At 53.3% G+C, this 57,671-nt stretch carries 54 protein-coding genes and 1 pseudogene; 32 read left to right on the forward strand and 23 right to left on the reverse strand.

Features of this window, described 5'->3' with window-relative positions; translation table 11 throughout:
• Positions 1-132 precede the first annotated feature (132 nt).
• From Q1B46_RS20785 to Q1B46_RS20805, 5 genes are all read right to left on the reverse strand, one after another.
• Complete coding sequence (locus tag Q1B46_RS20785) at positions 133-909, reverse strand: inositol monophosphatase (RefSeq protein ID WP_299951594.1); 777 nt, start codon at positions 907-909, stop codon at positions 133-135.
• Position 910: 1 nt separating this feature from the next.
• Positions 911-1,714 carry an ABC transporter permease subunit gene (locus Q1B46_RS20790; RefSeq protein ID WP_299951596.1) on the reverse strand — a complete coding sequence of 268 codons (804 nt, stop codon included), beginning with the start codon at positions 1,712-1,714 and terminating at the stop codon, positions 911-913.
• The gene (locus Q1B46_RS20795; protein ID WP_299951598.1) at positions 1,711-2,547 is read right to left on the reverse strand and encodes an ABC transporter permease subunit; all 837 of its coding nucleotides are present in this window, start codon (positions 2,545-2,547) and stop codon (positions 1,711-1,713) included. Before Q1B46_RS20795 ends, Q1B46_RS20790 begins: the two co-directional genes overlap by 4 nt.
• A gap of 75 nt (positions 2,548-2,622) precedes the next feature.
• Positions 2,623-3,765 carry an extracellular solute-binding protein gene (locus Q1B46_RS20800; RefSeq protein WP_299951600.1) on the reverse strand — a complete coding sequence of 381 codons (1,143 nt, stop codon included), beginning with the start codon at positions 3,763-3,765 and terminating at the stop codon, positions 2,623-2,625.
• A gap of 17 nt (positions 3,766-3,782) precedes the next feature.
• Positions 3,783-4,955: an ABC transporter ATP-binding protein gene (locus Q1B46_RS20805; protein ID WP_299951602.1), complete on the reverse strand. Its 1,173-nt coding sequence runs from the start codon at positions 4,953-4,955 to the stop codon at positions 3,783-3,785.
• 143 nt (positions 4,956-5,098) lie between these two features.
• Here Q1B46_RS20805 and Q1B46_RS20810 point away from each other — a divergent pair, with 143 nt between their 5' ends.
• Positions 5,099-6,112, forward strand: coding sequence for a LacI family DNA-binding transcriptional regulator (locus Q1B46_RS20810; RefSeq protein ID WP_299951604.1), 1,014 nt, complete (start codon positions 5,099-5,101; stop codon positions 6,110-6,112).
• Between the two features lie 2 nt (positions 6,113-6,114).
• Positions 6,115-6,648 (forward strand): 2'-5' RNA ligase family protein, encoded by a 534-nt coding sequence (locus Q1B46_RS20815; RefSeq protein WP_299951606.1) that lies wholly within the window; start codon positions 6,115-6,117, stop codon positions 6,646-6,648.
• A gap of 374 nt (positions 6,649-7,022) precedes the next feature.
• Here the strand turns inward: Q1B46_RS20815 and Q1B46_RS20820 are convergent, their stop codons facing one another.
• The 3 genes from Q1B46_RS20820 to Q1B46_RS20830 are packed head-to-tail and all read right to left on the reverse strand — an operon-like array spanning position 7,023 to position 9,293.
• Positions 7,023-7,511: a hypothetical protein gene (locus Q1B46_RS20820; RefSeq protein WP_299951608.1), complete on the reverse strand. Its 489-nt coding sequence runs from the start codon at positions 7,509-7,511 to the stop codon at positions 7,023-7,025.
• 55 nt (positions 7,512-7,566) lie between these two features.
• Positions 7,567-8,139, reverse strand: a complete 573-nt coding sequence (locus Q1B46_RS20825; RefSeq protein WP_299951610.1) for a carbonic anhydrase — start codon at positions 8,137-8,139, stop codon at positions 7,567-7,569.
• 47 nt (positions 8,140-8,186) lie between these two features.
• Positions 8,187-9,293: an NmrA family NAD(P)-binding protein gene (locus Q1B46_RS20830; protein ID WP_299951612.1), complete on the reverse strand. Its 1,107-nt coding sequence runs from the start codon at positions 9,291-9,293 to the stop codon at positions 8,187-8,189.
• An 87-nt stretch (positions 9,294-9,380) separates the two neighbouring features.
• On the opposite strand from Q1B46_RS20830, the gene Q1B46_RS20835 reads away from it, so the two are divergent.
• On the forward strand, positions 9,381-9,968 hold the full coding sequence (locus Q1B46_RS20835) for a TetR/AcrR family transcriptional regulator (protein ID WP_299951614.1): 588 nt from the start codon (positions 9,381-9,383) through the stop codon (positions 9,966-9,968).
• Between the two features lie 159 nt (positions 9,969-10,127).
• On the opposite strand, the gene Q1B46_RS20840 is transcribed toward Q1B46_RS20835, so the two are convergent.
• From Q1B46_RS20840 to Q1B46_RS20860, 5 genes are all read right to left on the reverse strand, one after another.
• On the reverse strand, positions 10,128-10,829 hold the full coding sequence (locus tag Q1B46_RS20840; protein ID WP_299951615.1) for an RNA polymerase sigma factor: 702 nt from the start codon (positions 10,827-10,829) through the stop codon (positions 10,128-10,130).
• Positions 10,826-11,254: a plastocyanin/azurin family copper-binding protein gene (locus Q1B46_RS20845; protein WP_299951617.1), complete on the reverse strand. Its 429-nt coding sequence runs from the start codon at positions 11,252-11,254 to the stop codon at positions 10,826-10,828. Before Q1B46_RS20845 ends, Q1B46_RS20840 begins: the two co-directional genes overlap by 4 nt.
• 98 nt (positions 11,255-11,352) lie before the next feature.
• Entirely contained in the window at positions 11,353-11,772 is a 420-nt protein-coding gene (locus Q1B46_RS20850) for a hypothetical protein (RefSeq protein ID WP_299951619.1), read from the reverse strand.
• Between the two features lie 301 nt (positions 11,773-12,073).
• Positions 12,074-12,601: a GNAT family N-acetyltransferase gene (locus tag Q1B46_RS20855; RefSeq protein ID WP_299664528.1), complete on the reverse strand. Its 528-nt coding sequence runs from the start codon at positions 12,599-12,601 to the stop codon at positions 12,074-12,076.
• A gap of 753 nt (positions 12,602-13,354) precedes the next feature.
• Complete coding sequence (locus tag Q1B46_RS20860; protein WP_299951621.1) at positions 13,355-14,080, reverse strand: TetR/AcrR family transcriptional regulator; 726 nt, start codon at positions 14,078-14,080, stop codon at positions 13,355-13,357.
• Between the two features lie 427 nt (positions 14,081-14,507).
• On the opposite strand from Q1B46_RS20860, the gene Q1B46_RS20865 reads away from it, so the two are divergent.
• The 6 genes from Q1B46_RS20865 (at position 14,508) to Q1B46_RS20890 (ending at position 19,241) form a co-directional block, all read left to right on the forward strand.
• Positions 14,508-14,930 carry a hypothetical protein gene (locus Q1B46_RS20865; RefSeq protein ID WP_299951623.1) on the forward strand — a complete coding sequence of 141 codons (423 nt, stop codon included), beginning with the start codon at positions 14,508-14,510 and terminating at the stop codon, positions 14,928-14,930.
• Between the two features lie 145 nt (positions 14,931-15,075).
• Complete coding sequence (locus Q1B46_RS20870; RefSeq protein WP_299951625.1) at positions 15,076-15,579, forward strand: outer membrane beta-barrel protein; 504 nt, start codon at positions 15,076-15,078, stop codon at positions 15,577-15,579.
• 387 nt (positions 15,580-15,966) lie between these two features.
• Positions 15,967-17,070, forward strand: coding sequence for an alpha/beta hydrolase (locus Q1B46_RS20875; protein ID WP_299951627.1), 1,104 nt, complete (start codon positions 15,967-15,969; stop codon positions 17,068-17,070).
• A gap of 80 nt (positions 17,071-17,150) precedes the next feature.
• A complete protein-coding gene (locus Q1B46_RS20880; protein WP_299951629.1) occupies positions 17,151-17,663 on the forward strand; it encodes a DUF6653 family protein in 513 nt (170 codons plus the stop codon).
• Positions 17,664-17,701: 38 nt separating this feature from the next.
• On the forward strand, positions 17,702-18,448 hold the full coding sequence (locus tag Q1B46_RS20885) for an alpha/beta hydrolase (protein WP_299951631.1): 747 nt from the start codon (positions 17,702-17,704) through the stop codon (positions 18,446-18,448).
• A gap of 460 nt (positions 18,449-18,908) precedes the next feature.
• Entirely contained in the window at positions 18,909-19,241 is a 333-nt protein-coding gene (locus tag Q1B46_RS20890) for an antibiotic biosynthesis monooxygenase (RefSeq protein WP_299951633.1), read from the forward strand.
• A 292-nt stretch (positions 19,242-19,533) separates the two neighbouring features.
• Here Q1B46_RS20890 and Q1B46_RS20895 read toward each other — a convergent pair whose 3' ends face one another.
• Positions 19,534-20,547 (reverse strand): helix-turn-helix domain-containing protein, encoded by a 1,014-nt coding sequence (locus Q1B46_RS20895; RefSeq protein WP_299951635.1) that lies wholly within the window; start codon positions 20,545-20,547, stop codon positions 19,534-19,536.
• A gap of 884 nt (positions 20,548-21,431) precedes the next feature.
• Here Q1B46_RS20895 and Q1B46_RS20900 point away from each other — a divergent pair.
• The 6 genes from Q1B46_RS20900 to Q1B46_RS20925 all read left to right on the forward strand — a co-directional run bounded on the left by Q1B46_RS20900 (position 21,432) and on the right by Q1B46_RS20925 (position 29,469).
• Positions 21,432-22,601, forward strand: a complete 1,170-nt coding sequence (locus Q1B46_RS20900; RefSeq protein WP_299951637.1) for an alpha/beta fold hydrolase — start codon at positions 21,432-21,434, stop codon at positions 22,599-22,601.
• 173 nt (positions 22,602-22,774) lie between these two features.
• Complete coding sequence (locus Q1B46_RS20905) at positions 22,775-23,665, forward strand: serine hydrolase domain-containing protein (protein ID WP_299951639.1); 891 nt, start codon at positions 22,775-22,777, stop codon at positions 23,663-23,665.
• A gap of 315 nt (positions 23,666-23,980) precedes the next feature.
• The gene (locus Q1B46_RS20910) at positions 23,981-24,868 is read left to right on the forward strand and encodes a sulfotransferase domain-containing protein (protein WP_299951641.1); all 888 of its coding nucleotides are present in this window, start codon (positions 23,981-23,983) and stop codon (positions 24,866-24,868) included.
• Between the two features lie 150 nt (positions 24,869-25,018).
• The gene (locus tag Q1B46_RS20915; protein WP_299951643.1) at positions 25,019-25,747 is read left to right on the forward strand and encodes an alpha/beta hydrolase; all 729 of its coding nucleotides are present in this window, start codon (positions 25,019-25,021) and stop codon (positions 25,745-25,747) included.
• A gap of 131 nt (positions 25,748-25,878) precedes the next feature.
• Entirely contained in the window at positions 25,879-26,811 is a 933-nt protein-coding gene (locus Q1B46_RS20920) for a DMT family transporter (RefSeq protein ID WP_299951646.1), read from the forward strand.
• A 234-nt stretch (positions 26,812-27,045) separates the two neighbouring features.
• Positions 27,046-29,469, forward strand: a complete 2,424-nt coding sequence (locus Q1B46_RS20925) for an arylsulfatase (RefSeq protein ID WP_299951648.1) — start codon at positions 27,046-27,048, stop codon at positions 29,467-29,469.
• A 299-nt stretch (positions 29,470-29,768) separates the two neighbouring features.
• On the opposite strand, the gene Q1B46_RS20930 is transcribed toward Q1B46_RS20925, so the two are convergent.
• On the reverse strand, positions 29,769-30,554 hold the full coding sequence (locus tag Q1B46_RS20930) for a FadR/GntR family transcriptional regulator (protein WP_299951650.1): 786 nt from the start codon (positions 30,552-30,554) through the stop codon (positions 29,769-29,771).
• Between the two features lie 337 nt (positions 30,555-30,891).
• On the opposite strand from Q1B46_RS20930, the gene Q1B46_RS20935 reads away from it, so the two are divergent.
• From Q1B46_RS20935 to Q1B46_RS20965, 6 genes and pseudogenes are all read left to right on the forward strand, one after another.
• Complete coding sequence (locus Q1B46_RS20935) at positions 30,892-31,941, forward strand: TRAP transporter substrate-binding protein (RefSeq protein ID WP_299951652.1); 1,050 nt, start codon at positions 30,892-30,894, stop codon at positions 31,939-31,941.
• Positions 31,942-32,059: 118 nt separating this feature from the next.
• Positions 32,060-34,123: a TRAP transporter large permease subunit gene (locus tag Q1B46_RS20945; protein ID WP_366871611.1), complete on the forward strand. Its 2,064-nt coding sequence runs from the start codon at positions 32,060-32,062 to the stop codon at positions 34,121-34,123.
• 13 nt (positions 34,124-34,136) lie between these two features.
• Complete coding sequence (locus tag Q1B46_RS20950; protein WP_299951654.1) at positions 34,137-35,321, forward strand: alpha-hydroxy acid oxidase; 1,185 nt, start codon at positions 34,137-34,139, stop codon at positions 35,319-35,321.
• Positions 35,318-37,012, forward strand: a complete 1,695-nt coding sequence (dld, locus tag Q1B46_RS20955; protein WP_299951655.1) for a D-lactate dehydrogenase — start codon at positions 35,318-35,320, stop codon at positions 37,010-37,012. The genes Q1B46_RS20950 and dld overlap by 4 nt, the downstream gene beginning before the upstream one ends.
• 102 nt (positions 37,013-37,114) lie before the next feature.
• Positions 37,115-37,306, forward strand: a complete 192-nt coding sequence (locus Q1B46_RS20960; RefSeq protein WP_299951657.1) for a hypothetical protein — start codon at positions 37,115-37,117, stop codon at positions 37,304-37,306.
• 155 nt (positions 37,307-37,461) lie between these two features.
• Positions 37,462-37,986: pseudogene (locus Q1B46_RS20965) on the forward strand (IS3 family transposase); the annotation flags it as partial.
• 288 nt (positions 37,987-38,274) lie between these two features.
• Here the strand turns inward: Q1B46_RS20965 and Q1B46_RS20970 are convergent.
• The 3 genes from Q1B46_RS20970 to Q1B46_RS20980 form a co-directional block, all read right to left on the reverse strand.
• Positions 38,275-38,973 carry an alpha/beta fold hydrolase gene (locus Q1B46_RS20970; protein ID WP_299664923.1) on the reverse strand — a complete coding sequence of 233 codons (699 nt, stop codon included), beginning with the start codon at positions 38,971-38,973 and terminating at the stop codon, positions 38,275-38,277.
• A gap of 455 nt (positions 38,974-39,428) precedes the next feature.
• Positions 39,429-40,397, reverse strand: a complete 969-nt coding sequence (locus tag Q1B46_RS20975) for a DUF3137 domain-containing protein (protein WP_299664926.1) — start codon at positions 40,395-40,397, stop codon at positions 39,429-39,431.
• A gap of 431 nt (positions 40,398-40,828) precedes the next feature.
• The gene (locus Q1B46_RS20980) at positions 40,829-41,065 is read right to left on the reverse strand and encodes a hypothetical protein (RefSeq protein ID WP_299951659.1); all 237 of its coding nucleotides are present in this window, start codon (positions 41,063-41,065) and stop codon (positions 40,829-40,831) included.
• Positions 41,066-41,583: 518 nt separating this feature from the next.
• Here Q1B46_RS20980 and Q1B46_RS20985 point away from each other — a divergent pair.
• The 9 genes from Q1B46_RS20985 (at position 41,584) to Q1B46_RS21020 (ending at position 52,970) form a co-directional block, all read left to right on the forward strand.
• Positions 41,584-44,079: a PAS-domain containing protein gene (locus tag Q1B46_RS20985; protein WP_299951661.1), complete on the forward strand. Its 2,496-nt coding sequence runs from the start codon at positions 41,584-41,586 to the stop codon at positions 44,077-44,079.
• Positions 44,072-44,791, forward strand: coding sequence for a response regulator (locus Q1B46_RS20990; RefSeq protein ID WP_299951663.1), 720 nt, complete (start codon positions 44,072-44,074; stop codon positions 44,789-44,791). Before Q1B46_RS20985 ends, Q1B46_RS20990 begins: the two co-directional genes overlap by 8 nt.
• Before the next feature lie 122 nt (positions 44,792-44,913).
• A complete protein-coding gene (locus tag Q1B46_RS20995) occupies positions 44,914-47,379 on the forward strand; it encodes an autotransporter domain-containing protein (RefSeq protein ID WP_299951665.1) in 2,466 nt (821 codons plus the stop codon).
• Positions 47,380-48,134: 755 nt separating this feature from the next.
• Positions 48,135-48,746 (forward strand): methyltransferase domain-containing protein, encoded by a 612-nt coding sequence (locus Q1B46_RS21000; protein ID WP_299951667.1) that lies wholly within the window; start codon positions 48,135-48,137, stop codon positions 48,744-48,746.
• 1,067 nt (positions 48,747-49,813) lie between these two features.
• Positions 49,814-50,890, forward strand: coding sequence for an alpha/beta fold hydrolase (locus Q1B46_RS21005; RefSeq protein ID WP_299951669.1), 1,077 nt, complete (start codon positions 49,814-49,816; stop codon positions 50,888-50,890).
• Positions 50,891-51,019: 129 nt separating this feature from the next.
• On the forward strand, positions 51,020-51,340 hold the full coding sequence (locus tag Q1B46_RS21010) for a hypothetical protein (RefSeq protein ID WP_299664946.1): 321 nt from the start codon (positions 51,020-51,022) through the stop codon (positions 51,338-51,340).
• A gap of 243 nt (positions 51,341-51,583) precedes the next feature.
• On the forward strand, positions 51,584-52,438 hold the full coding sequence (locus Q1B46_RS21015; RefSeq protein WP_299951671.1) for a DMT family transporter: 855 nt from the start codon (positions 51,584-51,586) through the stop codon (positions 52,436-52,438).
• Positions 52,439-52,458: 20 nt separating this feature from the next.
• Positions 52,459-52,608 carry a DUF6434 domain-containing protein gene (locus Q1B46_RS22230; RefSeq protein ID WP_366871612.1) on the forward strand — a complete coding sequence of 50 codons (150 nt, stop codon included), beginning with the start codon at positions 52,459-52,461 and terminating at the stop codon, positions 52,606-52,608.
• A gap of 86 nt (positions 52,609-52,694) precedes the next feature.
• Positions 52,695-52,970, forward strand: a complete 276-nt coding sequence (locus Q1B46_RS21020; RefSeq protein ID WP_299951673.1) for a hypothetical protein — start codon at positions 52,695-52,697, stop codon at positions 52,968-52,970.
• A 39-nt stretch (positions 52,971-53,009) separates the two neighbouring features.
• Here the strand turns inward: Q1B46_RS21020 and Q1B46_RS21025 are convergent, their stop codons facing one another.
• Entirely contained in the window at positions 53,010-53,483 is a 474-nt protein-coding gene (locus Q1B46_RS21025; protein ID WP_299951674.1) for a GNAT family N-acetyltransferase, read from the reverse strand.
• A 376-nt stretch (positions 53,484-53,859) separates the two neighbouring features.
• On the opposite strand from Q1B46_RS21025, the gene Q1B46_RS21030 reads away from it, so the two are divergent.
• Positions 53,860-54,066: a hypothetical protein gene (locus Q1B46_RS21030; RefSeq protein WP_299951676.1), complete on the forward strand. Its 207-nt coding sequence runs from the start codon at positions 53,860-53,862 to the stop codon at positions 54,064-54,066.
• The gene (locus Q1B46_RS21035; protein ID WP_299669051.1) at positions 54,063-54,368 is read left to right on the forward strand and encodes a metalloregulator ArsR/SmtB family transcription factor; all 306 of its coding nucleotides are present in this window, start codon (positions 54,063-54,065) and stop codon (positions 54,366-54,368) included. The genes Q1B46_RS21030 and Q1B46_RS21035 overlap by 4 nt, the downstream gene beginning before the upstream one ends.
• A 484-nt stretch (positions 54,369-54,852) precedes the next feature.
• Here Q1B46_RS21035 and Q1B46_RS21040 read toward each other — a convergent pair whose 3' ends face one another.
• The 4 genes from Q1B46_RS21040 to Q1B46_RS21055 all read right to left on the reverse strand — a co-directional run bounded on the left by Q1B46_RS21040 (position 54,853) and on the right by Q1B46_RS21055 (position 57,300).
• Positions 54,853-55,095 carry a hypothetical protein gene (locus Q1B46_RS21040; RefSeq protein WP_299951679.1) on the reverse strand — a complete coding sequence of 81 codons (243 nt, stop codon included), beginning with the start codon at positions 55,093-55,095 and terminating at the stop codon, positions 54,853-54,855.
• Between the two features lie 394 nt (positions 55,096-55,489).
• Positions 55,490-55,954 carry a GNAT family N-acetyltransferase gene (locus Q1B46_RS21045; RefSeq protein ID WP_299951681.1) on the reverse strand — a complete coding sequence of 155 codons (465 nt, stop codon included), beginning with the start codon at positions 55,952-55,954 and terminating at the stop codon, positions 55,490-55,492.
• Between the two features lie 304 nt (positions 55,955-56,258).
• Positions 56,259-56,873 (reverse strand): LysE family translocator, encoded by a 615-nt coding sequence (locus Q1B46_RS21050; protein WP_299951683.1) that lies wholly within the window; start codon positions 56,871-56,873, stop codon positions 56,259-56,261.
• Positions 56,874-57,054: 181 nt separating this feature from the next.
• Entirely contained in the window at positions 57,055-57,300 is a 246-nt protein-coding gene (locus Q1B46_RS21055) for a hypothetical protein (protein ID WP_299951685.1), read from the reverse strand.
• Positions 57,301-57,671: the final 371 nt, after the last annotated feature.

Below are 57,671 nucleotides of genomic sequence, written 5' to 3' on the forward strand. Positions count from 1 at the left end.
GCGTATGCAGCGAATGACCGCAAAGCGGGCTGCGACTACAGCATCAAGAACGCCTGCTGGGTGTCCGCTTAGGGCCGTCTCTCAACTATTTGCAGATTGCGCCTTTGAATCGATAAAACGGGGCCTTCGTCATCACCATTCCACGCATTTGCTGATAGCAAGATGCATGGGCTTGCTACAGGCCAAAACCCGGCTGCCATGGGTCAAGAAGCTAGCCAGAGGATCGCAGTCAAACTGGCCTCCTGATTCCACAATCAAGGGTATAGCGGCGAAGGCATCCCAGGCGTTCAAATGCGCCTCATAATACCCTTCAGCTTGGCCTGAAGCGACCGCTATCAAACTGATCGCAGCTGATCCATTGCGGCGGTATTCCATACCCGCGTCCAGCAATGCCTTTATCAGGTCGGTGTGCTCAGTAACCGGTCGCCGGTTCGACCAACCTAGCATCAGCATCGCACGATCTGGTTCAGCGCAGTCCGAAACGCTCAGACGCTCTCCGTTCAGCCAGGCGCCAGTTCCAATCACGGCCCAGGCCAGCATGTTCAATTCCGGAGCGTAGATCACGCCAAGTGGTATCTGGTCCCCGTCATAGAACGCAATGCAAACACCCCAGTCCCTATGACCACGCATGAAATTGGCTGTGCCGTCTATCGGGTCCACAACCCAGAGAGACTGACCGGTGCCAGTTACACCGTATTCTTCGCCCAGCATCGCATCTGACGGCCAGTTCTCCGCAATCCGCTTGCGGATCAGGTCCTCGACCGCGCGATCTGCAAACGTTACAAAATCCTGAGGGCCTTTTTCGGCGATGAACCCGACACCCCTTTCATTCCGGAGGTTTAGGGCCAATTCTCCGGCTTCCTGCGCCAGAGACTTGGCGAATGCGAGCCGCGCTTCTATGTCGGTCATGTCAGCTTCCAACTTTCGCCAGTACGTCGGATTTCAGAAACCGTTCGATGAACAGCATGAAGCCCACCGAGGGTATCAGCAGAATGAGTGCGGTGATAGAAGCGATTTGGTAGTTCCCCTCCATCGACGCGGTAAACAGCAAAAGGGGCATTGTGGTCACGTCTGGTACGCCGACAAAGTAGGTTCCGGTGAACTCATCCAGTGAGATCAGGAATACGAAGATTGCGCTGGCCATCAGGCCCGGCAGTGCAAGTGGCAGAGTCACGGTTCGAAATACGGTAAAGGGCGATGCGCCCATGTTTGCGGCCGCTTCTTCAAGTTCGCGATCCACGGCGGCGAAAGCCGCGGTGGCAATCCAGACCGAAAACACCAAGCCCTGGATCGTATGAACCAGCACCACACCGAGATAGGTGCCATTCAGGCCCAGCCCATAGAAAATGCGTGCAATGTTCATATGTACGGCAATGGACGGAAAAGCCTGCGGCAGCAGGAACAGAAGCAGGAAGAATGTCCTCCACGGCAGGCTGCCGCGCCCAAGCGCCAGACCTGCCGGTATCGCCACCGCAAGTGAGGCCAGCACGGTGAACAGTGCAATCAACACCGAACTCCAAAGTGATTCCATGGCGTTCCCTTGCGGGCGGAACACGCGCTCCCAAAACGAAAAGCCATAGCTTTGCGGAAGTTTGGCGGGGAAATACCATGTCTCGGCCACAGACCAGATCAACATGTTGGTGATCGGTCCGAAAATGGCGAAGGCCAGCAGGGCCAACAGAATAGCAGTCACGGTTGTGCGCAGAATGGTCATGCGGGTTTGCCTCCTTCCCGCACACCCTGACGCAGATAAACCCAGGCGATGACGGCTGTCATGGCATATGAGATAAAGCCAAGTGCATTTGCGACGCCATAGTCGGAATAGGCATTGATGCGCCATGCCATATCAACAGTGATCATTGTCGGTGTCTGCGCGTTGATCATCAGCGGTACGGACAGCACTGACATCATCACTACATAAGACAGGATAAGCCCGACCATTAGCGTGGTTGCGATCTGAGGCACCACAATTTCGAACAGGATACGCAAACGGGGCGCACCCAGGTTTCGCGCCGCCTCCATCGTCGAGCGGTCCAGTGCCGCCATGGCACCTGCGACCAACAAGGCCACAAAGGGCGTCTGTTTCCAGACAAAGGTGATAACGATGCCACGCCAGTCCAGATAGCTGGCGGCCTGCAATGGCTCCATCAAACCGGTCGAAACGATAATGTTATTCATCATGCCATTCTTGGCGAGGAAGGTTCGCATCAGTTGAGCGGCGACCACGAAGGGAATGAACAGCGGCCAGCGGTACAACCAGCGCAGTACTAATAATGCAACGCGGTTTTCACCAAGGGTCAGGTAACCGCCAATTGCAATGGAGAAGGTTCCGATGATCACCGTGGACAGGGTGACGATGATCAGGGTGAACAGAATGTCATTAGAATATAGGCCAAACGCCTTGATAAAATTCTGCAACCCCCAGCCGCCGAATTCTTCATCCCGGAACGCCCAAAGCAGCGAATATCCCAGCGGATAGAGAAACAGCAACCCAAGCAGCACGATCGCCGGAGCGACGAGAAACAGAGACGATTTGCGCGTGATCATCGGTATACAGTCCAGAAAATTAAGGTGCGGGTCGCATGTGGTACGCCCGCACCAAGGTTTCCGTTTTTGGGAGTATTAGTTGGAAACCTTCTGTTCATAGGCCTCGCGGATTTCGTCAAAGAACGGACCCAGTGGGAATGGCTTGCCTTTGGCCGCCAGATCTTCTGGCGTCACGTCGGTGAACAGCTTGTTCCAGGTCTCTTGATCCAGCGCGCCTTCGACATGCTGGGCGTCAATGCCTGGGTACCAGTTAAAGCGCTTGACGATGCCTTCGGCCTGTACTTCGGGACTGGTGGCCAGTGCGATGAACTTGCGGGCGGCTTCAGCATGTTCGGCCTTGGCGGGAACTGCATAATAGTAAGGCTGACCCGGCATGCCTGGCTCAGGCAGCAGCAACTTGAGGTTTGGGTTCAGTCGCCCGTCGGCCTGCCACGTGTAGAACATGTCGACCCAAACAGGACCCATCACGATCTCGCCACGGTTCATCATGTCTAGGGTACCTGCGTTGCCAGGAGTGAAGGTGACGTTTTCGTTGAATGCCTTCAGGTCGTTCAGGGCCTGATCCCAGCTGTTCTTCAGCTCGGGGTCATAGGGGCCGTTCATTAGCTGGTCGGTATTGCCTGCATAGGCATACATCCAGGCTGCGGTGAAGGCGACGCCCGACATTCCATTCTTTATGCCGTTATAGCCAAATGCGCCTTTGTTTTCTGCGGTCCAGGTTTTCAGTTCGTCAAAGCTGTTCGGTGGGTTTGCGACTAGATCGGGATTGTATGCGATTGCTGTTTGGCTGTGGAACATCGGCATGACATAGCCTGTCACATCCGTGCCCAGAGCAGTTCTTGAGGTATCACGCGTGGCCAGCTTCCCGGTATCGATATCGCCGACATATTGTTGCAGCAGGCCTTCTGTGACCATCTCTCCGGTTTTCAGCTGGGTCATAACGACGACATCTGTGTCCCACGCTTCATTTCCTGCCTGCGCCTTGATCTTTTCAAGGATCGCTTGGCTGCCGGCATTTCCGGGTCCAGTGCCAACCACGTTTACCTTCCAGTCCGGGTTCTGCTCTTCAAACAGGGGTCCCAGATAGTCGGTTACGTAGTCGACCATGTTCTGGCTGCCACCAGAGGCCACGTTGAGTACATTTTCGGCTTGCGCCGCACTGGCTGCGATCAGCGTTATCGCTGCTGACGCAAAAAGATTTGCAATTTTGGAAGTCATGGTGTTTCTCCAGAGTCTCAGAGGTGTTGTGCGGCCTGGCTCGCCGCCTCAGGTCCGGTCACGGCTGTCTGGGACTTTGCAGGAAACAGACTAATAGCCGTGGCCGGTACGCTTACATCGACCGCCGAGCCGATGGGCATCTTGTGTGTATTGTCCGCCATAATCCGAGCCTCGCCCACCTGAATTTCATGACGGTAGACCGATCCCAGATAGGAATGCTGAACCACCGTTCCCGGCAGGGACAGAGCGTCAGCCGCCGCTTGTCCCAGCTGTGCAGCATCGCTGTGAAACAGGATTTCGACCGGGCCGCTTCGGGCTTCGGGAAAATGGACACCAGACATGTCTTTGCCCGGGATCGGCAGGCGATGCTGATGGCCGTTGACTTTCAGGTCGACATACTGCGCGCCAACATCAGCGTCGCCGGTCAGGATATTCCCGGCCCCCATGAAGCGGGCGACATATGGGTTTGCTGGTGTATGAAATACATCCTCGGGCGTCCCGACCTGGGCGATGCGTCCGTGATTCAGGATCACCACCCGATCGGCCATTGACATAGCCTCTTCGCGGTCATGGGTGACAAGAACGGTGGTCAGACCGAGCCGTTGCTGCAGGCTGCGAATCTCGTGCCGCATATTGGCGCGGATACCCGCATCAAGGTTTGACAACGGTTCATCCAGCAGCAGCACCGGCGGGTCGATGGCCAGCGCCCGCGCCAGCGCAACCCGTTGCCGCTGACCACCGGACAGGGCACCGATCTTGCGGTGGATTAGATCTCCCAGCCCCACCAGCGCCGCCATTTCCTGCACCCGCGCTGCGATCTGAGCCTTGCTTTTCTTGCGCAGCCTCAGCCCGTATCCAATGTTCTGCGCCACGTTCATATGCGGCCACAAGGCGTAGGATTGGAACATCATCGCCATTCCACGCCTCTCGGGCGTCGTGTGGCTCATGTCATGACCATCGACGGAAATCGAACCGCCGCGCACCGGTACAAACCCCGCCAGGGCGCGTAGCAGGGTGGTCTTGCCACAGCCTGACGCGCCTAACAGGCCGATGAACTCTCCGGCCCCAACGTCCAGATCAATGTCCGACAGCACGTCCTGCTCGGCATACCCCACCCGCAAGCCGCGCAGCCGTATCTCGGCTCCGAGGGTGGAAGAGGGGTTTTCGTAGTCGGCCGGAGCAAGGTTCATTTTGCATCTTTCATAATTCTGCTACAAATATAGTGAACACGTGTTCACCTAACGGTAGGAAATGACACCTTTATGACGCAAGCTAAAATTTCAGATATTCACAAAAGAAGCTGTGACTCATTGAGACAAAACCTGACTGAAACATGACGACAAGCAAAGTTTCCAAACCGCGCCGCGTAACAGCAAAACAGGTTGCAAAGGCTGCTGGTGTCTCGCGGTCGGCGGTGTCCCGAGCGTTCACGCCGGGCTCTCCTTTGGATGAGGACAAGAAAAAGAAAATTCTGCAGGTTTCTGAGCAGCTTGGGTATCGGCCCAACGCGTTAGCAGCAGGGTTGCAAAGCACTGGCAGATCCAACCTTGTGGCCATCGTCACGGGCGATCTGGTGAACCATTACGACAGCGAGATTCTGGCCAAGCTGATGCAGGGTCTGCACGGGATGGGCAAGTGGCCCGTCGTGCTTGGCGGGTCTTCCGAAACGACCGAAGCAGAGATCCTTGAAGTGCTGGCCTATCCGCTTGATGCGCTGATTCTACGCGGCGGGAGCGTAGACGAATCAGTTGCGATCCACTGTGCCAAACTGAATATCCCCCTGATCGTATCCGGCCGCGTGATGCAGGCCGACCGGGTCGATTGTGTTTGTTGCGACAACGCCCGTGGGGCCGATTTGGCTGTTGCCCAGCTCATCAATCACGGGAAAACTCGTCTGGCCTATCTTGGCGGTCAGGAGCATCTTTCCTCGGATCAGGAACGCATGGCTGGATTTGAAAACGCCCTGGCGAGAGCGGGCTTGAAACCTGCCATCATCGAGCATTCCGACTACAGCTATGAGGGCGGGTATCGGTCCATCACTCGGATACTAAACGGCAACGGCAGCGTCGATGGTTTGTTTTGCGCTAACGATGCGATGGCGCTGGGTGCCCTGACTGCTGCCCGTCAGGAGTTTGGCCTTAACATTCCGACGGATTTGTCCGTGGTGGGCTTTGATGACATCGCGATTGCCCAATGGCCAAGTATTCAGTTGTCTACCGTGCGCAATGACATGGACCAGACTGTTTCCGAGATATTGCGGCTGCTTTCCGAAAGATTGGATCAACCGGCAAAGCCCGGTGAAACCGTCTTCATTACACCGGAATTTGTCTCCCGAGGAACGCACTAAGCATGAAGGCCGACGTCGCAACCTATTCCGTCTGGATGATCCCCGAGGAACCGGACCTGACCGATCTGAGCAATCGGGTCAGAGATTTTGCCGACGCATATGGCACCCCGTCCTTTGTGCCGCACATGACGCTTATGGGCGATCTTGCGGGTGAAGAGGCAGAGTTGGTCGCACTTCTTGATCGCCTGTCGTCAGGTTTCTCCTGTCACAACTTGACCGTAACCGGTGTCAAGACCGAAGATCTGTTCTTCAAGTCTCTGTATCTGGACTTGTCGGTCCCACTCGCACTTGTCCGTGAACAAGCAGCACTGGCCGAAGGCTTGCCCGCTTCTCAGCGCCCCCGAGATTTTCAGCCGCATATCAGCATCGCCTATGGCCCGATCAAACCCGAAATCAAAGCTACAGAGACCAAAGACCTGAAGAATCTGATCGGTAAAACGCTGAGATTCAGGTATTTGCATCTGGTTAAGTCCAGCCAAAAGGTGCCGATAGAGGACTGGGAAACATTGCAATCATTTGGACTCAAAACCTATTAGACAGGTTCTTGGGCTCATGTTGCGGAGTTTTTTGTTGTTTCTGAAAATACCGGAGCCCATACAGAACTCGTTTTGCCATTGTGAACTGACATACATCGCATGTTTTTTGGGGGGCAGCCGCATGCGGCTTCACGGTATAAATGTACGTCAGCAGCAAGTGTAAGCTGTGCCACCAGGTGCCCCGAAAAGCAACTTTGGCAGCGTTTCGCATTCCGCGAGTTTCGAGGTTCCCTGCTTTTCGCTCCTGAAGCGAATGGCAGGAAAGTGGGCTGCGACCGCAGAATCCGGACCGACCCGTGAAGGTCGGCTTAGGGCCGATGAGACTCAGTGGGGCAGGGAGCAGCACTGCCTGCCTGAGAAGCACATTTGTTCTGTCATGTCGACGCCATCTTGGGCCATTCTGCCTTCAACAGCCGTGCAAAGATCATCACATGCGTGACCAAAAGTACCGGGACAAAGAATGTTGGAATGAACCAAGTGGGGCCAAAGTAGTTAATGGCCTCGGCTTGGCGCAAGGCGTTCACCAGATCTACAGTACCAAGGATGTTGAAACCCCACACCAACGGAAGGGCGGCCACTGATCCCCATCGCAAAGCGATAAGCGCGGCGATTGCCAGAAACGCCGAGAGTAAATCGCCATAGCTGGCGCTGGTTGCGAACGCCTCGGGCAACCCTCCGTTGTTGAGATTTGGTACCAAGAAGCTCATTCCGATGTGTCGGAAAGCATGTGGCAACAGCAGGATTGAGAGCGCTGCCGCCGCCGACAGACGTGCAAGCCAGGGTGCAACGTACCACGCCGCGATCTGAGCAAAGACAAAGAGACTCATCGCGAACTGAAGAAGGAATATCACTGTGGGCGTCATCTGATCGGTCCTTTCGATATGCGTTTGTTTACGTGAATTGGAGGTGGGCAGACTTTCACCCTCGAACCGCAGTTTGCGATACGCTCACCTCGGCGCGGATCGCCCCCAATGATGCGGCCGGAGCAATCTCGTGGGCTGTTCCAGTGGCGACATCATAAAGCAAGGCTGAGACGGTGATCGCGTCCGGTACCTCCGGTGCTACCGCTAGGCGCTTGATGTCTGCGAAAAGGTCGCTTTCCTGATCCGTGATCGCGTACTCGGACACATCTATCCCAAGCTTTTTCAGCAGCGCGTCCTGAAGGTCTGGATTGGACAGCCGCTGGGCTCCGCATTGTGTGTGCTGCATCAGGATTACGTTGAACGCCTGTTCGCGGCCCTCCGTCATGACGCTCACCAGAAAGGAGAGGGTGGCGATTTCTTCGATTGCGGCGCGTGTAACCCGTCCGCCATTGTTTCGGATTACAACCGCATCACCAAGCTCCAGCCCGAGGATGTGCGCGGGATCGACCCGGGCATCGCCGCAGGTCAGAACAACCGTTCGCAACTTTGGCAGGATCGGCAGGTTAGCACTGTCAAAGCCCGCCGCGAATTCTTGGTTTCGAGTGATAAGTTCGTCCTGAATGTTCATTCAGAGGTCCTTTCGTCTTGGGGGACAATCCTTCGTCTTGCGTAGTGTCAGGCGACACGCATCGGTGGGGTCTTTCTGGCGGTGGGTTGGTGACTTTCCGCCCACGCGGCGTCGTCTTGGCAATACGACGGGGACGAAAGCTGTACATAGTCTCGCTGCATCTGGGCGCGATCAAGATCGAAGGGGTGCGTCGTGAGGATCTTTAGAAAGCTGCCGATCGCGCCAATGCTGCCTGGTAGGCTGCGCACCAAGTCCAGTTGATCAGCGACCTTGCGCCGTACAATGCTTTCGAAGGCTTCAGGTTCATGCCCGCTGACTTGGAACACGTCTTCGGTTGGGGCGTTCACCGCGAAGGCGCCTCGCCGGTACTCTTCTGAATAGATTGCAAGCTGGGTGACTGCCGCTTCCGAATAGTTTGCTGGGCGCAGGGCTTTCAGCGCCTTGACCATCATACGCTCGGAAATGTCTGCGTAGCGAACACGCCGCCCCAGCGCACGGCCCATTGCTTCAGCGATCTCGTTGGGTGACAACAGCGTTGGGCCCGTGGGACGATATGTCTTGCCTGCATGGTGTGCCGGATCCGTCAAGGCACCGACAACTACGCGGGCAATGTCTTCGTTTGAGGGGGCGGCATTCTTCTTCACGTCGCCGTCGCCGAGCGGCATCGTGAACTGCCCAAGATGGGCCGCCATGCCCAGTACCATCAGGTAGTTTTCTGCAAACCATCCGACATTCACCGTGGTTACGGACATCTCGGGGCGCATGCCGATCAGGATGTCGCCCAGGTAAACTTCGCGCGTAAACAGTGATGGGTGATCTACGCTCGAAAGCCATTGGCTAAGTGTAACGACGTGTTCAACCTCTGCTTCGTAAGCCGCAGCGGTGAAGACCGCATTGAAGTGCAGCCCGTTGGGTGCTGTCGGAGCGCATTGATACGCCCGCTGCACGCCCTTCATGGCTTTGCGCATGTCGCTCAGCGAATACTGGTCACCCACGAATAGTTCAGCGCCAGCGCGCTCAAGCAGGTCAGAACGATGATCCCTCTGACGTACGAACGCACGGACAGGAAAAGTCTTGGCTCTGAGCTGAAGTGCAACTTGCGATCCGGTCTTACCGCTTGCGCTTGTGACTAGGATCTTGGGGTTGGCAGGCACGAGTACGCTCCTTTAGATGATACTTGCAATCTATAATTTAGATGATACATGTAATCTTAAATGTCAACCCCGTCTGGGAGCGCGAAAATGCCGAGGATGTCGGAAGCGGAAAAACAGCGCAGTCACAACAGGATACTGGATGCTGCAGCGCAGTTGTTCCGCGAACGCGGGGTCGAAGCGACTAGCGTCGCTGACGTCATGAAGGCAGCCGGAATGACACATGGCGGTTTCTACCGGCACTTCGAGTCGAAAGAGGATTTGATCGCGGCATCCTTCCGGCACGCGGTCGACGATGTGGTTTCCGACATGGAGCGCGAAGAAACCAGCGAAGGGCGAAAGAAGGAGCGCCAAGACTACATAGCCAAGTATCTTTCCCAAGCTCATGTTCAAGACAGTCGGAACGGATGCCCGTTGGCGGCGATGGGAACAGAGCTTGCCCGCACAACGGGCGCGCCCCATCAAGTGGGCGCACAGGCGTTAGATCGCATGGCGGCCCTTTTGCGGGACACGTCGGAAACCGGTTCGGGTCGGGGCTTAGCTACAATGGCGCTCTTGATGGGCACGATTACCCTGGCTCGTCTGACGGAATCCGAAGAAGAGGCAGACCGAGCATTGGAAGCAGGACGAACGGCGATAGAATTGCTGCAGGATCATTGGCCGAAAGACAGGTCTTAAACTGCGGCGGAGTATTCCGCGAGATTGGCGGCTATGTTGCGCTTTGCTGCCATCCGCTAATCGACAATGTTGCAAGGTGCACAAACGGCAGCAATGCGAAGGCTGCGCTGCAGCGTCGAGTGGTGATGCCAACGGCTGGTTTGGGCCGAGAGTGCTGCGTCAGAGTGCACCGCCTGCTTGCAATCGCGCTACTACGCGACAGGTCATGTTGGCGCATCGTTTGCCGCCAAATGGGAAGATAGCATCGAAACCTCCTTGGACCCGGTGTTCGATTGCGGTTCGCAAACGGCGGCGGGCGCGAAACAGGCGTGTTTTTACGGTTATCGGGTTGATCTGTAACTCGCTTGCGATGGTAAGAATACTCATGCCCTCTGTCTCGCGCAGCAGGAACGGCAGTCGCAGATTGGGCGGCAGATCGGACACGGCCGTTTCAAGAAAGCCTCTCAATTGCGCGCGTCCTAGCGTTGCGTCGGGGAGTTCAGAGTTTTGTCTCGGGAAAGCAATCACCTTAGGTGTGCTGGTTTCAGCTACGGTGTCGTATTCTTCGGCAAAACGCGTTCGCCTGCGCTGCAAATGCGACGTGTTGATCACGATCCGGGTGATCCAGGTAGAAAAGCTCGCATGCTCACGAAACCCCTCCAGTTTGCTGAACGCAGAGAGATAAGCCTCTTGCAGCGCTTCTTCTGCCTCGGTCTCGCTGTCGAGGATACCTCGGGCGACGCGAAACAAGCGGGGGTTCAGGCGACGGATAAGCTCCCGGACTGCGAGTTCGCTTCCTTCACGCACGGCTCTTACTAGCTCAGCTTCCGACTTGGCCGCATCGGCGGATGCTTGTTGCCCGAGGCTTGTTTGGACCTTCATGATCCGTCCTCCCTGCTCACGGTGCCTTCCGAAAGGATCCTCTGTACCAAAGGCAAAGCTGCCAGGACCTCTTCCGACACATCACTCTTGTCGTTTGAACTTCCCTCCCATCCGGCGTCGCCAGGGGTTCCAACCACTATACGACCGACCATCGCCGACATTTCGTGCGGTAGGCAATAGTAGTCATATACTCCTGGTGCAGTCAGAGTGACTTCAAAATGCTCATCCGGAAGCAAAAAGTCGCTGTCCCATGGGTCGGCGTCAGTGGGAATGCGCTGCCTTCGATCATAGTTAGCCGGATGATAGGCGGTTGCCGTATGGCTGTTGCCGGGATCGCGATTGATGAACCGGACGGTGGTGCCCGGAGACACGGCAAGACCAACAGGATCATACCAGATGCGCACGCCACGGGGACTTCCGCGCATCTCAACTGTGGCGGTCGGCTGCGCAAGCACGCTCCGCGAACCAGCGACGAAGGCGACTGCACACACCCCAAGCCATACAGCATGACGTCGCGTACAGATCATTCGGCCAGACGATCTTTTGCATTTTCATCGTGAAACAGAACGACATGCACATGCGGTTTATCCACGCCGGGGTGCCCAGCATTGTAATAAATATCTGTCGAACTGACTGTATGTGATCCGATATTCAGTCCATCGAATGACGTACCGTTTTGCAGATCGTCGAATGGGGTCATGTAGATCGTAGCTGACAGACGCCCGTCCCGATCATAAGCGAGAAACGGACCGGCGGGCAGTGTGGCCGGGTCAACGAAGAGTGTTCCCAGACCTGGGATGAACTCAGGCAGGGGGAGAACATCGCTCACCTTTACATAAGGATCACCGGCGGGGGCATTCGCGAGAGCCTGTTCATCGTGGGCTTTGGCCGCTGGTGCGGCAGTGACGATAAATCCAAAAGCAAATACGGTGCTTCTAAGCATGGTTGGGTCCTTTCCAAGGTTTTCATCAGTTGCGCATTCGTGCGCTCATGGTTCATTGGATGCAGGAAAGGCGGAAAGGTTCCCGAAATTCTACGAATTCGCTCAAAACAGGTGGTGAATGCATTGAAGAGCAGCTTTGTCAGCGATGTATGAAATCAACTAATTCCAGATTTAGCGCTCGCAGCGAATGTCTCCTTCGACGGGCCGCACTGCGGCATCACCACAGGGTGGTCAACGTCCGGAATGGGCCGCGAGCGCCTGTTACCTATGCCAGCCAAGTTTGACTGCGGCTGCATTTGTCTCAAATATCTTTGGCGAAATAGTGCAGATGTGGGCGTAACGAGGGTTGATCCTTGTACGTTGTCGTTTCTATCGGACCGTCCAACTCTACAAATCCTAGCTTGGGATACAAGTTTCTCATTTCTATATTGGGTGTGAGCGTGTCCGCAATCAGCCTTTTGAGACCCATATTGCGCGCAGCATTCTCACGCGCCTCAATCAATGCACGGCCAGTGCCCGTTCCTCTGGCTTGTTCGGTAACAAAAACTCTTTTGAGCTCGCCGGTATCTGGCCCGAGACACTTCATCATTCCGCAGCCGACAATCTCACCGGCTTCAGACCGTGCAACAACCAGACATCCCTTCGGAGGCAGATAGTCATCCGAGTTTTCCCAGAATTCAGCGAGCGCACTTTGGGGTGCCGCAGGATCAATATCGAAGCCTATGGCCCGCATCCTTTGGACGATGAGTTCATAATACTGCGATAGGATCTTATTGAGCTCGCCCTTAGCTGGCAGCTCCTCACAGGTCTCAATTCTTACATCTTGCATGGGTCATCCACCTGTCCCGAAAGAACTCAATGCAAATAGGATAGGCCGGAAAAGCGGCGACGTCATCTTCGTCCGCAGTGCGGCTTTCTTTCCAGATCAGTTTCTGCATTCGGTAGCCGATGTCCGCTTCGGGGAAGCTGCATCGCGGCGTCCAGCGGGTCGGCCGATGTCTCCTACGGGCCGTCCTTACGTCAGTTTTTTGCGGGGCAGGGGGCTTTGCTGCAACGGCACCGAGGTCAGCATCGAGCCCATCCCGTGAATTGGATTTTCTTGCTGCGTGCGTACACAGCACGGATTTATCTGCACATGCGCAAGTTCTGGCGTAGCAGCGTGGCGGGAAAACCGGCCATTCGTTTATCGCGCAGCAATTTTGGAGAGGTGAAATTACAGGTCGCGGAGATTGTGTTGAAAAACTCGATAACCTGACAGCTGCATTTTTCCGCCAGAATCTGTTGTGCCGGAAAAATTGAAACCCAGTGCCTGGTAGGGCTGCTGAGAGCTCCGGACATCGCCAACGCGGGTCTTAGGCCGACCCCCTCGACAATTTCCGGAAAAGCCATCTACGGGCAAGTTTTTCACCCTTCTTCACGATAATCGGGGTTTTTCAACACAATCAGCCCAATGTTCTTGACGCTGCGACTTACGCCAATATCCGACGGCTTAGGGAAACGGCGCTGACGCGTGTTGCGGAGAATGTCAGTGGCGAGCCCTTTTTACCGAATGCTGCACCAGGTAATCGCTGACTAGGCCAGATTAGTTTGCCGATGGAAGAGTTGCAGGCACAGTTGCCATGGTAACCTCCACCGCTTCTGGCCAGCCGAAATCCGTTGTCCCATCCGGCAATCCCAGAATGCGGTCGAGTGTGAGAAACTGCATGTCGATTGCCGCCTGCAACTTCTCCGCGGCATGATCGGCTGTGTCAGATCCCCGTGCCTCAATCGCGCGCAACAGCGCGAGATCAATAAAGGTGCTTAGGAACAAAATGAGTTCTGCGGCAGTATCAACATCTGCGACAGTAAATATGCCCTCATCACAGCCTTTCTGAATGATCCCGGTCAGGACGGGCGTAGCACCGGTTCTGACCCTGCGCTTGAACTGTTCAAGCAGAACCATGTTTTTGTCCTGATTCATGACCCGGAAAAATTCAACCTGACCAGGGTAGTCATGTTCACGTAAGTAGTTGGCTCGCAGGTGGATAAAGCTGTGCAACAGGTCGAGCGCAGAGGAGGTCTCATCAGAGGCAACAACAGCCATCTGCGAAAATACACCCTCTGCCATTCCGTCCAATACGCCAAACAACAACTCGTCTTTAGATTTGAAGTGATGATAAAACCCGCCCTTTGAGACGCTTGCCATATCAAGCACATCTTGTATGGTCGTATCCTCGAAGCCTTTGGAAAAGAACAACATCTGCGCGCACCCCAGCAGCTGAGCACGCCGTTCTTCGGGCGGCATGTTCTTTCGCTTCGTAGATTTCATACACTTTCCTCTTGCAAACCGACCGGCGGTCTGCAAATACAGACCCGTGGTCGGTTTGTACCCCGACTCACCTGGCAGAGCAATGTAATTCACCTGCCAACCCGAATTTAACGATGCGTTTACGTAGCCAAACTCCGCAAGCGGTAGTGCTTTGCGGACCCGGTTGAGTTGCGCGCACGATGCAGGATCGAATGTCATGAATGCTCTTGTCTGTGGAATTACTTCGCCATCCGAGTTGCGTCGAATGTCTCGCTTGGCGGGTATTCGCGAACTGCTCGGGATTCTGATCACAAACTGCTTGAAGCAGAAGCCCCCAATGCAACGCACAATTCAATCAGGATATGGAAAGGCCATGAAAAAACCCCATAAATCAATAGGGCCGAAGAACCCAGTCTCTTTTGAAGCAGGTCGAGTTCGATGGTTAGCAATGCAACGCATTGCGACCTCCAGTCAGTTTGTGCGTTCAGTGTTCGCCGCGCTCATCTTTGGTGTCGCTCTGAGCGGATGTGCCGCCAACATGGCGGCGACAGGCAGAGATGGCCCTGATCTGAGCGTCGTTAGCCAGGAGGCCACCCGGTTCAATGTAGAACGCCAGTTGGGCTCACCCGATGAATTGCAGCAACAAGCCAATGGAGACTGGGTGGCCGTCTATGATGTTGAGCCCAGGACAAAACCGAACCTGGCGCGAGCAGCAGGTCATGGAACACTGGATCTTTTTACCTTCGGGCTTTGGGAAGTTGTTGGTGGCCCGCTAGAGGTGGCACATGCGCGCCGGGTGCTGGTCACTGCCCGATATGACCAATCAGGGAAACTGCTTCAAATGACCAGCAAACCCAAACCCATCCTCTAATCCAAGTTTTGGATCACCGCTGGACGTAAAACGGAAAGCGGGAATTCCAACACCCCCACTAACGGGAAATCACTCCCGCTGGCGCATCACGCATGCCCAGCGTCCAGATGGTCTTTCGGTACAATCAAGAGAACGGACCTTTTAAATGAGAACTATCACGATGATCACACTGGCAGCCATGATGCCGACTTTGTCCTTGGCAAATGAAAGCTGGACCGGTTTCAATGCGGGCTTGCAGTTATCCACAATCGATGTCTCGGAAGGCAACAACAACAACGGAAATGCAGCTCTGGGTTTCCATGCCGGTTACCTTCACGATTTTGACGGCTACGTAATCGGCGGTGAACTTACTTATGACGCGGGCGCTGAGGTCGAGTCCGGAGGGAAAGCCGAGAAAGTCGATACTGTACGCCTGAAGTTCAAAGGTGGGCATGTAATTGGCCGGACATACCTTTATGGCGTGATTGGTTACGCAAACATTGATGGCGGATCCAAGAGCGAAGACGGCTATTCCGCTGGTGTTGGCGTGACTTATCGCGCGACGGACAGGGTTCTGGTTGGTCTTGAATACATACGAGACACATATGACACGTCGGGTGATGATATCACGGCTGATTCTGTTGCGCTTCGAGTGTCCTACAAGTTCTAGCTGTAGCCATTCGAGATTTCGAAAATGGCGGGGGACTTCAAACGGTTCCCCATTTTTCTACCACCTTCAAATTCCGGAGAGGCGCCAGGTGACTAACGTGCCAACTCTAAAGACCGAACGGCTAAACTTAACACCACTTAAAGTAAAAGCTTGGCTCGGTTATCTTACTCTTATGGCCTCGAAACGCCCAGCGTTTATGGGCGGTCCTGTTTTCCCGCGTTTACCCAAACATGGCGAGCTGGCCTTCCTATCTAATCACATGCGTCGCGATATTGGTCTCCCAGAATATGGCAAGCGCGAGCCCAATCTCTATCTGAGATATTGAGTTCAGGTCGCAACCGAATTCGAGACGCCACCACAATGCATTAATCCAATGGACAGCGAACAATGTACTCATTCAAACTTCAACGCCGTCTCTTACTGTTGACATTCTGTGCCGCCAATTTTGCTGGGTCGTCATTTGCCCAGGATCGTCAAGAAATTGCCGTGACGCGCAGCGGCGAAGATGTTGCAGCTATAGAGTGTTTCGGAAGCTTCGTTTCCCAGGAAATATTTGTTCTTGGCGGGATTGAGCAAACGATACTTATTCGCACTTGTGATTTGTCCCAACCGGTCCTGCTATTTTTGCACGGGGGTCCGGGTGGTGCCGTGATGCCCTGGGTCGATCTATTCCACACACCCTTGCTGGAAGAAAGCTTTGTCGTTGTCCACTGGGATCAACGCGGAGCCGGAAGTTCATTCAACGAAGATCTCACGGTAGAAGACATCACGCCATCCAAGTTGGTGGTGGATACGCTTCAACTCACCAACCTCCTACGCGACCGCTTTGGGCAAGAAAAAATATTTCTGACCGGCCAGTCCTGGGGCAGCGCGCTAGGGTTCATGACTATCGCAGAGGATAGTTCCCCCTATCACGCGTTCATCCCAACGTCAGAGCGTGTCGCGTGGGTACGCAGTATGAACATGGGTTTTGAATGGGCCCTGGATCAGGCGAAAGTTCGTGGCGATGTTGAAACTCAGCGGAAACTCAAGTCGATTGAGCCGTTCGATGCATTAGACGAGGCAGATCTCACCGTTCAGCGCGAAGTTTTGGCAGAATATGGAGCTGGAGACTTTCATACGGAAGGGCTATGGGATCGCTATCTCTCTTGTGTGCTAGAAGGGCAGAGCCCCTACTACACGGACGCACAGGTTAAGAACTATCTCCGCGGTCTTGAGCTATCGAGCACAGCAATTGAACAGCCTGAGATTGTTGGCGCATACGACCTCTTCACCTCGCACCCGGTCCTAGATCTACCGGTCCACTTTATAACCGGAGCAGAAGACCAGAACACACCAGCCGATCTTGCACAGGAATATTACGAACACCTGAAGGCTCCAGCGAAGAGTTTTACCCGTATCGATGGCGCTGCCCATATGGTGATGTACGACCAACCCAATGCCTGGGCTGAAGCCCTGGTTCAAATAAGAAACCAGACGCCTACCAACTGACGAGCGGCCCAGCGTCGTCATACACTTCAATCAATTCGACCCTTCCCATTTTCGGAGAGGTGGATCCAGGAGTTGCAAAAATGGACATAGCTCGATTTTCCGAACGCCTCATGGGCATGAAGGACGAGGTTTGGCTGCAGCATGCAAACCCTTGGTCCGTTTGGACCCGTGTGTTGACACCCCTGCCGCTTCTGGCGTTGGCAATCTGGAGCAGAGCATGGATTGGTTATTGGGCATGGCTTGCGGTCGGCGTCGTTCTTGTCTGGATATGGATCAATCCACGCGCTTTTTCGCGGCCGGAGACTTTCGACAGTTGGTCTGCACAGGGTGTTCTCGGCGAGCGTGTCTGGCTGCGGCATCGCGACAAAGTTGCGGCACATCATAAGCGCGTTGCAAATACGGTCGCCATTGTCAGCGGCGCTGGTCTTTTGCCGTTTGCCTATGGTCTGTGGGCATTCGACTTAGGGTTCACTTGCCTCGGCATAGTTGTGATCTCGGGCGGCAAGATGTGGTTTGTAGACCGCATGGCCTGGGTTTGGAACGACTTCCTGCGCGACGGCGGAACTATTGAAGATCTGACGGTTGGCAGTTGAGCTGTTGCGCCACATTTAAACCACTCGGGAATACGATCATGAAGAAAGTAGTGTTTTGCCACGGTATGCCTGGCAGCCCATCAGATGCGGAGCTACTAAGTAAGGCCAATCCTGGTATTGAAGCCATTGCTCTGAATTTGCTGAACTTTGATCCGAAGGCCATCGACGCAGATCTTTGTGATGCCATAGATGCAGCGTTGGGGGAAACCGACGGCGAGTGTGTGCATGTGGTTGGCTTTTCCATCGGCGCCATGGCGGCAATAAAAGTTGCGGCGTCCAGGCCAAACCTAGTTGGCCGACTAACATTGATATCGCCCGCTGCCCCACTTTTCATAGGTGATTTTCTACCCAAGATGGCGGGAAAACCTGTTTTTGAGTTGGCCATGAAGCGTCCACGGATACTCCGGTTGCTGACGCGTCTTCAAAGTTTGCTGACCCGGTTTTTTCCAGAAACTATGGTCAAATTATTGTTCGCAAAGTGCGGCCCTACGGAAAGAGTTCTTTTAGAAGACGAGACCTTCGTCAGCGTTATGAAAAAGGCGCTATCGGAGAGCTTCGTACAGAGGCCAGCGGCCTATCTTGCATTTATCAGCGCCTATGTCGCGGATTGGAGCGAAACTATGTCAGCGGTGCAGTGCGACGTCGTCCTTTGGCACGGGACTAATGACACTTGGTCGCCGGTTGAAATGTCTCACTCGCTAAAGGGTGTGTTTGGTGAAAAAGCCACAATAAACTTGGTTCAAGGCGCTGAACACTATTCAACCCTAGTACAAGCTGAACTGTAGTTCACACTCAAGATTGACGCTTTTGGAGTTGTACAGATTCTGGATAATATACTGATTTCGTTTAGAATAGGCACTCGAAGGAAGAGGCGTCTTTGGCTCGGTCACCTCGGCTGGAGGCAGTCGGATGTTCGACCGGATTCATCAAGAAAATGTATGCGGCATCGCCCCGAAATTCGACGTATGAAATTCATATGCGGCAAGATCCGTTATTTCGGTCAATCGATGGCTAGTGGGTCTAGACAGACTTTGTTCGAACTTGGCGGACTTCTACAGAGATTTGGTATCAACCACATCCATAATGCGGAGGGAGATATCATGGGTTATCAAGATTGACGTGGGTGCGGAAACCCAGGAAGTTTTGAGTTCCTAGTGTCACAAATGAGTACGTTAAGTGGTACGGTAAGGATCAATCTCAACAGACTTCCCCCAAGAGAACTTTCTGAGCGAACAGGTTACACACATGATTATCGAAGTTCGTCGCTACACACTAAAACCCGGACGTCGCGAGGAGTTTATCGAGTTCTTTGAGCAGGAGAACCGTGTTGCACTGCGCGACGCCGGGATGCTGGTCTTTGGCCCTCTGCGGGATCTGGACAATCCTGACAAAGTCCACTGGATGCGGGCATTCTCGTCGCTCGAGGAGCGAGACAGGATCAAAGATAGTTTCTACATAGGACCGGTATGGAATGAGCACATCGAGCCCTTGGTAATGCCCTTAATCCTCCATTTCGAGGCGGATGTGACCGAAACAACAAACGGGTTTGAGAGTTTCGGGGGTGGCGTATCTCTCTGAATTCCGGGGCCCACAATCCGAAGGGCTCACAGAAGAGAACGAGACACGCTCCGCAACACCGATTGTTGCCACTGGCGTGTACGCGGTGAGTGGCGATAACCCGAGACAGACCGTGATCGCATGGCAAAATTACGTCGCCAAACCGGCAGCTTGATCGCGCATGTTAGTAAATGCAAAGCACGGATTTGAATGTCCGCTCCGGCCTGCCCGCCAGTCACTGACGTGTAGGGCAGAGAAAGGCGGCACCGGGCCCTAAGCGATCAATAGGATTGCCAATCTTAAACACCGTCCATCAGGAGTAGCTAGAAAATCGAGACTGGCCGAACATTTTGCGATGTTCGACAGGGGTCAGTCCAGTCTTTCGCTTGAACAACCTCCTAAACGACGGCGTATCGGTATAGCCGACTGCTTCTCCAACCTCTGCGACAGAGCCGTCGGTGGTTTCAAGCAACTGCCGGGCTTCTTCTATTCGCAGCGCCAAAACGTAATCTTGCGGTGACTTGTTCGTGGCTTTGCGAAAGCGTCGTGCAAACGTAGTTGGCGGTAACCCGGAACGTTTAGCCATTTCTGCGACTGGGTTATCGATGGCGTAATTGTCGGAAATCCATAACTGAGCCCGTGAGATAATGGCGTCAGCATGAGGTGTTGTAGTGATCATTGAACTGAATGGTGACTGAAGTTCTCCGCGGTTGGCCATAAGCCAGACTTTTGCTGCCCGCACCGCCTTTTGCGTGCCGCCGTAATGCGCGATCAGGAACGTAGCGAGTTCCTGCCACCCGGTTGTTCCACCCGACGTTACGGGTCCGCGGGACGCATCAGCAAAGCAAAGGCCGCGGTCGATGCGAAGCCGCACATTTGGGTAAAACCTACGAAAAAGGCATTCCCAAGCCCAATGTGTGGTCGCTTCAACCCCATCCAAAATACCTATTTCCGCCAAATAGACCGCCCCTGTACAGGCTGACACGATACGCGTCTTGGCCAAGTCGCGCTTAGCAAGCCACCCCAAACAAGGATGTTGTTTGGGGTCGAGTCGGTCGTGCGGTGAAAGTGTCAGTCCAGGTACGACAACAACATCAGCGTCGTCTGCGTTCTTAAATGTCTGGTCTGGCGCGATCCACACGCCACTTCCGCAACGAAACCCCTCGGTGTGTGGGCCAACGAGGCTGACGTCAAACACCGGCACAGGCTCCTCGCCGCTCACCAGATGTTCCCAATCCCGCCCTGCGGCCACCAAAGTGTCATACAGGCCAAACACGCTGGAGGCGCTGGTTTCTGGGCTGGCAACGATCTGAACCGAAAATGGCATCTCTAAAATTCCCAAAGTGGTGAATTTGCCCCCTTTTTAGCTGTTCCGCCACTCACACCCAACGAAAAATGTCGCGCAATCTTCAAGGGCACATAGCCTGATGGAGGTATTAACGAAGATGAACGCAGTTTGGAGGTTATTTTTTGACCGTGAAAAGCCGATCTTTTTGAAGAGACACGCGCTCGGAAAACTTAGCCGAACAGATGACCAAGGAAGAGGAACCGACAACTGCAAAGTGACGGAAGAGATGTGGAAATCGGTGATCTATATTGGACCAGGCTGTTCACTGATGAGAGACCGTTAGTTTGAGCAATTTCGATGTCAACTTCGTCCGCATCTCGGAAACTGCAAAGCTTGGTTTTGGATATCCGCTTCGGGCTGAAAATAGATCGTAAGAAGAGCAAACAGACTGGAAGCTAAACGGAAGAGAAACTGCGAAAACCAAATTTCTTCAACGTTGCTTAGCATTTGTGGCACTTCATCTCGCCAAAAGCTGATACTTTGATGCGAACCACTAAAGTTCTTGATGGGTCGGGCAAAAAGATATCAACTTTGCAAGTCCGCTGGCTTATTGACAACGCGATCTTTTAGGACTGTCCAGGCTGATTGCAGGCGTTCCCATCTGTTCAGCATTGCCTCGGCCCTGCATTCTGAGATCTTTCGGTTGGTCTCGGCTTTGGTGAGCAATTCTTGCGGATCGTGGTGCCCAACGGTCTTCATAAGGTTAAGATCAAACGGCGGTTGCATCTTCGGGTCTCCTTATTGTGTCAACTCGAGGATGAAATGAAATTGAACATCGTTCTTGCAGAAACTCCTTAGAAACCCCTGTGATTTCCCTTCGATTTAGTTAGAATCCGACGAAGTTATCAAAAAGAGTAGCTTCCTTGATCTATCGCTTTGCCGAATGCGAATTGGATACCACAAACCAGCGACTGACGCGTGGTGAAAGCGAAGTGGCTATCGAGCCTCAGGTATTCGACTTGCTTCGACTACTTGTCGAAAATCCGGGGCGGCTAGTGACCCGCGACGAGATTTTGGCGGAGGTTTGGGACGGACGCATCGTCTCGGAAAGTGCTATCAGTGCGCGGATTGCATCCGCTCGCAAGGCTGTCGGCGACGATGGAAAACGTCAGGGCGTCATTCGCACGCACCACGGCAGAGGGCTGGAGTTCGTCGCCCAGGTGGATACCTCTACTGCCGTCATGCCCACTGAAAAAGATCAACCAGAGCCTCCGAAAGTCAAATATGCCTTTTCGGTCAGGGGCCACTCGCTTGCCTATCTCGTGTCTGGCTCGGGACCCCCATTGTTTCAACTCGATGGTCCTCCCCTTAGCAAAGAAAAAGCGTGGCACATCCCTATTCTGCGCGACGGTTACACTGCCTATCGAGAAGGTAGAACGCTCGTGCAGATGGATTGGGCGGGAACCGGTCTGTCCGATTCATTCGATGATGCCCTCAGTATCGAGGAGAATGTAGAAGATATTATTTCGGTGGCAGATGCGGTCGGACTCGAGCAATTTGCATTGATGAGCGAATCCGGCGCCTGTTTGGAGGCCGTGACCTTGGCCGCTTTGCACCCTGAAAGGGTTAGTCGGCTGGTGATCGTCGGTGGCTATACCGAAGGCCGAACGCTGCGAGAGCCTGAGGGACGCCCAGAAGTTCTCAAGACCATGATGGAGGCTGGTTGGGATCACTTGGAAGGCGGCATAGCTACCGCCTTCATGACGGCGTATTTTCCAGAAGGTCCATCGGAGGCCATACCGCATATGGTAGGATTAATGCAGCAAAGTGCATCTCGGGATTTTGCACTGAGCATGCGAGACAGGACCAACAATGCATCGACAACGCATCTCTTAAGCGAGATTCAATGCCCGACACTAATTGTTCAGGGCCGCAACGATGCCGTGCATCCTTTGGTTCAGGCCAAAAAACTTGCAGCTGGCATCCCCAATGCCGAACTTTTGGTACTGGAAAGCGCCAACCATTTGCCATTACCAGGCCATCCAACCTGGGACCGTTACATCCCTGCACTGCGCGCCTTTCTGGACGGCTAAGGAGACCGACATCGAGTCGCAACGAACGGCAGATCTGTTTCGCAACACGAGAATTGCAAAGTCGGTTTTTGAAGGTCTGCTTCGGGCTGCGACCAGCAATTGATGCTTGCTGCGGAGAACGGCAACACCGAGCCCAAATTGACACCGGCAAAGCAATGCCAGACATATGCAAAATGACCGTTCAAACAGTTCACTCTTATTGGATAACAGCGTCTGGCCGAGAAGGATTCTCTGGTTCGGTTGAGGCTTGCTTTCCCTATTGGAGCTTCACCAAAACTGTAATTTCAATCTGTGCTTTGAAACTGGTTGAACGCGGGAAACTCGACCTGGACGCCACGCTGAAGGGCGAACGTTACACCCTTCGCCAACTTCTAAAGCACACCTCTGGTCTCCCAGATTACGGGCAGTTTTCTGAATATCACTCAGCCGTTGCGGCCAAGGAAACACCTTGGACACGCAACAAACTACTTGATGTGGCGCTTGCAAAAGGAATGTTGTTTGAGCCGGTACAAGGTTGGTCTTATTCCAACATAGGCTACATGTTTGTAGTCGAGCTAATCGAAGCGACGCTGGAGACGCCGCTTCGTGAGGTTATTGCCGATATGGTGTGCAAGCCGTTGGGCCTGAACAGTATTGAGCTTGCAGAAACATGCGAACAATTTCGGAGGGTACATTGGGAGGCCGCGACTGACTACGACCCAAAATGGGTCTACCATGGGTGTTTGGTCGGAAACGCGCCAGATGCCGCGCGGCTACTGCACGCGCTTATGTCTGGTCATCTGTTGCAGCCCGCGACCATGCGCCAAATGTTAGATGCAAAAATCCTTGGCGGTGCTATTCCCAACCGTCCATGGACAGAATGTGGATATGCTCTTGGCCTGATGTCTGGTGCTTTGAATAGTGTGGGTAAGGCGGTAGGGCATTCCGGTGGTGGACCGTTTAGCGTAAACGCAGTCTATCATTTTTCTGACGTTAATGATCCAATCACTGTGGCCTCGTTTACAGATGGGACCGCTGAGGGTGTTGCCGAGTTTGCAGCGGAGAGGCTAGCCGAAGTTCGATGACTGCTTCGTCCGCAGACTGTTAGTCGACCAATTCCAGATTTTGCGCTCGCGGCGAAAGTCCGGTTTGATGGGCCGCGCCGCAGCATCTCGACCGGTTGCCCAATGGCAGTTCTGGGCCGCTCCCAGTCGTAGCCAATATTGAGTGGGTTCGGTCTTGTTTCTGACCTCGGGATTGAGCCAAACGCAGAGCCATTTCAAATATACTTCGAACAAAGATTGACGTCTATTCAGCCGGTGCCGAGCAGTATCTATTCCGTTGCCTTCTTCCTTCAAACCACGTTTTTTGATCAGGTTCACCAGCAGGAGAAGCCGGACATGACGCATCGAAAGCTCTACCTCGGTCCACTGACAGACAACAGACGTTGGGACATGGTAAAGATCCGCCCGAACGACGTGTTCGTCGTGACGCCACCGAAGTGCGGAACCACCTGGATGCAAACCATTATAGCTCTGTTGTTTTCTGGTGATCCTGAGGTCAAGACGGAACTATCGGTCAAGATGCCGTGGGTGGACATCCGCATCCGCGAGATGCCCGAGGTTGCCGAGCGGCTCGAAGCCATGCAGCACCGGCGCAGCATGAAAAGCCACACACCGATGGATGGGTTGCCGATGGATGACCATGCTCAATACATCTGCGTGTTTCGGCACCCCCTTGATGCGCATTTTTCGTATCGCAAACATTTGCGCAACATTCCATTGCCTTGGTTCGATATGTGGTATCCCGAGGACGATCCCGATGGTGTCACTTTTCGCCGTTTTTTAGACGGAGGAGCTGAGGGGTTCGATGGGGATGCATTGCCACTTGCGCATATCCTGCGGCACTACAAATCGGCCACAGCCGTTGCCGACCGACCGAATGTATCTCTGTTCCACTATGCGGACATGACCCGCGATTTGGCGGGCACCTTTGCAAAGCTGGCCGACTTATTGGGAATATCCCATTCTACCGACGTCTTGGATCAACTGGTTCAGGAGGCAACTTTTGATAACATGAAAGCTAATGCAGAGCGCTTTGCTCCATCAGGAGGCAAGGGGTTTATGAAGTCAGACTCCGAGTTTTTCCACAGCGGTACCAGTGGCAAATGGCATGGGAAACTGACGGACAATGAGTTGGCAGCATATGACGCTATGATGGATGCACATCTTAAGCATGAGGATCGCGTGTGGTTGGAGTTTGGCTCAAAGGGAACCACACTTTGCTAAAGTACATCGATCCGCCTTAGGGCTGACCTCGGGAGCGCAGAACTACGGGGCAGGGGTATGATGCGCTCGCTCCGAGGTCGGCTTGGAGCCCAAATTGTCGAATACTGCAGCGCCGTGTTAATGTCTGCATACGATGCTCTGGAAGCCGAAATGACCAAACACCCCAGTCAAGTGAACGATGAAAGACCCGCCATTCTCTGTGTTGCAGGCTTTGGTGACAATGCGAGCATGTATGACGGTTTGGCTGACACCCACCTCGCCAACAGCTATCGTGTGCTACCCATCAATCTTCCGGGATTTGGCGCTCCGCCACTGGCAAAAGAAACAACTCTCGGAGCACTTGCGCAAACCGTCGCCGACGAAGCGAACAAGCACAGAGCCGAGATCATTGTCGCTCATTCGGTTGCTTCAATCATAGCTTCACTGGCTGCGAAAAGGGCGGGCTGTCCTTTGACAACCATTATTTCTTTAGAAGGTAACATCACTGCCGAGGATGCCTATTTTTCGGGAACTGCCGCCGACTACGGTGATCCGGTTGCGTTTCGTGCGGCGTTTCTTGAGCGGCTTGATGAAATGGCGAAAACGGCACAAATCATCCGACGGTATCGTAATGAAGTTTCGAAGGCCGATACTCTGGCGCTGTGGCAACTCGGCACCGACGCACGGCATTTTTCAGCAAGCTGCGTGCCCGGCGAGCTTTTGCAGAACGCGGCAAATGTGATTTATCTCTACAACCCCGATAACTGTCCGGATAGCACCGTCCGTTGGTTAGAAGAAAACATGATGGATCGGATCGTTCTCGAAAATGCCACACACTGGGCGAGCGTTGATCAGCCCGAAAGGCTTGCAGAAATGATTGCTGAGGCACTCCGCCGATAGGCGAATGCAGCAGTTCACAATTGGATAGATGAAAGTTGGCTTTGTATTGGTTTTCCGCAAGAAACGGGTCGCGGTGTCAGGATCGCTCAGGCTAATCCGTTAGGTAATAGTTAGTGACGAAACCAGAAGACATGACAAACCAACCCATGCCAGCAATGGATTTTACAGCCAGCGTCATGCTGCTTCTGCTCGCTGCGGTCTGGGGCGGGTCGTTCTTCTTTGGCGAGGTTGCACTGACTGAAGTGCCCCCGCTGACAATAACGCTGCATAGGGTGATCTGGGCAGTCCCAATACTGGCACTCATCGTCCTATTCAAAGGATTGAGTGTTCCACGTGCCCCTCAGGTATGGGGCGCTTATCTCGTTATGGGAGCGCTCAACAACGCAATCCCATTCTCATTGATCTTCTGGGGGCAAACGCAAATCGACAGCGGGCTGGCTTCAATCCTCAACGCAACGACAGCAATGTTCGCAGCGGTCGTGGCGGGTTTGCTTCTTAAGGACGAGCCGTTAACTCCGAAGAAGATTGCAGGTGCTGCATTGGGTATTTTGGGGGTGGCCTTCATTATGGGGCCAAGTGCATTGACCGAGTTCAATCCGAGCAATCTGGCTCAGCTAGCTATCCTTGGGGCAACGCTCTCCTATGCATTTGCCGGTGTCTGGGGCAGAACTGCTCTTTCAGGCCAACCACCACTTGTGAATGCACTTGGCATGCTGATCGGTAGCACAGTGCTTATGATCCCTATTGTTCTCGTGATGGATGGCCCCCCAAACTTGGCTCTGTCGACTGGCATATGGGCTGCGCTTCTTGGAATGGCCGCACTATCAACAGCACTGGCCTATGTTCTCTATTTCGCAATCCTTGCGCGCGCCGGTGCCGCCAACCTGCTTTTGGTTACACTGCTGATCCCACCGTTCGCTATCGGCCTTGGCGTTTCATTCCTGGGTGAAAAGATGGAGCCGAACGCGTGGGTTGGATTTGCCATCATTGCCCTTGGCTTTGCTGTAACCGACGGCCGGCTTTTTTCCCGCTTTGTCAGGCACAAGCCTCAACAAGTAGAATGAGGTGCAATCTAGAATAACGTTGACCGTCACATTACGGGGTGACGATACCCATCGTCACCAACTGACACGGCCAAGCGTCGGGTCTATTATTGAGTAGCGGACATTCAGCAACGGTAGGGCTCTTGGATCAGATAGAAACCTAACCGTTGATTAAGAACTTTGCGTCGATAAGATGAATGCAAAGATCGAAATACATTTGCTATTCTGCTTTGCAATTTTTTGGAGGTTTGATCGATGGTGAGACGCACAGCCACACTGGGGATGATTATAGCCCTCAGCCCGATCGCGGTGCTGGCTCAGGATGCCCCTGTTATGAAAGAGCCTCTTGGCTATCCAGGTTTCAACGGGAAGATCGAGTTGGATGTCAGAGACTCCCAGTCAGACTGGACGCCGTTCACGCCAAAGGCGGCACCAGAAGGTTCACCAAATATCCTGTTTGTCCTTTATGACGACACCGGATTGGGTGCGTGGTCGCCCTATGGCGGCAAAATCAATATGCCAACAATGGATGACCTTGCAGAGCAAGGGCTGACGTTCACTCAATGGCATACCACGGCCCTGTGTTCGCCAACACGTTCGACCCTGTTGACAGGCCGCAATCATCATCTCAACGGGATGGCTGCGATTACGGAAACTGCGGACGGCTTTCCAGGGGCCAGCGGGCGGTTACCTCCACAAGTGACCACGGTAGCTGATGTTTTGCAGGCCAATGGCTATAGTACATTCTGGATTGGAAAGAACCACAACGTCCCTGAGCAAGACGTCGCTTCGGGCGCAAGCCGCACCGAATGGCCTTTGAACCAGGGATTCGACCGGTTCTATGGTTTCCTGGGTGGCGAAACCAACCAATGGTATCCTGACCTGGTCGAAGACAACCAATTCATAGAGCAACCCTATGGTCCGGAAGATGGCTATCACCTGTCCAAGGATTTGGCAGACAAAGCCATCTCGATGCTGCGCGACCAGAAAGCAACCAACCCGTCAAAACCCTGGTACATGTGGTTCAACCCCGGGGCCAATCACGCCCCTCACCACGCATCGACGGAATGGTCAGACAAGTACAAAGGCGTCTTTGACGAGGGTTATGACGTCTACCGGGAAGAAATCACCAAGGCCATGATCGAACGGGGAATTGTACCTGAGGGCACGGTCAATACGGAATTGAACTTCCTGCCTGAAGGGATCGCCAACCCGGATGATACTATTCGCCCCTGGGACAGTCTCAATGACGACGAAAAGAAACTGTTCGCGCGTATGGCCGAAGTTTACGCGGGTTTCTCGGAATATACTGACAGTCAGGTTGGACGAATTGTCGATTACCTGAAAGAAACTGGGCAGTATGAGAACACTCTGATCATCTACGCCGCTGACAACGGAGCCTCTGGCGAAGGGTCACCGAATGGGTCCGTGAACGAGAACAAGTTTTTCAACGGCTTCCCGGATGAGCTCGCGGAGAATATGAAATATCTCGACACGCTGGGTGGCCCTGAAACCTACAACCATTATCCAACAGGATGGGCCGCTGCCTTCTCGGCTCCGTTCAAGATGTTCAAGCGCTATTCAAACTATGCAGGTGGAACCAATGATCCGCTTGTCATGTCATGGCCAAACGGCATCAGCGAGGGAGGTGAAATCCGGCACCAGTATCACCATTCGGTTGATATCGTTCCAACCATTCTTGAGATCACCGGACTGGAGATGCCCACGACAAACAATGGCGTCGAACAATACCCACTATCCGGCGTGTCGATGGCATACACCTTTGACGCGGAACCGGACGATCCCACCCAAAAAGAAGTGCAATACTACACGATGCTTGGTACGCGCGGCATCTGGAAAGATGGCTGGAAAGCCGTCGCTGTTCATGCGCCACTGACCGGGACAAGCGATTTCGACAAGGATGCTTGGGAGCTTTACCACGTCGATGTGGACCGTTCTGAAGCAAACAACCTCGCCGAACAGGAGCCGGAAAAGCTGCAAGAGCTGATCCAGGTCTGGTTTGATGAGGCCGCAAAGAACAATGTACTGCCCCTTGATGACCGAAGCGCAGTTGAAATCCTCGGAATCGAGCGTCCGACTGCCGAACCTCCGCGCGACACCTACGTCTACTATCCGAACACGACCTGTGTGCCGGAAGGTGTAGCCGTCAATGTACGTGGACGGGATTATAAGATCCTTGCCAATGTTGAGATTGAGGATGAAGACGCCAATGGCGTCATCTTCGCCCATGGCTCGCGGTTTGGTGGCCATTCTCTGTTGGTCAAGGACAAGAAGCTTTACTACGTCTACAACTTCCTGGGCATCCAACCGGAGCAGACATTTGAATCAAACGTTGAGTTGGAACCGGGCGTGTATACGTTGGGAATGGAATTCGATGCCACTGGCACAGGTGACAATGGCGAGGTTCTGGGCTCGATGAAGCTTTACATCGATGATCAGGAGGTGGCCTCAGGCGATATGCGCACGCAATCTGGCAAGTTCACGCTGTCTGGGGATGGTTTGTGCATCGGATATGACAGCGGCGACGCCGTCAGCCAGCTTTACAACACCCCGGGGGAGTTTACAGGTGGCACGATCCAGAAAGTGGCCGTGTCTGTGTCTGGCGACAGTTATGAAAGCATGGAAGCCGCTGCGAAGCGGATGTTGAAGCGGCAGTGAACTACGACCAGCAATTGCAAGGAGTGCGTAATCAGCGCACTCCTATCATCTGAAGCCGCAATTGAGCATTTCGACTATAAAATACCCTCCCAGTTAAACATTGCAGGGCCAATTCTTATGTCTGCTTTGGGCCGGTCAGTCCTTTTCGGGAATTTGCGAAGCTGGCGTTTAGCTCGCTGGTACAAATTTTCCCTTAGACCTACCTATACTTCGCAACAAATCCGGAAAAGGCATCAGAATACGTGTTTTCTTCGATCTGGGCTCATTAGTGTGTGATGCATCCTGGTAGCCAGAGAGAGTTACGACATTTTGTAATCCGACAGCAGACGACGCTTTTCAGCTATCGCTTCTCTGCGGTTGCGTTCGATCCCCAGCCTAAAGGACTCTTCGACGAAGTCGATGTGATTAGTCGCGGCTTTTTCGGCGCGTTGCTCATCGCCGTCAACTACTGCCTGGCCAAGCTCCATATGCTGGTCCAGCAGCTGCTTTCCAGTGCCGTCAATTGTTTTCAGAAAGTCGCGGTTGTAGAACACACCCTTACGTGTGAGCTCGTAGATCGAAGCCATGATATGGATCAGGGTTGCGTTCTGGCTGGCGTCGACGATTGCAGAGTGCAGCGCAAAATCCGCTTCTTGAGAAGCTTTGGTATCGTTTTCACGCCAAGCGCGCTCATTCTCGACCAAAATCTCCGCAATCCTCTCTTGGTCGGCCTTTGTAGCGCGTCGCGCGGCAAGGCGGGCGGCAAAACCTTCCTGTTCACGCCGGTATTCCAAATAATCGAAAAAGGCGGGCTCATGTCGCTCATAAAGCGCGAGCAGTGCAGGCATCATGGCCTGTCCGGTTAGTGCAGCGACAAAGGTCCCTTCACCATGTTGCGTCGTGACCAGGTCGCGTTCTTCCAGAACAGACAGGGCTTCGCGCAGTTTCGGGCGCGACACGCGCAACATCTCGGCGAGGTCTCGCTCCGAGGGCAGTTTGCGGCCCTGTTTCAGGACGCCCGAGGCGATCAGGTCCTCGATCTGAGCCACGACAGCTTGAGCCAGCGATTCGTGGCCGACAGGTTCAAATATCGCTGTGGGGCTCATGATTCTGATCTCCGCTCAATGCCAAAACTAAAGAGTACTGGTAAATAAATATATCCATAGCTGGTCAAAACTCAAGCTACAACGCTCATCAAGAACTTCGAACTTAGCAGCATGATATAAATAGATTTTAGTCGATTCTTCTTTTTGGGTCGTCTTCGGGTCATATCCTGAACTTTACTGAATTCTACTTGATTTAGCACATCATGAATATCCAGTGGTAAATAAACTTGTTGACTGGTTATTATTGGTAAAGTTAATTTACCACCGGAGCGGCGCTGGAAGAACCCGCGCCACTGATTGGGGTAAAAGTGCCCCGACCAACCCTGGAGGAGATTTCATGAAGAAGACCCTGACGAGCCTTGCAGTGGCCGCCAGCCTGCTGGCCGCACCTGCGGTTGCCGCTGACAAGCTGCTGCTGAAAACCCCGATTGCCTTTTCGACCGAGCTTCCGGGCCTTGGTTCACCGATCCCGCGCGTTGCTGAGCAGCTTGAGCTGATGTCGGGCGGCACCTTGAAGATGAAAGTGTACGAGCCGGGCAAGCTGGTCCCGCCGTTTGAAATTCTGGACGCTGTGTCCACCGGCAAGATCAATTCTGGCTACACCACCGCCGGATACTGGGCCGGCAAAATCCCGGCCGCACCTCTGTTCTCGGCCGTTCCGTTCGGTCCAGAGGCTGGCGAATACATGGCGTGGCTTTATTACGGCAACGGCCTGACCCTCTATCAGGAAATGTATGATCAAGCAGGCTACAACGTACACGTTCTGCCCTGCGCTGTTATTGCGCCTGAAACCTCTGGCTGGTTCGCGACCGAGATCAACTCGCCAGAAGACCTGAATGGCCTGAAGATGCGCTTCTTTGGCCTTGGCGGCAAAGTCATGCAGAAGCTGGGCGTAGCAACCTCGCTGCTACCGGGTGGTGAGATCTTCCCGGCGCTGGAAAAAGGTGCCATCGACGCAACGGAATTCTCGATGCCAGCCATCGACGCGCGTCTGGGTTTCCACAAGCTGGTGAAATTCAACTACTTCCCCGGCTGGCACCAGCAGGCGACCGTGTTCGAACTGTTGATCAACAAGGACGTCTGGAACGAATCCAGCGACCAGCACAAAGCGATCATCGAAAGTGCCTGTAAGGCGTCGATGACAGACAGCTTTGCAGAAGGCGAGGCGATCCAGCACGCCGCACTGCTCGACAATATTGAAAACAACGGTGTCACCATAAAGCAGTGGTCGCCCGAGATGCTCGACACCTTCCGTGCGACCTGGGAAGAGGTTGCCGCTGAAGAGGCTGCCAATGACGCCTTCTTCGCACAAGTTCTGGACGACATGAACGAATTCCGTGACGGCTATGATCTCTGGAAGACGAACGCGTTCCTCCCGCGTCAGTAAACTCCCTTGCTGACGTAACCGGGGCGGCGTCATCCGCCGCTCCGGTTCTTATTTCCTGATCTTCGGAATTTCTAACTTTTCACTGCCTGTGTGCCGGGCTGCTGAGCGAGGAATGACCATGACCACGCAAAATAAACTTACCGATCCGGTCGAAGCCTATGAAGGCATCCTGGAACACCCTGAAACCGACCGTCAGGGAATTGCCGTTGCCATCGACGCAAGCGTTAAGGCTGTTGGTCATGTGGTTATGTGGGCAAATGTCCTGCTGATGGGAGCGATCTTTACCCAGGTCGCACTGCGGTACTTGCTGAGCCAGAACTATCCCAAACTGGATGAGATCCAATGGCATTTCTATGGCATTGTCACGATGATCGGCATCTCTTATGCGCTGATCACCGACAGCCACGTGCGGGTGGATGTGCTGCATATGCAGTTGTCTCGCCGGGCTCAGAGGGTCGTTGAAGTGATCGGCATCCTGACCCTGCTGACCCCGTTCATCTATCTGATGATCGATCAGGGGTATGACTATTTCTATGAAAGCTTGCGCGTTAACGAGCGTTCGGACAGTCCCACTGGTCTGCCCGCTCGTTGGGCGCTCAAAGCGGTTATTCCGATCAGCTTTGTCTTGCTCGCGCTGGCCGCCTTGGCCCGATTGATCCATGACGGGCATGCGTTGTTTTACGGGCCGGCGTCCGAGCGTGAAGGCGCGCCATTGCGACGTATTCTGTTGGTGCTGGCTGTGTTCGCCGCAGTTTGTGTCGGACTGGCTTTCCTCGTCGAAACAACCGAGGAAAAGCTGGTTATCGCAATGTTCCTGACTTTCATCGCATTGCTGTTCACCGGCTACCCGGTGGCCTGGGTTCTGGCAGGTGTCGGCGTGGGATACTGTGGGTTGGCCTATCTGTTCGACAACGACCTGATGTTGTGGACCGGGTTGGAGAGCACCTTTACCGGGCTGGACTATTTGACTCTGGGAGCGGTGGTGAACCGTGTCTATGCGACCATGTCCAACGCGGTTTTGGTGGCTTTGCCGATGTTCATCTTCATGGGTCTGATGCTGGATGAAAGCGGCGTGGCCGAGCGTCTGATGACTTCGATGCAGCGTCTGTTCGGCACTGTACGCGGCGGTCTGGCAATTACAGTGACGCTGATTGGGATTATTCTGGCGGCCTCAACCGGTATCATTGGTGCGTCCGTGGTGTTGTTGGGGGTTCTGTCGCTGCCGTCGATGATGCAGCAGAAGTACCAGCCGACACTGGCCGCTGGCGTGGTTTCGGCCTCTGGCACGCTCGGCATCTTGATCCCGCCGTCGATCATGCTGGTGATCATGGCCGATCAGATGGCATTGTCGGTCGGAGACCTTTTCATGGCAGCCGTCTTCCCCGGTGTAATCATCGGCGGGTTGTATCTGACCTACATTTTCATCCTTGCACTGGTAAATCGCGACGCGGCCCCTGTGCCCGAAGGTGCTAAAGCCCCCGACTGGGACGCCGTTAAAGATGTGCTGATCGCCGTCATTCCGACGCTTATCCTGATCCTTGCCGTACTGGGCTCGATCTTCGCAGGCTTGACCACACCGACCGAGGCCTCTGGCATCGGTGCTTTGGGCGCGACGCTGCTCGCATTGGGATATCGCAAACTGACCTTCCACAAGCTGTGGAACGTGCTGGTGTCGACCTTCAACACCACCGCCTATATCTTTGCGATCTTCCTTGGCGCGACTGTCTTTTCTTACGTCCTGCGTGAACTTGGTGGCGATGAGTTGATCGAGCATGTTGTTCAATCCACCGGGTTCGGCGCGAATGGCACTATCCTGTTCATCCTGTTCATCGTCTTCCTTCTGGGCTTTGTGCTGGATTGGATCGAGATCACGCTGATCGTTCTGCCGCTGATGCGTCCGATCGTGAATGGGCTGGGTATCGATATCCCTGGCTTTGGCGTTCTGGATGAACCTGCGCTGGTGTGGTTCGTGATCCTGGTCGCAGTGACGCTGCAAACCAGCTTCCTGACACCGCCCGTTGGATTTGCGCTGTTCTATCTGAAAGGCGTCTGCCCGCCCGAAATCAAGCTAATGCACATCTATAAAGGCATTATCCCCTTCGTTCTGCTGCAGCTGACCGGTCTGGCGCTGGTCTTCCTGTGGCCAACTCTTGCCACTTGGTTGCCCTCGGTCGCCTATTAAAGGAGCTTTCTCGATGCGTCTGAGCCAATGTCATAACTTCCACGACTTCCGGCTGCTGGCCAGGAAACGGCTACCGGGTCCCATTTTTAACTACATCGATGGTGGCGCTGATGACGAAGTGACATACCGCGAAAATACCAACGCGTTTGATCGCTGCGATCTGCTGCCTTCGGTTCTTCGCGGTGTGTCAGAAGTGGATATGTCTGTCACGGTGATGGGGCAAATGCTGGACATGCCCGTCTATTGCTCGCCCACCGCCTTGCAGCGCTTGTTCCACCATCAGGGAGAGCGAGCTGTTGCCGCTGCGGCCGAAAAATACGGCACCATGTTCGGCGTGTCCTCGTTGGGTACCGTGTCGTTGGAAGAGCTGCGGCAAAAGCACGAGAACCCGCAGGTATATCAATTCTATTTCCACAAAGATCGCGGCTTGAACTCCGCCATGATGCAACGCGCCAAAGAGGCGGGGGTCGAAGTGATGATGCTGACGGTGGACTCAATCACCGGAGGCAACCGCGAACGCGACCTGCGGACCGGGTTTTCGATCCCCTTCCGTCTGACGCTGGGGGGTATGATCCAGTTCGCGATCAAGCCGAAGTGGGGGATCAACTACGTTACACATGAGAGATTCCGTCTGCCGCAGTTGGAAGAACATGTTGACATGGGAGGAGGTGCCAGTTCTATCGGCGGTTATTTCACCGATATGCTTGACCCGTCGATGACCTGGGATGACGTGGCCCAGATGGTGCGCGATTGGGACGGTCAATTCTGCCTGAAGGGGATCATGACCGTCGAAGACGCCTGCCGCGCGGCCGAGATCGGATGTACCGGGATTATCCTGTCAAACCATGGTGGTCGTCAGTTGGACGGCTCGCGCACGCCTTTCGACCAACTGGCTGAGATTGTCGATGCGGTCGGTGACAAGCTGGATGTAATGATGGACAGCGGTATCCAGCGCGGAACCCATGTGTTGAAGGCGCTATCGCTCGGGGCCAAGGCCGTTGGGGTAGGGCGCCACTATCTGTATCCGCTTGCCGCTGCAGGGCAGGCAGGGGTTGAACGTGCGCTGGGATTGATGCGTGCTGAGATCGAACGCGATATGAAGCTGATGGGTGTGACCCGTATCGATCAGCTGAGCCGCAGCAATATCCGGTTTCGAGACACCGCACCCAATATCAGACAACAAAGGGATGCGGCATGACGAATGAGGATCTGATCCGAACCTTCCGTTCCATCGTCGGTGCTCGGTACGTTCTGACCGGCAAACGCGCAACAGAGCGTTTTTGCCGGGGCTTTCGCTCGGGCCAGGGCGAGGCTTTGTGCGTTGTTCAGCCCGGTACGCTGCTGGAACAATGGAAAGTACTACAGGCTTGCGTTGCGGCAGACAAGATCGTCATCATGCAAGCGGCCAACACCAGCCTGACCGAGGGCTCGACTCCGTCAGGCCGTTATGACCGCGATGTGGTGCTGATTAATACCCGCCGAATGGATTCTTTGGTTCCGTTGAATGACGGCGCGCAGATTGTCAGCTTTCCAGGAGCTACACTGTTTGCTTTGGAAAAACTGCTGGCACCGTTGGGGCGCGAGCCGCATTCGGTTATAGGCTCGTCGTGCATCGGGGCGTCCATTGTTGGTGGTGTGTGCAACAACTCGGGCGGCTCACTGGTTGAGCGTGGACCGGTTTACACCGAGCTATCGGTCTATGCCCGGATTACCGAACAGGGCGATTTGGAATTGGTCAATCATCTGGGCATCGACCTGGGCGAGACGCCCGAGGAAATTCTGGCCAATCTAGACTCCGGCACATTCGACCGGACACCGGAACACACCAACAAACGCGCCTCGGCCAGCGACTATGCGCAAATCGTGCGCGATGTGGACGCTGAAACGCCGGCGCGGTTCAATGCGGACAAAGCAAAGCTATATGAATCCGCCGGGTCCGCGGGAAAGCTGGCGGTGTTTGCCGTGCGTCTTGATACCTTTACCAAGAACGACGCTGAGAAGGTGTTTTATATCGGCACCAACGATCCGGGTGATCTGGCCGCCCTACGCCACTACATTCTGTCCGAGTTTAAGGACTTGCCGGTATCTGCGGAATACATGCACCGCGACGTGTTCGATATTACCGCGCGCTATGGAAAGGACACGGTCGTGATGATTGATAAGCTGGGCACGGACCGCCTGCCGATGTTCTTTGCCATGAAAGGGGCAGTGGATGCATGGTTGCGCCGCGCTCCGTTCCTGAGCAGTATTACTGACCGCTTCATGCAAATGGCCGTCGCGCTGTGGCCAGGTATATTGCCGAAACGGATGTTACAGTACCGTGATCGGTTCGAGCATCACCTGATCCTCAAGATGAAGGATGGCGGAATTGATGAAGCCGCCAAATGGTTGCCCGGCTTTCTGAAAGATCGTGATGCCAATTTCTTTGAATGCACGGCGCGAGAGGCCAAGATCGCCGGCCTTCATCGGTTCGCCGCTGCGGGGGCTGCCGTGCGCTACATGGCGATCCACGCAGATGAGGTTGAGGACATCATCGCATTGGACGTCGCCCTGCGTCGAAATGATCAAGATTGGCTGGAAAACCTACCGCCCGAGATAGGCGATCAGCTCGTCCATAAGCTCTACTATGGGCATTTCATGTGCCATGTGATTCATCAGGATTATGTGGTCCGAAAAGGTGCAGACCCAAAGGCACTGAAGGCAGCGATGCTCAAACTGTTTGATGAGCGGGGTGCAGAATACCCCGCTGAGCATAATGTGGGCCACCTATATGCGGCGAAACCCGATCTGGCGGAACATTACAAATGCTGCGATCCGACCAACTCCTTTAACCCAGGAATTGGAAAGATGTCAAAAGCCCGAAACTATGTTGGGGCCACGACCATTTAGCCGACTGTGATTGGATCTCCCTCAATCTGGTTTTGAAGGTGTAGTCCCCCGCTGGCCTCGATGCGTCATTGTGGGTTGGTGAAAGCGGGCTACGGCGTCTCTATGCAGCCCGAAACGTTGGGCGAGGCTGAACCTGGCATAGAGAAGGTCTTGCCGGATTTCCCTTCGCTTGAGTTTCCAATCTGGCTGGTCACCCATCGGGAGTTACAGACCAGCCGCCGTATCCGGATCGTATTCGACCTGCTGGCCCGGGGTCTGTCAGACGTTGCGAAGCGCCGAAGTGGCGGCGATTGACAGGTGTAAATGCGCCGATCCCGGAGCAAGTGAGGTCGCGTGGCAATAATTGAAGCTGCGGTTGCAAGAGTTCGTTTTGTCCGATGAGTGTACGCTAATGTTGGAAATGCTGCGCAATTGATCAACGTCCGCTTTGTAGAAGTTGCATCGCAGCGACGTCTGTCGCTATACGGCCAGAGTATCGCAACCATGTTTGGTCGTATGACTTCGTTCATTGTCGAACCGACGACGGCAAAGCCTTCAGGACGCTGAACATCCTTGATGAGCACAGTCGGGAATGCTTGGCAATCAGGGTCGAGCGGAAGCTGAACTCGACCGATGTAATCGACGCCCTGACAGACCTGTTCATACTTCGCGGTGTGCCCAGTTTCATACGTTCTGACAATGGGCCGGAATTTGTCGCCCAGGCTGTCCGAGACTGGATCGCCGCCGTTGGCGCCAAGACGGCCTACATCGAACCTGGCAGCCCGTGGGAGAACGGATACTGTGAAAGCTTCAACGGCAGGTTCAGAGACGAGCTGCTCAACGGCGAAATCTTCTACAGCCTGCGCGAAGCACAAATCTTGATCGAACAATGGAGGAGACACTACAACACAAAACGTCCCCACAGTGCACTGGGCTATCGCCCGCCGGCGCCCGAAACCATCATCCCGATGGATCACAGGCCGACAATGCACTAACAATCAACTTGGACCAGTCAGATGAGGCTGCTCAGTGATGAAACACTTGTATGCTTGAGGCTGCTTTGGGTCTTTGCCCGGACTTGTTGGAATATTGACCAAAAATCCAGATTGGTTGGTATGAGGTGCTGCGTCAGAAAATACCAAAAACTGAACGGTGGAGGTGTGAGTTAAGCTAGCGTGCAGCGAAGGTGTCAACGATGGAGCAATATTCGGCCACGGGGCGGCCAAAATGATGCTAAACGCACCTTCAGACAAACCTGAGCCGAGCACCAAAGGTGCAGGTCCTCACGCACTTCGGTTCTGTACAGCAGCGGACTGTTCGAAGTGCAACAGAATATCGGCCAGAGCGGTAGGGGCATTTTGGGCTATCAGGTGCCCGGTGGTATCAACATGTTCGACAGTAAGTTGCGGGCAATGCTCTCTAAAGTTGGTCACGTCGTCGTCAGTCAGCGGGCCGGCTTGCCCCGCGCGCACTAACAAGATCGGGATCTCTATTCGAGATGAGGCCTGAGATAGGAGCGCACTTTTATCGAGGATATCGCCAACGAGAAATGACTCTGCCAATTGAGGAGCCGTTGTCCCCAGGAAAGCGCGAACTCGATCTGGGTCGGGCGCAGGAACGACATCAACCATAACCAAACCGCTTAAACTTGATTGCACCTTCTGGTCTTGCAGCGCAATTACGGAAGCGAGGCCGCCTAGCGAAGCACCGACCAGAACTCTCGTACCCCTACAAGCGTTATTCATTTGCTTCAAATCAGCGGCAAAACATTCGATCCGTTCTTTGCGAGAGCCAGAGCTCTCGCCATGCCCTCGCTGATCAAATGCTGCTGAACCAAGGCCTGCCCTTGCCAACCGCTCTTGGATTGGCAGCCAAACGTCCTTGTTTTCGCCCCCGGCGTGAAGGAGAAGAAAGTGCTGCGTTTCTCCGTAAACTCTCGCGACCAGCGTTGCTCCATTTGACGTGATTTTAACTTTTCTCATTGCACCAATTTTGATCCGTCATGCTTTGAAATTTCCCCTCTATCGAAGGTATCGCTATTGTCAGCCCAATTTCAGAGCAGCTTCGTTGTACAAATCGAGAGCGGAGTGAACCACAGTGCGAACCCCGAGTATGGTCAGTGCTCCAAAACACAGGTCACGCCTGCCCACTGACTGTAACTCGGATATGCGGCCCGAGGTGACCCCTCTCATAGCTGACAGGCAAACCACTCTCGGGCAGCGATATTCAACCCATCTGGTCTTTATCTGAGCTCATCGTTACGAGATCGAAACCGACGTCCACACGGTTCCGCAACCGGACTACGTATATCAGGCGTTGTTCAGCATCCAGCATGGCCGATGCTCTGTATGTGAAATTGCCCTCAGTGTAATGGAATGTCACTTATTGGGTTGCAGCATTGCTACACCGTCCATGAAACACTTGAATTGTCATTTTCCTATTGCTCCAAAAGATTGTCGATGATCTTTCTGGGCATCATCAGATCAGCCAATGCCTCATGAATCTTGGCATCGGCTTCACTTAATGGCGCATCAAACACATCGAAATCCATGAAACCACGGTCTAGGCCGATTACGATAAAGAGCTTTTTACCTTTAAAGGCGGCCGAGATGCTTCTTTTTGTCTTTTGATACGCCCCTGAAAACTCAAGCAGCTTCAATCCAAAGTTCGGTGGTAACAAATTCTGTGCTCTATCGAGATCATCGGTATACACCTCGAATGCACCCTCTACAGCACCGGCTGGAAAATAAAGTTTTTGTTTAGGGCGATTGTTCCGTGTCGTCCACCTGTAAACCTTATTCAAGGTTTCCCCAAAATCCGGCAGAAAGACGATCGTGGGCATGCTAACGAAACACTCAACGTTCATAACCACTCCAGAGAAAAGCCTCTTGCTAACACGGTCACCTTCATTGTCACGCCTTTCGCTGTAGAATGAGGCCTCTGTCATACTGTAGGATACATTTCGCCAAGTGCCCTCAATTGAAGGTCCTAAATAGGTTCTGTCAGCAGCGGGTATTAGATTGAGGTTGCGGAGCTGATCGGACGGAAAGGCATCCTGATTAGGTGCCTTAGAATAAGTGATATCTTCAAAAAAATTGCACAGGATGGGCCTAACAATGTTGGTGAATTCTCCATGAGCATTGTCATGACGGCTGAGGAAGACAAACAAAACGGCCCCTGCACCGGCGAGCAGGGGAAACAAAGGCAGAACCGGGTGCAACTTCAGTGCTTGCCAAGCCAAACAGGCAGAACCCATTGCCAAAATGGCGATCCAAATTCGACTGCGCTTCACACAGTTTTTGCGCTCAATTTCCATGTTCTGCAGGATGGGGGCGATCTTAGTTTTGTAGACTTCAGAAAATCCTTCTTCATATTCATGCTGCTCCAAAAAAACAAATTGAGACACCATTTTTCTCCCGCAATACGAATGGAAATTATCTCTATGTGAACGGGTTTACGGGGTCTGGGTGTCAGTTTGGTGTCTCTTATTGTAACAGTTGTACAGACTGCGATAATGTTGGGTTGGTCAGCTGCAAAAGTTGTTTCGGACGACATCTCGTCGTTTTGGAAACACTACGAGCCTAGCTGAGCAAATCGTGTGATGGGTAGTTTCTTTCACCCACCAAGGCGGAATTATCCTACTGCCACTGTGGCGTTTGAGCGTGGCAAAGCGAATTTAGACTTCCGCAACCTGCCCTTGGAAGCCGCCTAAAGTGGTGCTCTGGCCCAACACATATCGTGGCTGGCGCGAGTATTACGCGCCTGCTCACCGGAAACAATAATCGGGAGGAACTATCTTATTGGTGCCGCCGCTGGAGCCAACCTTCAAAAGGTCGCCTATAGGATATCCCATGCGTCAACGAAGACCATGACATCCGGGGACAACAGTAAATCAGGTTCCCCAGTGTCAGGATTTCTCTCAGGTATAGTTTCGCCGCTATCGGGCGCTGCTCGAAATTCAGCGATATCCCAGACTACAGTTCCTTTGTCTGCAAGGTGGTCATCACCTGTCCCTGCAAACACAAACCGACTGTCTTCTTCCATGCCCTCGTCCATGATCGTATAGATCTTCATTGCATATCCTACTCGTTTAACTCTGACGTTCAGACGCCAGCACCTCACATTGATATACATCGAGAGTGTCAAATCAGTGTTTGGGAATGTATCATTGGTATCAGCCAAGTGGCAGCTGATCGTATCACAGGGTGCAACGGGATTTTCCCGCACTGCGCCGATTCTATCGACGCCAGTTGGTAGTGGTTCAGTACCTACCCTCTGTGACAAATAGATCGTCGCATTGGTCTTCTGAGTGTTGCTCAAAACTATTCTGTATGTGGCCTCAATCGACTTGGTGATGCCGCGCCAAATATTGGGTCACGAAATCAGTGTCGCGATCAGGTCTGTGGTGCTCAGCACTTAACAAGACAATCTCGACACAATTGATACAAACTCAGAAATCAGGCAGACAAATATGCCTGTTAGTAATCACCATTCTATGGAACGCATGACTTGTGCCGACATTGGGTGTCGGATGCAACATCCCTGATAGAACGAAATGGGGTGTTTCTATCGAGAAACGGAGGTCTATCCCATTGGCGCGCAAGCAATCAGAGAGTGGTACAACTGAAGACTTTTTGAAACTGTCTTCACAGGAGAAAGCTCAGATCGTGCTCACGGGCCTTGGTAGCCCAGAGCAAATTCCGTCACTCTGCGATCGGTATCGGATATCGAGGCTGCAATATGACGATTTGGCCGATACCTTCATCCAATGCGGCGCGCGCGGGTTAGACGAACTTGGTGCGACGCAGGGAATGTTGGGTCAACACTCTGACGTCACGACCCAAGAGTTCCTCAGCGATGCGATTGAGGCCCTCAGTGAAGGGGTTGCATTGTTTGATGATGATGATCGTTTGGTTTTGCTCAACCGCAAACAGCGGGAACATCTTGATCCAGAAAATGCGGTTCTTCGTATTGGCGGCGATCTTTTTGAGATGACCCGTGACTTAACCGCCGCAGGATCCATGATTGCCCCGGAAGGTACGAGCGCAGAACAATACGCAGAACTTCTCACCGAGGCTGTCCGCTCCTGCGCACAGGACGTGAACCTGGTGGCCTCAGGCGGTCGGTATCTGCTTGGGTCAGCCCGCAAGACTCCTTTGGGCGGTCGACTTATTACCATTGAAGACGTCACGGATCGGCACAACACAGAAGAGCGCGCGCGGAGTATGTTTGTTGATGCCTTGGAGTCACTACGCGAAGGAGTAGCTCTTTGGGACGACGATGAACGATTGGTGTTCTTCAATCAGAAGTATCTGAAGTTTGTCGATCCGGAGGCAGAGTATCATCATATTGGGCAGCCAATGACAGAGATTTTTGCCACGATGGCGGAACAAGGGGCACTCCAGAAACCCGAGCGCATTCCAGCTCAAGAATTTACCCACTCACTATTAAATCTCGTTCGAAACAGCGCTCAGGATGTAGAAGTTCAGTTCTCGCAGGGGGTTCTAAAATGCTCCGCCAGCGTCACTCCGTTGGGAGGGAGGCTGGTCACGCTTGAAGACATCACAGAGACGCGAAAAGCAGAATTGGCGCAACGTGAAGCAGATCTGTTATTGCACAAAATTGTTGATGCCTTTCCAGCAAACTTCCTGGTGTCGCGACTTAGAGATGGTCATATTATTTACCGTTCGCCTACATCGCAAAAGATGTTTGGCAACATTGAGTCGTTGAACGACTTGGTTCGAAACCCCAAGGTGCGGGATTCGTTCCTGGCGGGCCTACTACCCAACGGAGCGGTAGATGATTTCCATACCAGAGTCCGGACGGCGGATGGCTCGGTCAGGGATTTGATGACCTCTGCAAGAGTGACCGATCACAAAGGTGAAGATGTTATTGTATCTTCCACGCGCGACATCACTGATCAGCTAGGCATCGAAGCCGAATTGGAGCGACAGCATGAAATAGCGCATCAGAATGAAAAACTGTCCGCAATGGGTGGGCTTCTGGCAGGCGTTGCACATGAGTTAAACAATCCGCTTTCTATTGTTGTGGGTTACGCCTTGATGCTCCAGGAAACAATCAGCGATACAAAGCAAAAGCGGCAAATCGAACGCATAGGACAAGCCGCAGAACGATGCGCCAGGATCATAAAGGCGTTTCTGGCAATGGCACGTAAGCGCCCAACGCATATCCAGGCGTGTTCGCTGAACGATATTGTTACTGCCGCGCTGGATGTATCGGGCTTTGGATTGAAATCCAGCGGCGCCGAAGTCGTGCTTGAATTTGATCAGGATTTACCGCTTACAGGATTGGATCCTGATCAAATGATACAGGTGCTGATCAACCTGATTTCGAACGCCGAACATGCGCTTGAGCCCTTGGGCGCAGAAGGTGTTTTGCGGATATGTACTAATCACCATCCCGACACTGGGCAGGTTGGACTGGACGTGCGTGACAACGGGGCCGGCATCGCATCCGACGTATTGGCACGCATTTTTGAGCCGTTCTTTACGACGAAAGATATCGGTATGGGTACCGGAATTGGGCTCGCGTTTTGCAATCGCATCATCTCTGCTCATGACGGTGGATTGACCGTTCAATCCGGTTTGGGAGAAGGCGCCTGTTTCTCTATACTGTTGCCCATAAGGGAATGCCCCCCCTCCGATGCACCGGGCATAGAACACCCAATCGTGAACGTCGGAAAGTTTCGCGTCCTCGTCGTGGATGACGAAGAAGGTGTTACCAGTCTGATACGTGATATCCTTGAGCATCAAGGATACAACGTACACGTTTGTAATTCGGCGCCAGCAGCTTTGGATATTTTGAGCGGAACTACGTTTGACGCCATTCTGAGTGACATTAAAATGCCAGGGTTAGACGGCGAAGGCTTTTTGAAAGAGATTCAGAATATCAATCCGTTGTTGGTGGATCAGATGGCCTTTGTTACTGGCGACGCGATGAGCCCGCAGGTCGCCGAATTTCTGGAATCCACGTCTGTCGAACATGTCGAAAAACCTCTTACGCCAACTGACCTTACCGAGTTGGTTCACCGTTTATGCCAAGCAAAGGGCAGGGTCTCAAATGACTGATACCAACATTCGACTTATGGTCTGCGATGACGAAACACACCTGCGTGAGATGGTCGGTGAGTATTTTACCGATCGGGGTTACTTGGTGACAGAAGCAGAAGGCGCTAAAGCTATGCGCAAATCGTTGGCCATCGCACCTGTAGACCTGATTGTTCTGGACGTGAATATGCCCGGGGAGGACGGCTTGACCGCGTTGCGGGAATTAAGGCGTGACTACGATATTCCGGTGATTATGCTTACTGCTGCGTCGGAAGTGATTGACCGCGTGATTGGTTTAGAAATGGGTGCGAATGACTACATTGCCAAGCCAGTTGATCTTCGGGAACTTGAAGCACGCGTAAAGGCCGCATTGCGTGGCTGGGGCATTACACAGGCAGCTAGGACGTTAGAAAAAGCCTCTCCGGGTCGCAGAGGTGTCGTCGCGTTGGGCAATTGCAGGCTTGATATGGACAGTGCGCGCTTGTTTGGTCCCGACGGAAACGAAATGGCAATGACCGCAATGGAGTTTGATTTGTTGCGCGTTTTTGTCGAAAACCGGGGCCGCGTCCTAAATCGAAACCAATTATTGGAACAAGCCCATGATCGGGGGTGGGAGGCGTTTGACCGATCCATCGATCTGCGTATTTCCAGATTGCGACGAAAGATCGAGGCGAACCCAACAAAACCCGAGGTCATTCGCACTGTTCGCGGCGTTGGATACATGTTGGGATAGGCGAATCCGATGGGTCTAACTCAACTTTGAAGCCGTTGGTACAAATGATACAAACGCCGTAATCGGACTGACATTTTGACGTTCTAGCGTCCCTCGATATTGAGTGAGGGAGACCACTTCGAATGTCAAAGAAAACACAACTGGTCACGTTAATCGGCAGCACGTCAATTGCGGCACTGATATCCGCCGGTTCAGGTTTGGCTCAGGTCATCGTTGATCCGGGCGACACACTTATCGTCGGGTCAGGCGAAACTATTAATGACGAGGTCATACTGTTTGATGGTTCAACGCTCCAAGTTGAAAACGGCGGGATAGTCGTAGCTCCTGGCAGCACGATAACAGAGGGTGCCGCTGGCTCGTCAGTCAACGTCGTTAACAACGGTCAGATAACTGCAACTGCGTTCAGGGCGATACTACTGACATCCAGCGCACTTCAAGTCGATAACTCCGGCTTTATTACTGGCCAGGTTTCGGGAATTCAAACAGACACTTTGATATCCCTTCGCAACGATGCTTCCGGGGTCATTCTGGGGTTGGGCAGCGCCGGGGTTGTAGTTGATGACGAAACCGAAACCGTTACCAATGACGGCGTGATACGTGGCGGAAATTTCGGTTTTGCTGGTGTCGGAGCAATTGGCTCGATCCACAACAGTGGCTTGATCTTGGGTGTTGATGCCACTGGCGTACAGGGATTCGCCGAAATCGGTGAGATCTATAATTCCGGCGAAGTAGCTGGCGGAATCTTTGCTATCAGTTCTGATTCAGACGTTGGCAGCATCAACAATCAGGGAATTGTCTCTGGAGGCTTGGATGGGATCGCGATTGCTGGAAATGTTGGGACGCTAGAAAACGATGGTCTTATCGAGGGGCTTAGCCGTGACGGCGTAAGCGTCGGTGGACAGATCGGTCAGTTTCACAATACAGGTCAGATTCTTGCTGACACCGATGCTGTAACTGTCGATGGCGAGATTTCTACATTCAATAACTCCGGGACGATAAGCGGCGGAGTCAATGGCATATTTGCTAATAACAGCATTGTATCATTTACGAATAGCGGCAAGATTTCCGGGGGAACTGGCGAGGGTCTGTTATCCGGAGACGTTAACAGCTTCCACAACACAGGTGTCATTGCCAGTGATAACTCATCAGGTGCGCTGATAGGTTCCGGCAGCATCGGGTCGATCTATAACGCAGGTCGGATCGAGGGCGCAGACCACGGGCTTAGAACCAATGGTAACATTGGTGATTTCCAAAACCACGGCACAATCACTGGCCGAAACGACGCTGGTTTCGAAAACAATATCGTCGTTTCCTCATTCCTGAACACCGGGACAATCTCAAGCGATGAACAGATAGGCGTTGTTTTGAACGACGCAGAAACCTTCATAAACAGCGGCACAATCATCGGCGATTCGATTGCTTTTGAAATCAATAGCAGCAGCGGGACAGATATCTTTCTGCGTCAGGGTTCTAACATCCAGGGCCTGATCGCGATTGAAGACATTGCTGGCACGAGCACACTGAGCACCGATCCCGGAATGAACCTGGATTTGACTTTCTCAATCGATGTGCCCGTTGTCCGCGACACATCGGGCTCACCTTATGTGGTCAGCGGTGATACGATTGTAGTTGTCGATCCTTCCGGCTTCAATGGGACGGATCTTTTTGCCAACGACCTGACCCGCTCTGTCCTGGATGTCGTCAGCTCAACAGGTGCGCGCATTCCCCTGACCACTCAGGAACCCGGGACCGAACGGAATGTGTGGATCTCGGGCTTTGGAGGTCAGAACCAGGTCTCCGGAACCGGCGTGCTGCAGGACAGCTATGGCGGCCTTGTGGGCGGTGTTGATCTGCCTTCTGCCAGTGGCTCGGTGTTTGGTCTGTTTGGTGGTTTCGGAACAGGTGACATATCAGCCGACAACTCGGGCAACACGCTCGACACAGATGCTGTCTTTGCAGGTGGCTACTATCATCGCGACTTTGGGTCGAAGTTCCTTCGCGCCTCAGTAGTTGGGGGTCAATTGAGCTCCAGCGGCAGCAGAGATGTGTTCAACAACCTCGCCACAGGAGGTGTTGAGACCGCGTCATCCGACTATGATGGATACTTTGTGTCGCCGTCTATCGAGCTTGGCGCACGCTTTGACAATCTGTTGGCAAACAAGCCACTGCTGGCCAGCCTGCAGCTGAGCTACCTGCATCTGTCGGAGGACGGCTATACCGAAACCGGTGTTGCGAACCCGGTCGCGGTGGATGACAGCCAAAGCGACTATCTGAATGCCCGGGCGCAGATCACCCTTCCCCACGAAGTCTCCCTCGGGGCCGGTCCAAACGCGCTGCTGGAGTTTACAGCGGGTATCGATGGGCAGTTCGCGATGGGAGATACCTCTCGGAAAGCCTCGGTTCTGGGGTCTGATATCGAGCTGGACCCGATCTATGACGATCAGCTCGTTCGCGGGTTCCTGGGTGGCAGCTTCCGTAAGCAGACTCGAGACGGTCGCGGGCTGTTCTCGATCGGAGCTGATGGGTTCTTCGGTGGCAGCGATGATCGCGAAATCCGGGGAATACTCTCGTTCCAATACGTCTTCTGAGACGTCTCACGGACCTCATCATCTAAAACATTAAAAATGAAAGTAGACCTATGCGTGATAACTATGTTCATCTTGCGTTGATTGGAAGCCTGTTCGCGCTTGCCGCCTGTTCCAGCCCAACGCCAACCCCGATCATCGCTGAGCCAGTTTATAACAAATACGGTGTCCCCGTCGATTGTTCAGGCGAGGCGGCAACAGGTAGCGCCCAGCCCTGCCAACCTCCACAAAGCCAATGTATTGACGCAACCGGTGGGAGCGTACCATGCCTGCCACCTGAACAGGGTTGCGTCGACACCACAGGGACGAGCGTACCCTGCCTGCCGCCTGAAGAGGGATGTGTCGACACCACAGGGACGAGTGTACCATGCACGCCGCCTGAGGAGGAATGTACAACCGCTGCCGGAACAGCCTGCCCGCCGCAGGGTGAAGATCGCGGTGAGGGCAGTTCAACTTCCGGTGGTCGTGATCCTGGACGTGGTGAGGGTAGTTCAACTTCCGACGGTCGCGATCCCGGACGCGGTGACGGGAGCTCGTCAACCGGTGGCCGAGATCCGAGCCGAGGCGGCGGCACTTCAACGGGTGGCGGTCGAGATCCAGCAGGCGGATCAGGAGGGGCCGCGCCCTAAATTGAGGTATCCATCAACGTAGCCGCCCAGCCTTCATTCGATGCATCCCGCGTATAGGCGCAACTGCATCGAAAGGCTGAGCAATCAAGCTCTGCAATCCCTTTCTCCAATCCAATTCCGAGGTGGATCATGACAGCTATAGAGTACCAGTTTCCGGGCGCTGACAAATGTGTCTGGAACAACGATGCGGCTCAATCGAATGAGCTTATTCTCAATGTCGGAAAGAATGCCCAAATCGCACTCGATACGGCAACAAGATCAAGGCTGATTCCGAATGACCACATCCTTATTGTTGGGAATGGTGCGGACCGGGCTATGGACCACCTTGTTCACGATATGGATTTCGACTTTGTCGGAACCTCGCTTATCTCAGGGACTTGCCAGACAATCGATGAAGGCAACACATCAACCAGCCGTGTCTGTGAAGAAAACGGGAGCCTACCGTTTATATCAGACGCGTTTGACGTGGTTCTGTGCACGCAGTTCTTGAGCTCGTTTGAAAGTCCTATCCGTAGGTTTAACGAGTTGTTGCGCGTCACCAAGCCCGGTGGCTCTCTTTGTGTGGCTTTGAATGAACAACCTAACAATCAACTCTCAAATTGGCTCAGTTCATTTAGACATCGGCGGGCCAACTTGTCGCCATCATCTGAGCTCTCCAGCTTTCTGAGCTGTTGTTCTGCTCGGAGAATTGTCCGGCTGCAGAGCTGCGACAAATCACAAGCGTTGCTCATTCGCAAATGATGGACCAAAGGTTCAACAGGTTGAGTTTGCGACACCGTTAAACTCATTGCGAAATCCTCTGAATTGAACAAGAAATCCCCGCCCACCACTCACGGTAAGTCCCTCATGGGCGGGATCGGTGCCGGTGCCATTTGGAGCCTGGTGTTCTGAATAGGAACCGGCACCGCTTTTTACTCGTAAAAGCTGATCCACAACCGTGCGGAACATGATCGAGACAGCTCAGCATCAGTATCAACGCCGCCAGAACGTATCTTTCTCGTATCTATGCAAAGACCGGCATCAACTTTCAAACCTCCTTGGGCCGGACATTGTGAGTTTGTTGAGAGCAAGGGCAGCAATTTGCCCTTGCTTGATCGGCTGCTCAAAACGGGAACCGATGGTGCGAGGGAGGCGGATGCTCAACCTCCGGCGGAAGGCCGACGTCCCTCCTCAGATGAGCCGGCAACTCGGCACTTTTGCGCAGAATAGGCCGTTCCAAGCTGGGTCGCCGGGCGAAGATAGCTGCCAGCCGCAGAAAGAGGCCCCACGACCGGCTGGTTGGAATGTAAAGTGATAAGCTTGGCATTGTTCTCTCCATGAATTGATGGAAAGCCGCCACATGAGGAAAACACAAAAAAGGCCGCTCATGAGGCGGCCTTCAGATCGGAAACCTGTCAGACCGCTTTAACGGGCTACTGCGCCTACCGCGCGAAGCATTGAGGTCTGACAATTCAGCATATCTGATATCTCCTGTATCAGGGTTTCCGGTTCCGAAATTTACCAGATAGATTGCTTCGGTTCAACAACCCAAACATGTATTGGTCGAAATTCGCGAGATTGCGAGCTCCCGCCCATTTGTAGCAAACCAGCACTTTGTCCTGACTGGCTCAATGTTCAATGCCTGGATGCGGGGATTCCGTCTGCCGCGCCACCTCTGAGGTCCGCTCAGAGTCCAAAGTAACTACTGCTGCGGTTCGCACGAATTTCGGCTGTCGCTAAACGAATTCAAAATTGCGGCCTTACGAAGAAGGGTTGTTTGTCGTGCAGTGCGCACATATGTTAATCACATTAACATGGAGCAAGAGCCGATGGTAAAATTATTCCTCAGCAACATCCTTGTGTTAACTCTTTTGGCGTTTCCCAGAATTCTTGCGGCTCAATCTGCCCCAGAGGGTGCAGAGAATATCATCGAAGTTGATGTACCCGCCCCATCGCTCGCGGGCAACTTGCTCGGAACGCCGAGCGTTCAATCCGTAGCTATCTATCTCCCACCCAGTTACAGCAATCAGCCGGATCATCGTTTTCCGGTGATGTATCTTCTCCATGGTATTTTCGACGATTACGGAGTGTGGGTTGAGAATTTCGAGGTTCCGGCGCTCCTGGATAGAATGATCTCGAACGGAGAGTTACCTGAAATGATCGTCGTAATGCCTAACGGCGGCAACAAATATGGGGGAGGCTACTATCGGAACTCATCGGTAAGTGGAAACTGGGCGGACTATATCGCGGATGATCTCGTTAAATACGTCGATGAGAATTGGCGAACACTTAGCCATCCTGGAAGCCGCGCCGTCGTTGGCCATTCAATGGGTGGCTACGGCGCACTCAACCTGGCGATGACTCGACCGGGGGTTTTTTCGGTTATCTGGGCACTTAGTCCCTGCTGCTTAACACCTAAACAAGACCTCAGTTTCGGGAACGACGCGTGGAGACGGGCTTCTGAAATCGAGAAGCCGGGCGACATCGAAAACCTCTTGGATGAACGGGATTTCTACCCGATTGCAATTTTGGGCATCGTCACTGCATTCAGTCCTGATCCGAATGCAGAGCCTATTTTTGGGGGCTTCCCATTTGAAATCATTCAAGGTGAGATTGTTCTCAATGGCGAATCTTTCGATGCCTATGTTGATGAGTTCCCGGTCCGGCAAGTGCGTGACGCACGCGAGGCACTCCGTGACCTCCGAGGGCTTGGGATGGGCGTTGGTCTGGGAGATCAGTTCTTGCACATCCCGACAGGAACACTGGAATTCTCTCAGCGTCTAGGCGCAGAACGTATTCCACACCAATTGGATGTTTATGCAGGTGATCACCGTCAACTAATCGCTAGCCGCCTGGAACAGATTGTCTTTCCTTGGGTGGTCGAGCGACTGGTATTTTCGGAGTAATTTTTTGACTGCGGCATCTAGCTAAGGTGTCGTTAGATCCACCGACGCGGTCATCTTACTTTCAGCAGCACTCTGCACCACGAGAGCTAGCTAGCTTGCCACTAGAGAAAGCCTTGTTCGACGGCCCAAATGCAGCATCTTTACCGGTTGATCAACGGAAGGAATGCGCCGTCAAATCATGCGCTGTCGGTCGCGCTTGCGCTGGTTGCAGGCGCTGTGACGACACAGGACCCGGCTTATGCAAGTTACACGCGCATAGCGCTTACTATATGGCGCAATCTCCGCTGCACTGGCTGTCGCATTGCTGGACGCGCTAACCGGGTGGGTAAATCCGAGACAACCAACAAGTCAGAGTTACCGATCATCAAAAACCTGAACGGCTGCTGGTTTGAAGTGCCGAAGATCATTTTTGTTGTCCCATTCTCATCCAACGATCAACAAGTAGAGTGAAAACTCCATCTCGGAAATTGCGAAGCCTACTTTTGAAGATCAGCTTATCGCTGCTATCAACAAAATACCCATATCGCAGAGAAGGCCCGCACCGAGCCCTATTTCGCCGGATGCTGCAACCTGCGGGGACGGACGCTTTTGGGATGGTCCAAACAAAGACTACTGACATACAGCTGGCAGCAGCGTCACAGTACAATCCAATGCCAATAGTCGAAAGTGGAGAGAGTGCATCGTTCACGGCAAATGACGGGGATCGCCCTGGTGGCGCTCTCAGCGGTCATCTTTAGTGTCTCTGGCGTCCTGACGAAGGTGATCGAGTCAGATGGATGGACTATTGCTTGCTGGCGTGGGCTGATAGGAGGGCTGGCCGTCATTGCTTATGTCGAATTCCGCCGAGGGAGTACACCGCGAGATCAAGCGTTTCGATTGGGTCTGCGAGGTTGGATACTGGCGAGCGTCGGCAGTGCAGCAAGCATCGCGTTTATCTACGCTTTCAAGCTTACATACGTGGCAAACGTTGCCGTGATTTACGCCACAGCCCCGTTTTTTGCTGCGGGTTTGGGATGGATAGCTATGCGAGAAGTCGCTAAGGGCCGCACCTTGGTTGCGGGAGCTCTTTCGTTGCTTGGTGTTGCGATCATTGTGTCTGGCGGCCTGGGTATTGGAAAGCTGGAAGGCGACCTGCTAGCCGTTGCCATGACTTTGGGAAACGCCGCCTATATCGTTCTAATACGCAAGTATGCAGATGTGCCTGTCGTGTGGGCAGGAGGAGCATCGGCCTTGCAACTCTTCGTTGTTGGTGTGCTGATCGGGACACCTTTTGAGGTCTCGATGCAAGATGCAGCGCTGCTCGTCTTGTTTGGAATAACTTTCGCTGGCGCAGTCATCCTTTGGACAGAAGGCACACGGCTTATCCCTTCAGCACAATCTGCCCTTCTGGGTACTATCGAAATACCCTGCGCGACACTGCTCGCATGGGTCATATTGAATGAGTTTCCGCCTTTGGCTGCCGTGCTTGGTGGGTCAGTAATCATGTTGGCGGTTCTCTGGCACGCAGTGATAGATTACCGGCAGGAAAAGCACGAGACCTTTCAATAGCAGATCTTGCCCGTCATCGAATGAACTGGAACACGAGCGTTAGGCGCTTTCTGAAATCAAGGTGCGGTGACCGTTTTAAATTTGACCGCCCATTCATGAATTGGATCAATAACGGCGAGCCCAAGACGATGGGCGATGTCGCCGACGAGCGGCTGCGACGGAATTCCTAGAACAACTTTTAGTCGAAATTAATTGTCAGAATGCAATCTGAACTTTAGGATTCAGTGTTCTTAGTCACCAATAAAACGAGGATCCTATGAAGCTCAAATACTCGGCGGCCACCCTGGTTTTACTTGCGGCCTGTGATGTTCCCGCTCCAACAACTGAAGAAGCAAAGCAGCAAGAGCAAACACAACAACAGCTTCAAGAGCTTCAGCAGCAGGGGCAGGACGATTTGTATCGACAACAATTAGAACTTGAATGTTTCGATGGGGATAAAAAGGCCTGCGACAATCAACAGAAGCTCCAGGAAATCGATGCGGCGGGTGATGCGCTGGAAGGGGTGGCCGAAGCTGCTAACGCGGGTGGTTAAACCACTAGCCGTGTTCACAATCCTATTAGCTGAAAGTGCTTAACCGGATGTCCGCTTGTAATACACGTCTTGCTCGTCCTCATGTGTGCGTTGGAACCCCAGTCTTTCCAAAAGCGCCTGTGAACGAATGTTTCGAACCTCTGTATCAGCGATGATCTCAGATACCGATGTCAACGTCTCGATCTCAGCCAAAGTCAATTTGCAGGCAGTATGTGCAACTGACTGCCCCCAGACGCTTGGAGACAACGCATAAGCAAGGCTTGCTGTGCCATCGTCTCTGATGGTGGCCTGCGTATATCCAACGACAATCTCATTCTCAAACACCGTCCAGTTCATCCACACTTCGCCGCTTGAAGCTGGCGTACCGACAAGAAGCCGTTCAATTCGTTGACGAACTGCTTGGATTGAGGCTGGTGTTTTGTCGTCCAAGAATTCGTAGATGCGCCTATCTTGAAGAGCCAAATACAGCCCTTCTGCATGAGCGATCTTCTGAGGTTCAATTCTGATTACCATAGACTTCTGCATACGATACGACGCCAAGGACAGCCAGCCTCAGACGTTGCCGACTCGACAGTTCCACAAGTTGCCACTCATCCAATGAACTTGGCTGTGTAACCCGCATCACTGACCATCCCTACAGAAGCGGCCATGTTGGGTACATTAATGAGTAAGCGTTGGTGCATTTGAGAACGCTAGATTTTAACTACCCTCCCCAATGATGGGGCGCGTCTGTGGTGGGTGCGCCCCATTTTTTCTTTGCCAAACACCACATGTAGATTGCCAGATTTAACGTTTCCGCCTCTAGAACGTCGCTTAGGTGTCAAAATTCACTATGCTTGAGCAAGTAAGCTGCTTGGGTGTAGAGAACGTGTACCCATGTGAGGTCCAGATGAAGTATGTGCCCGCCACCACTCAATCTGCTGTTGTCCATGCCTACAAGCTGACTGAATACGATGCGGAAAGGAGCATGGCGATGTGGGCAGGCAGTCACCTAATGGCCCTTCACGACAAACGCTCAGAGCTTTTGCAGCAACACGCCGACATCTGGGCCGAAAAGCTCGAGCCCCGAGCACCACTTTCTGAGCAGAAGAGATGAAACAGCGCTCCCCAGAAAGTATAAGCGAGGCGTCGGAATATCTGAAAGCCTTCACTCTCGATCGCCGCTTGCAAATCCTTTACCTACTCGCCGATGGTGAGAAATCTGTCGGGGAACTGATTGACGATTTGTCGGTGCATCAGGCAGCGGTTTCCCAGAATATCTCTCGTTTGCGGCTCGAAGGCCTGGTAGAGGCGAGGCGTGAAGGTCGTCTCATCTACTATAAAATCTGCGACGAGCGGGTACGCCAAGTTCTCAATTTACTGGATAAGCTGTTTTTCCAAGACCAGAAAAGCAAATAACCAAATAACCAAGTTACCTCGGAGACTCGCCCGGCCCGATTTGGGTCGGGTTCATTATCCTAAATTTGACCAAGCCTATCGATACCCTTGAGAGGGGAAGGTGGTTTTGTCCGATTCCGAATGCTCTTGGTCCGCGCGTACCAAAGCTCTTTTCGCTTGGCTAGGTGTTCAGCGATTGCAACGACGTCAGCTCCGACCGCCTCCGTCGCATTGAAATAAGAACAGAAGTTCATAACTCGATGCAATGATAGTTCTCATTGTACTTTCCATCCTAAGCGGCATCGTCTGCGCCAATATCGCCAACAGCAAAGGTTTAAGCGTCGGACTGCACGCGGCCTTTGGCGTAGTGTTGGGTCCAATAGGGGTGGTTATCACCCTGATGTGCAGCAGAGCCAAACGCGGCCAAGTCTAAGCTGAAATTGCCCGGTCTGGCCTGAAGGCAGGCGGCCCAGGGAAGATCGGGCCGCCATTCTCAACAAGCAGGTCAGCCGTTATCTGGCGGCAGTATTCCCGCTTCTTGCGCAATCTGAATTTCATCCTGATCCAGAGAACCATCTCCATTGGCGTCCATTACTGTAAAGGTATCGGCATCAACGTTCGGCGCAACAACTTGCACCTCTTCAATGGTCAAAACGCCATCTCCATTGGCGTCCGCTGATTGCGCTGCGGCCAGTGTGGGCAGTCCAAACGCGACAGTTGCAACTGCGGCGACATATTTAGGTTTCATTGCTTTGGCTCCTAAGTAAGAGTTGAGTGATTGTGTCCGGACAGGCACCAGAAACACCCAGACGCACCGGATTTCACCCGCAATGAGTGTGTAGGTCGACTTTGCGCCAATCTCCGCGTGTTTGTGAGAGTCGCACCCGCAAACACCTGCTCGGCAAAAATCCCCCATTGCGACTAGGCGGTTAGCACCCGAGCCGAGGTAGGCCACACGGCAAGGCTCTGCTCAGAATCCACAGACTCGAAATGCGGATCCGGGAGTGCCTTGAAGAGTGTTTGGCGGTCACTAGAGCACGAACCGAATAAATGTGCCTGACGGGCATAATTGGGGCCTCTGCGGCGTCTGTTGATGACATCAGCATCACTGAGTCGAGTACGCAGCTATTTCTTGCAGCGCATCAGTGAAGCGCCATGACCATCTCAACCTCACCACCAACAATCCTACCGGTCGGGCTAAAGCCGCACCGCTCATAGAGAGGCAGAGCGCCACCTGGTTCATCAACAACGCTGATAACCAGATTTGCGCGACCCTTCTCCATAGCCAGTGCCCTTGCAAAATCTAATGCAGAACGACCATGGCCTTTACCCTGATGCGCATGATCAACCATCAACCGCCAGATGTAGATGCCGTCAGGGTCGTCATCTTCGTCCAGATCCGCATCGGGATGAGACATGTCCACGATTGCCAACAACCCGATTGGGGTTTCATCTTCCCAAATGCCATAAATCTCGGACCCATTCTCGAAGAGTGACTGAGCCATGGTCATGAGGTTTGATGCAACAAATGTAGACTGGTCGTCGCGCACTTGCAGCGCTGCCAAAGGACGGAGAGTTTCCTGCGTTAGAGGGCGAAAATCAGGCATGACAGACTGATATCAGAGAGGTAGGGAACAAAAAAAGCTCCAATGCCGATTGGTTCAGCTCAAACACCATTTCTGTGCTGCCTTCTTTCAGCAACCTTCCACGCAATATTTGACGCTCATCCACATACTGTAGTCTTCTTCATGTCGGTTTGCGATGCGCTGGCAAATGACGGCAATGGGGCGTCCTCAGAAAACCATTGGGCCACAAGTTCTGCTGACACAGAGTTGCATCCGACAACGGCAAAGAACCCATTTTGATCACCAGACCGAGCGCAGCAAAAGACTTCTGTTCTGAAGTTTTTGTTTACCGATCAATCCGGGCTATAGCGAGACCGGTGCCCGACCCAAAGTAAAGAACACCTGTTAATTTGTGACGCAACCGTCCGAGCCTAGCTATCACTGGCCGCGCCATTTGCGCAGACGCGGCCCACACAAGATCACCAAGCATGATTACGGCTAAATAGATCACGGCGGTAACAAGCAAGGCAGAAATCCCTGATCCAGCAACCACAAACTGCGGCAGGAATGCCGCGTTGAATATCAACGTCTTTGGATTGATCGTGGCGAGTAAGAGCCCTTGCCAAAAGAGTACTGTCAGGGACTCACGGCTGGCATCTTGTGTTGTCAGATCCTCTAAGCCCTGACGCCATGCGGTCACGCCGAGATAGACCAGATAGGCCACTCCGATCCATTTAAGCCAAAGAAAAGCGGAAGCTGCAAATTCGAGGAGCGCGGCCAAGCCAACGACGACGATAACAAGTTGCAACGCCACGCCGATAGTCGTGCCGAGCACCGTCATCGCGCCAAAGCGAAACCCGTATGCCAGCGTGTTTGCAACGATCAATGCTACGTTCGGCCCGGGAATGACGACCAACAGAGAGGTAGCACCAATTAGCGCGAGTATCAGACCTAGTTCCATCGAAAACTCCTTTCCGAGAATAGCTTAAGCCGTCATTGGTCAAAAGCCAGCTTCATCCCGTCAAGCGTGGCTCCGAAGGGTTGGGTCGGGCTGGTGTCAACAAAGATCTGATCGATCAAACGAATGATAGAACCGCTAAGAGCTAGGGTTTCTTTGGTAGCATGAGATTATCCTAAGGTATCTACTCTTTTCCCATGAACCCAAGCGCGCCCTCGTTGTTCAGGATATCGACTGCAGTGTTCAATGCTTCCTGGTCGGACCCGAATTTGTCGTCCCAGACATAGCTGGCGTCCTCCACGTCAATCACTTCCAAAGTCCAGAGGTCCTGGTTCTCCAGGCGGTAGATTTCAATTTCAAAGCGATATCCATCGACAAGCACAGACTTACACTTGTCCGAAATTATCAGTTTTGGTTCGTCGAGATTCATGACAATGCCGCTTCAAGCTGGTGAACACCAACATTCTCATATCAGCAGATTCCGTGGCTTGGCCAGCATCTGATGGGAGGAAGTGCGACGCACCAAACTCATACCCCCTCAAGAAAATCTATAAACCCCCAGGCACGCCGCATTGACTAATTACCGAGTCGGACCGACTGATACAACATAACAATTATTTCGGCGCTGAAATGAATCTACCCGCCTGCGGGAAAAACCCAATTTCGTACGAGTTTTATCATTTGACATTCAGCTTTCTTCGACGACCAGTGCAGCAGGCATAACCGTTCTCTGACCAGCCTCAGAACTTTGCACCAGCGGTTCATCCCTTATAAACCGGATTACTAATGATTACCCATTTC

The sequence above is a fragment of the uncultured Ruegeria sp. genome (assembly GCF_947500045.1).
Classification (GTDB): Bacteria; Pseudomonadota; Alphaproteobacteria; order Rhodobacterales; family Rhodobacteraceae; genus Ruegeria.

Coding starts and splice junctions, on each gene's coding strand:
- Q1B46_RS21015 (WP_299951671.1), top strand. CDS start 51,584: ATGACGGGGATCGCCCTGGTGGCGCTCTCAGCGGTCATCTTTAGTGTC.
- Q1B46_RS20950 (WP_299951654.1), top strand. CDS start 34,137: ATGCGTCTGAGCCAATGTCATAACTTCCACGACTTCCGGCTGCTGGCC.
- Q1B46_RS20850 (WP_299951619.1), bottom strand. CDS start 11,772: ATGCTTAGAAGCACCGTATTTGCTTTTGGATTTATCGTCACTGCCGCA.
- Q1B46_RS20980 (WP_299951659.1), bottom strand. CDS start 41,065: ATGAAGATCTATACGATCATGGACGAGGGCATGGAAGAAGACAGTCGG.
- Q1B46_RS20825 (WP_299951610.1), bottom strand. CDS start 8,139: ATGAACATTCAGGACGAACTTATCACTCGAAACCAAGAATTCGCGGCG.
- Q1B46_RS21040 (WP_299951679.1), bottom strand. CDS start 55,095: ATGAAACCTAAATATGTCGCCGCAGTTGCAACTGTCGCGTTTGGACTG.
- dld (WP_299951655.1), top strand. CDS start 35,318: ATGACGAATGAGGATCTGATCCGAACCTTCCGTTCCATCGTCGGTGCT.
- Q1B46_RS20935 (WP_299951652.1), top strand. CDS start 30,892: ATGAAGAAGACCCTGACGAGCCTTGCAGTGGCCGCCAGCCTGCTGGCC.
- Q1B46_RS22230 (WP_366871612.1), top strand. CDS start 52,459: ATGAACTGGAACACGAGCGTTAGGCGCTTTCTGAAATCAAGGTGCGGT.
- Q1B46_RS20840 (WP_299951615.1), bottom strand. CDS start 10,829: ATGAAGGTCCAAACAAGCCTCGGGCAACAAGCATCCGCCGATGCGGCC.
- Q1B46_RS21055 (WP_299951685.1), bottom strand. CDS start 57,300: ATGAATCTCGACGAACCAAAACTGATAATTTCGGACAAGTGTAAGTCT.
- Q1B46_RS20810 (WP_299951604.1), top strand. CDS start 5,099: ATGACGACAAGCAAAGTTTCCAAACCGCGCCGCGTAACAGCAAAACAG.
- Q1B46_RS20875 (WP_299951627.1), top strand. CDS start 15,967: ATGTACTCATTCAAACTTCAACGCCGTCTCTTACTGTTGACATTCTGT.
- Q1B46_RS21030 (WP_299951676.1), top strand. CDS start 53,860: ATGAAGTATGTGCCCGCCACCACTCAATCTGCTGTTGTCCATGCCTAC.
- Q1B46_RS20890 (WP_299951633.1), top strand. CDS start 18,909: ATGATTATCGAAGTTCGTCGCTACACACTAAAACCCGGACGTCGCGAG.
- Q1B46_RS20995 (WP_299951665.1), top strand. CDS start 44,914: ATGTCAAAGAAAACACAACTGGTCACGTTAATCGGCAGCACGTCAATT.
- Q1B46_RS20920 (WP_299951646.1), top strand. CDS start 25,879: ATGACAAACCAACCCATGCCAGCAATGGATTTTACAGCCAGCGTCATG.
- Q1B46_RS20895 (WP_299951635.1), bottom strand. CDS start 20,547: ATGCCATTTTCGGTTCAGATCGTTGCCAGCCCAGAAACCAGCGCCTCC.
- Q1B46_RS21020 (WP_299951673.1), top strand. CDS start 52,695: ATGAAGCTCAAATACTCGGCGGCCACCCTGGTTTTACTTGCGGCCTGT.
- Q1B46_RS20855 (WP_299664528.1), bottom strand. CDS start 12,601: ATGCAAGATGTAAGAATTGAGACCTGTGAGGAGCTGCCAGCTAAGGGC.
- Q1B46_RS20820 (WP_299951608.1), bottom strand. CDS start 7,511: ATGACGCCCACAGTGATATTCCTTCTTCAGTTCGCGATGAGTCTCTTT.
- Q1B46_RS21045 (WP_299951681.1), bottom strand. CDS start 55,954: ATGCCTGATTTTCGCCCTCTAACGCAGGAAACTCTCCGTCCTTTGGCA.
- Q1B46_RS20930 (WP_299951650.1), bottom strand. CDS start 30,554: ATGAGCCCCACAGCGATATTTGAACCTGTCGGCCACGAATCGCTGGCT.
- Q1B46_RS20800 (WP_299951600.1), bottom strand. CDS start 3,765: ATGACTTCCAAAATTGCAAATCTTTTTGCGTCAGCAGCGATAACGCTG.
- Q1B46_RS20790 (WP_299951596.1), bottom strand. CDS start 1,714: ATGACCATTCTGCGCACAACCGTGACTGCTATTCTGTTGGCCCTGCTG.
- Q1B46_RS20785 (WP_299951594.1), bottom strand. CDS start 909: ATGACCGACATAGAAGCGCGGCTCGCATTCGCCAAGTCTCTGGCGCAG.
- Q1B46_RS20915 (WP_299951643.1), top strand. CDS start 25,019: ATGACCAAACACCCCAGTCAAGTGAACGATGAAAGACCCGCCATTCTC.
- Q1B46_RS20970 (WP_299664923.1), bottom strand. CDS start 38,973: ATGAGAAAAGTTAAAATCACGTCAAATGGAGCAACGCTGGTCGCGAGA.
- Q1B46_RS21005 (WP_299951669.1), top strand. CDS start 49,814: ATGGTAAAATTATTCCTCAGCAACATCCTTGTGTTAACTCTTTTGGCG.
- Q1B46_RS20990 (WP_299951663.1), top strand. CDS start 44,072: ATGACTGATACCAACATTCGACTTATGGTCTGCGATGACGAAACACAC.
- Q1B46_RS20885 (WP_299951631.1), top strand. CDS start 17,702: ATGAAGAAAGTAGTGTTTTGCCACGGTATGCCTGGCAGCCCATCAGAT.
- Q1B46_RS21035 (WP_299669051.1), top strand. CDS start 54,063: ATGAAACAGCGCTCCCCAGAAAGTATAAGCGAGGCGTCGGAATATCTG.
- Q1B46_RS21000 (WP_299951667.1), top strand. CDS start 48,135: ATGACAGCTATAGAGTACCAGTTTCCGGGCGCTGACAAATGTGTCTGG.
- Q1B46_RS20870 (WP_299951625.1), top strand. CDS start 15,076: ATGAGAACTATCACGATGATCACACTGGCAGCCATGATGCCGACTTTG.
- Q1B46_RS20795 (WP_299951598.1), bottom strand. CDS start 2,547: ATGATCACGCGCAAATCGTCTCTGTTTCTCGTCGCTCCGGCGATCGTG.
- Q1B46_RS20905 (WP_299951639.1), top strand. CDS start 22,775: ATGACCGTTCAAACAGTTCACTCTTATTGGATAACAGCGTCTGGCCGA.
- Q1B46_RS21010 (WP_299664946.1), top strand. CDS start 51,020: ATGCAGCATCTTTACCGGTTGATCAACGGAAGGAATGCGCCGTCAAAT.
- Q1B46_RS20805 (WP_299951602.1), bottom strand. CDS start 4,955: ATGAACCTTGCTCCGGCCGACTACGAAAACCCCTCTTCCACCCTCGGA.
- Q1B46_RS20860 (WP_299951621.1), bottom strand. CDS start 14,080: ATGAAATCTACGAAGCGAAAGAACATGCCGCCCGAAGAACGGCGTGCT.
- Q1B46_RS20865 (WP_299951623.1), top strand. CDS start 14,508: ATGCAACGCATTGCGACCTCCAGTCAGTTTGTGCGTTCAGTGTTCGCC.
- Q1B46_RS20910 (WP_299951641.1), top strand. CDS start 23,981: ATGACGCATCGAAAGCTCTACCTCGGTCCACTGACAGACAACAGACGT.
- Q1B46_RS20845 (WP_299951617.1), bottom strand. CDS start 11,254: ATGCGCGGAAGTCCCCGTGGCGTGCGCATCTGGTATGATCCTGTTGGT.
- Q1B46_RS20835 (WP_299951614.1), top strand. CDS start 9,381: ATGCCGAGGATGTCGGAAGCGGAAAAACAGCGCAGTCACAACAGGATA.
- Q1B46_RS20815 (WP_299951606.1), top strand. CDS start 6,115: ATGAAGGCCGACGTCGCAACCTATTCCGTCTGGATGATCCCCGAGGAA.
- Q1B46_RS20945 (WP_366871611.1), top strand. CDS start 32,060: ATGACCACGCAAAATAAACTTACCGATCCGGTCGAAGCCTATGAAGGC.
- Q1B46_RS20960 (WP_299951657.1), top strand. CDS start 37,115: ATGCAGCCCGAAACGTTGGGCGAGGCTGAACCTGGCATAGAGAAGGTC.
- Q1B46_RS20880 (WP_299951629.1), top strand. CDS start 17,151: ATGGACATAGCTCGATTTTCCGAACGCCTCATGGGCATGAAGGACGAG.
- Q1B46_RS20925 (WP_299951648.1), top strand. CDS start 27,046: ATGGTGAGACGCACAGCCACACTGGGGATGATTATAGCCCTCAGCCCG.
- Q1B46_RS21025 (WP_299951674.1), bottom strand. CDS start 53,483: ATGGTAATCAGAATTGAACCTCAGAAGATCGCTCATGCAGAAGGGCTG.
- Q1B46_RS21050 (WP_299951683.1), bottom strand. CDS start 56,873: ATGGAACTAGGTCTGATACTCGCGCTAATTGGTGCTACCTCTCTGTTG.